Annotated in this window: 53 protein-coding genes (2 of these 53 cut by a window edge); 35 read left to right on the top strand and 18 right to left on the bottom strand. The window is 61.4% G+C overall.

The window, feature by feature from the left end; translation table 11 throughout:
- The 5 genes from C2U40_RS01595 to luxS all read left to right on the top strand — a co-directional run.
- On the top strand, positions 1-1,751 hold the 3' portion of the coding sequence (locus tag C2U40_RS01595; RefSeq protein ID WP_103827839.1) for a type IV pilus modification PilV family protein. 349 nt of this gene lie to the left of the window's left edge; 1,751 of the gene's 2,100 nt are visible here — the last part of the coding sequence; the start codon falls outside the window, past its left edge; it ends in the stop codon at positions 1,749-1,751.
- A 73-nt stretch (positions 1,752-1,824) separates the two neighbouring features.
- The gene (locus tag C2U40_RS01600) at positions 1,825-3,447 is read left to right on the top strand and encodes an NAD+ synthase (RefSeq protein ID WP_103827807.1); all 1,623 of its coding nucleotides are present in this window, start codon (positions 1,825-1,827) and stop codon (positions 3,445-3,447) included.
- A 9-nt stretch (positions 3,448-3,456) separates the two neighbouring features.
- A complete protein-coding gene (gene glnB / locus C2U40_RS01605; RefSeq protein WP_005308848.1) occupies positions 3,457-3,795 on the top strand; it encodes a nitrogen regulatory protein P-II in 339 nt (112 codons plus the stop codon).
- A 61-nt stretch (positions 3,796-3,856) separates the two neighbouring features.
- Positions 3,857-4,450, top strand: a complete 594-nt coding sequence (locus C2U40_RS01610; protein ID WP_308457478.1) for a transglycosylase SLT domain-containing protein — start codon at positions 3,857-3,859, stop codon at positions 4,448-4,450.
- Between the two features lie 18 nt (positions 4,451-4,468).
- The gene (gene luxS, locus C2U40_RS01615) at positions 4,469-4,978 is read left to right on the top strand and encodes an S-ribosylhomocysteine lyase (RefSeq protein ID WP_011704660.1); all 510 of its coding nucleotides are present in this window, start codon (positions 4,469-4,471) and stop codon (positions 4,976-4,978) included.
- A 62-nt stretch (positions 4,979-5,040) separates the two neighbouring features.
- On the opposite strand, the gene C2U40_RS01620 is transcribed toward luxS, so the two are convergent.
- Positions 5,041-6,063, bottom strand: a complete 1,023-nt coding sequence (locus C2U40_RS01620; RefSeq protein WP_181014799.1) for a GGDEF domain-containing protein — start codon at positions 6,061-6,063, stop codon at positions 5,041-5,043.
- Positions 6,064-6,197: 134 nt separating this feature from the next.
- Here C2U40_RS01620 and rnr point away from each other — a divergent pair, with 134 nt between their 5' ends.
- From rnr to C2U40_RS01655, 7 genes are all read left to right on the top strand, one after another.
- Positions 6,198-8,591: a ribonuclease R gene (gene rnr, locus C2U40_RS01625; RefSeq protein ID WP_016349442.1), complete on the top strand. Its 2,394-nt coding sequence runs from the start codon at positions 6,198-6,200 to the stop codon at positions 8,589-8,591.
- A complete protein-coding gene (gene rlmB / locus C2U40_RS01630; RefSeq protein WP_103827806.1) occupies positions 8,588-9,337 on the top strand; it encodes a 23S rRNA (guanosine(2251)-2'-O)-methyltransferase RlmB in 750 nt (249 codons plus the stop codon). The genes rnr and rlmB overlap by 4 nt, the downstream gene beginning before the upstream one ends.
- 10 nt (positions 9,338-9,347) lie before the next feature.
- On the top strand, positions 9,348-9,908 hold the full coding sequence (locus C2U40_RS01635) for a Crp/Fnr family transcriptional regulator (RefSeq protein ID WP_103827805.1): 561 nt from the start codon (positions 9,348-9,350) through the stop codon (positions 9,906-9,908).
- A 94-nt stretch (positions 9,909-10,002) separates the two neighbouring features.
- A complete protein-coding gene (locus C2U40_RS01640; RefSeq protein WP_103827836.1) occupies positions 10,003-11,199 on the top strand; it encodes a lysozyme inhibitor LprI family protein in 1,197 nt (398 codons plus the stop codon).
- Positions 11,200-11,271: 72 nt separating this feature from the next.
- Positions 11,272-11,721 (top strand): GNAT family N-acetyltransferase, encoded by a 450-nt coding sequence (locus tag C2U40_RS01645; RefSeq protein ID WP_065479588.1) that lies wholly within the window; start codon positions 11,272-11,274, stop codon positions 11,719-11,721.
- Between the two features lie 218 nt (positions 11,722-11,939).
- Entirely contained in the window at positions 11,940-12,800 is an 861-nt protein-coding gene (locus tag C2U40_RS01650; protein WP_029301975.1) for a DMT family transporter, read from the top strand.
- Between the two features lie 117 nt (positions 12,801-12,917).
- Positions 12,918-13,754 carry a DMT family transporter gene (locus tag C2U40_RS01655; protein WP_029304635.1) on the top strand — a complete coding sequence of 279 codons (837 nt, stop codon included), beginning with the start codon at positions 12,918-12,920 and terminating at the stop codon, positions 13,752-13,754.
- A 33-nt stretch (positions 13,755-13,787) separates the two neighbouring features.
- On the opposite strand, the gene C2U40_RS01660 is transcribed toward C2U40_RS01655, so the two are convergent.
- Both C2U40_RS01660 and C2U40_RS01665 read right to left on the bottom strand, forming a co-directional pair.
- Entirely contained in the window at positions 13,788-14,678 is an 891-nt protein-coding gene (locus C2U40_RS01660) for a hypothetical protein (RefSeq protein ID WP_181014797.1), read from the bottom strand.
- A gap of 65 nt (positions 14,679-14,743) precedes the next feature.
- Entirely contained in the window at positions 14,744-15,967 is a 1,224-nt protein-coding gene (locus C2U40_RS01665; RefSeq protein ID WP_168755383.1) for an Nramp family divalent metal transporter, read from the bottom strand.
- A gap of 237 nt (positions 15,968-16,204) precedes the next feature.
- Here C2U40_RS01665 and rpsF point away from each other — a divergent pair, with 237 nt between their 5' ends.
- From rpsF to C2U40_RS01685, 4 genes are all read left to right on the top strand, one after another.
- Positions 16,205-16,591 carry a 30S ribosomal protein S6 gene (rpsF, locus tag C2U40_RS01670; RefSeq protein ID WP_005308887.1) on the top strand — a complete coding sequence of 129 codons (387 nt, stop codon included), beginning with the start codon at positions 16,205-16,207 and terminating at the stop codon, positions 16,589-16,591.
- Between the two features lie 30 nt (positions 16,592-16,621).
- Positions 16,622-16,852: a 30S ribosomal protein S18 gene (gene rpsR, locus C2U40_RS01675; RefSeq protein WP_005308890.1), complete on the top strand. Its 231-nt coding sequence runs from the start codon at positions 16,622-16,624 to the stop codon at positions 16,850-16,852.
- A 52-nt stretch (positions 16,853-16,904) separates the two neighbouring features.
- Positions 16,905-17,351 (top strand): 50S ribosomal protein L9, encoded by a 447-nt coding sequence (gene rplI / locus C2U40_RS01680; protein WP_011704669.1) that lies wholly within the window; start codon positions 16,905-16,907, stop codon positions 17,349-17,351.
- A 100-nt stretch (positions 17,352-17,451) separates the two neighbouring features.
- Entirely contained in the window at positions 17,452-18,192 is a 741-nt protein-coding gene (locus tag C2U40_RS01685) for a ferredoxin--NADP reductase (RefSeq protein WP_103827803.1), read from the top strand.
- 52 nt (positions 18,193-18,244) lie between these two features.
- Here the strand turns inward: C2U40_RS01685 and C2U40_RS01690 are convergent, their stop codons facing one another.
- A complete protein-coding gene (locus tag C2U40_RS01690; protein ID WP_103827802.1) occupies positions 18,245-18,568 on the bottom strand; it encodes a hypothetical protein in 324 nt (107 codons plus the stop codon).
- Positions 18,569-18,870: 302 nt separating this feature from the next.
- Between C2U40_RS01690 and C2U40_RS01695 the strand changes: the two genes are divergently transcribed.
- Positions 18,871-19,869 (top strand): Preprotein translocase subunit SecY, encoded by a 999-nt coding sequence (locus C2U40_RS01695; RefSeq protein ID WP_181014796.1) that lies wholly within the window; start codon positions 18,871-18,873, stop codon positions 19,867-19,869.
- Positions 19,870-19,918: 49 nt separating this feature from the next.
- Here the strand turns inward: C2U40_RS01695 and C2U40_RS01700 are convergent, their stop codons facing one another.
- The gene (locus tag C2U40_RS01700) at positions 19,919-20,086 is read right to left on the bottom strand and encodes a hypothetical protein (RefSeq protein ID WP_005308905.1); all 168 of its coding nucleotides are present in this window, start codon (positions 20,084-20,086) and stop codon (positions 19,919-19,921) included.
- 56 nt (positions 20,087-20,142) lie between these two features.
- On the opposite strand from C2U40_RS01700, the gene C2U40_RS01705 reads away from it, so the two are divergent.
- The 5 genes from C2U40_RS01705 to C2U40_RS01725 all read left to right on the top strand — a co-directional run bounded on the left by C2U40_RS01705 (position 20,143) and on the right by C2U40_RS01725 (position 27,512).
- Positions 20,143-21,117, top strand: coding sequence for an NADP-dependent oxidoreductase (locus C2U40_RS01705; RefSeq protein ID WP_181014795.1), 975 nt, complete (start codon positions 20,143-20,145; stop codon positions 21,115-21,117).
- Positions 21,114-21,551: a YqaA family protein gene (locus tag C2U40_RS01710; protein ID WP_029304641.1), complete on the top strand. Its 438-nt coding sequence runs from the start codon at positions 21,114-21,116 to the stop codon at positions 21,549-21,551. Before C2U40_RS01705 ends, C2U40_RS01710 begins: the two co-directional genes overlap by 4 nt.
- Positions 21,552-21,570: 19 nt before the next feature.
- On the top strand, positions 21,571-24,384 hold the full coding sequence (locus C2U40_RS01715) for a M16 family metallopeptidase (RefSeq protein WP_103827800.1): 2,814 nt from the start codon (positions 21,571-21,573) through the stop codon (positions 24,382-24,384).
- Between the two features lie 60 nt (positions 24,385-24,444).
- Positions 24,445-26,043 carry a glutamate--cysteine ligase gene (gshA, locus tag C2U40_RS01720; RefSeq protein ID WP_029301984.1) on the top strand — a complete coding sequence of 533 codons (1,599 nt, stop codon included), beginning with the start codon at positions 24,445-24,447 and terminating at the stop codon, positions 26,041-26,043.
- A gap of 254 nt (positions 26,044-26,297) precedes the next feature.
- On the top strand, positions 26,298-27,512 hold the full coding sequence (locus C2U40_RS01725; RefSeq protein ID WP_103827799.1) for an aldose 1-epimerase family protein: 1,215 nt from the start codon (positions 26,298-26,300) through the stop codon (positions 27,510-27,512).
- 82 nt (positions 27,513-27,594) lie between these two features.
- Here C2U40_RS01725 and C2U40_RS01730 read toward each other — a convergent pair whose 3' ends face one another.
- Positions 27,595-29,385 carry an AMP-dependent synthetase/ligase gene (locus tag C2U40_RS01730; RefSeq protein WP_103827798.1) on the bottom strand — a complete coding sequence of 597 codons (1,791 nt, stop codon included), beginning with the start codon at positions 29,383-29,385 and terminating at the stop codon, positions 27,595-27,597.
- A gap of 186 nt (positions 29,386-29,571) precedes the next feature.
- Between C2U40_RS01730 and C2U40_RS01735 the strand changes: the two genes are divergently transcribed.
- Positions 29,572-30,117 (top strand): hypothetical protein, encoded by a 546-nt coding sequence (locus tag C2U40_RS01735; RefSeq protein ID WP_103827797.1) that lies wholly within the window; start codon positions 29,572-29,574, stop codon positions 30,115-30,117.
- Positions 30,118-30,154: 37 nt separating this feature from the next.
- Here the strand turns inward: C2U40_RS01735 and rimI are convergent, their stop codons facing one another.
- Positions 30,155-30,604, bottom strand: coding sequence for a ribosomal protein S18-alanine N-acetyltransferase (gene rimI, locus C2U40_RS01740; RefSeq protein WP_103827796.1), 450 nt, complete (start codon positions 30,602-30,604; stop codon positions 30,155-30,157).
- 52 nt (positions 30,605-30,656) lie between these two features.
- Positions 30,657-31,136: a DNA polymerase III subunit psi gene (locus tag C2U40_RS01745; protein ID WP_103827795.1), complete on the bottom strand. Its 480-nt coding sequence runs from the start codon at positions 31,134-31,136 to the stop codon at positions 30,657-30,659.
- A gap of 238 nt (positions 31,137-31,374) precedes the next feature.
- On the opposite strand from C2U40_RS01745, the gene C2U40_RS01750 reads away from it, so the two are divergent.
- Positions 31,375-32,982 (top strand): ATPase RavA domain-containing protein, encoded by a 1,608-nt coding sequence (locus tag C2U40_RS01750; RefSeq protein WP_181014794.1) that lies wholly within the window; start codon positions 31,375-31,377, stop codon positions 32,980-32,982.
- Positions 32,983-33,034: 52 nt separating this feature from the next.
- Positions 33,035-34,489 carry an ATPase RavA stimulator ViaA gene (gene viaA, locus C2U40_RS01755; protein ID WP_103827793.1) on the top strand — a complete coding sequence of 485 codons (1,455 nt, stop codon included), beginning with the start codon at positions 33,035-33,037 and terminating at the stop codon, positions 34,487-34,489.
- 324 nt (positions 34,490-34,813) lie between these two features.
- On the opposite strand, the gene C2U40_RS25965 is transcribed toward viaA, so the two are convergent.
- Positions 34,814-35,014, bottom strand: coding sequence for a hypothetical protein (locus tag C2U40_RS25965; protein ID WP_124251868.1), 201 nt, complete (start codon positions 35,012-35,014; stop codon positions 34,814-34,816).
- 850 nt (positions 35,015-35,864) lie between these two features.
- On the opposite strand from C2U40_RS25965, the gene C2U40_RS26955 reads away from it, so the two are divergent.
- The 3 genes from C2U40_RS26955 (at position 35,865) to prfC (ending at position 39,601) form a co-directional block, all read left to right on the top strand.
- The gene (locus C2U40_RS26955; RefSeq protein ID WP_233768810.1) at positions 35,865-37,079 is read left to right on the top strand and encodes a tetratricopeptide repeat protein; all 1,215 of its coding nucleotides are present in this window, start codon (positions 35,865-35,867) and stop codon (positions 37,077-37,079) included.
- A complete protein-coding gene (locus tag C2U40_RS26960) occupies positions 37,069-37,758 on the top strand; it encodes a GGDEF domain-containing protein (RefSeq protein ID WP_233768837.1) in 690 nt (229 codons plus the stop codon). Before C2U40_RS26955 ends, C2U40_RS26960 begins: the two co-directional genes overlap by 11 nt.
- Positions 37,759-38,011: 253 nt before the next feature.
- Positions 38,012-39,601 (top strand): peptide chain release factor 3, encoded by a 1,590-nt coding sequence (prfC, locus tag C2U40_RS01770; RefSeq protein ID WP_085946238.1) that lies wholly within the window; start codon positions 38,012-38,014, stop codon positions 39,599-39,601.
- Positions 39,602-39,665: 64 nt separating this feature from the next.
- On the opposite strand, the gene C2U40_RS01775 is transcribed toward prfC, so the two are convergent.
- A complete protein-coding gene (locus C2U40_RS01775) occupies positions 39,666-40,994 on the bottom strand; it encodes an IS4 family transposase (protein ID WP_052816382.1) in 1,329 nt (442 codons plus the stop codon).
- A gap of 214 nt (positions 40,995-41,208) precedes the next feature.
- Between C2U40_RS01775 and C2U40_RS01780 the strand changes: the two genes are divergently transcribed.
- Positions 41,209-41,547, top strand: a complete 339-nt coding sequence (locus tag C2U40_RS01780; RefSeq protein WP_101614781.1) for a nuclear transport factor 2 family protein — start codon at positions 41,209-41,211, stop codon at positions 41,545-41,547.
- Positions 41,548-41,613: 66 nt separating this feature from the next.
- On the opposite strand, the gene C2U40_RS01785 is transcribed toward C2U40_RS01780, so the two are convergent.
- Positions 41,614-42,108: a MarR family winged helix-turn-helix transcriptional regulator gene (locus tag C2U40_RS01785; protein WP_103828933.1), complete on the bottom strand. Its 495-nt coding sequence runs from the start codon at positions 42,106-42,108 to the stop codon at positions 41,614-41,616.
- A gap of 62 nt (positions 42,109-42,170) precedes the next feature.
- Here C2U40_RS01785 and C2U40_RS01790 point away from each other — a divergent pair, with 62 nt between their 5' ends.
- The gene (locus C2U40_RS01790) at positions 42,171-42,629 is read left to right on the top strand and encodes a carboxymuconolactone decarboxylase family protein (protein WP_029301997.1); all 459 of its coding nucleotides are present in this window, start codon (positions 42,171-42,173) and stop codon (positions 42,627-42,629) included.
- 57 nt (positions 42,630-42,686) lie between these two features.
- Here the strand turns inward: C2U40_RS01790 and C2U40_RS01795 are convergent, their stop codons facing one another.
- Positions 42,687-43,625: a bifunctional helix-turn-helix transcriptional regulator/GNAT family N-acetyltransferase gene (locus tag C2U40_RS01795; RefSeq protein ID WP_024944535.1), complete on the bottom strand. Its 939-nt coding sequence runs from the start codon at positions 43,623-43,625 to the stop codon at positions 42,687-42,689.
- Positions 43,626-43,830: 205 nt separating this feature from the next.
- Positions 43,831-44,868, bottom strand: coding sequence for an alkene reductase (locus tag C2U40_RS01800; RefSeq protein WP_043161532.1), 1,038 nt, complete (start codon positions 44,866-44,868; stop codon positions 43,831-43,833).
- A gap of 188 nt (positions 44,869-45,056) precedes the next feature.
- On the opposite strand from C2U40_RS01800, the gene C2U40_RS01805 reads away from it, so the two are divergent.
- Positions 45,057-45,623 (top strand): TetR/AcrR family transcriptional regulator, encoded by a 567-nt coding sequence (locus tag C2U40_RS01805; protein ID WP_065479536.1) that lies wholly within the window; start codon positions 45,057-45,059, stop codon positions 45,621-45,623.
- 131 nt (positions 45,624-45,754) lie between these two features.
- Here the strand turns inward: C2U40_RS01805 and C2U40_RS01810 are convergent, their stop codons facing one another.
- Positions 45,755-46,090 (bottom strand): endonuclease domain-containing protein, encoded by a 336-nt coding sequence (locus C2U40_RS01810; protein WP_103828934.1) that lies wholly within the window; start codon positions 46,088-46,090, stop codon positions 45,755-45,757.
- Positions 46,091-46,612: 522 nt separating this feature from the next.
- Positions 46,613-47,527, bottom strand: a complete 915-nt coding sequence (locus C2U40_RS01820) for a LysR family transcriptional regulator (protein WP_181014941.1) — start codon at positions 47,525-47,527, stop codon at positions 46,613-46,615.
- Positions 47,528-47,680: 153 nt separating this feature from the next.
- On the opposite strand from C2U40_RS01820, the gene aguA reads away from it, so the two are divergent.
- Together aguA and C2U40_RS01830 are read left to right on the top strand one after the other, a co-directional pair.
- Positions 47,681-48,778, top strand: coding sequence for an agmatine deiminase (aguA, locus tag C2U40_RS01825; RefSeq protein ID WP_103828937.1), 1,098 nt, complete (start codon positions 47,681-47,683; stop codon positions 48,776-48,778).
- Positions 48,779-49,035: 257 nt separating this feature from the next.
- Positions 49,036-50,739 (top strand): amidase, encoded by a 1,704-nt coding sequence (locus C2U40_RS01830; protein ID WP_103828938.1) that lies wholly within the window; start codon positions 49,036-49,038, stop codon positions 50,737-50,739.
- A gap of 83 nt (positions 50,740-50,822) precedes the next feature.
- Here the strand turns inward: C2U40_RS01830 and C2U40_RS01835 are convergent, their stop codons facing one another.
- The 3 genes from C2U40_RS01835 to C2U40_RS25970 form a co-directional block, all read right to left on the bottom strand.
- Positions 50,823-51,287 (bottom strand): CesT family type III secretion system chaperone, encoded by a 465-nt coding sequence (locus C2U40_RS01835; protein WP_233768811.1) that lies wholly within the window; start codon positions 51,285-51,287, stop codon positions 50,823-50,825.
- A gap of 109 nt (positions 51,288-51,396) precedes the next feature.
- Positions 51,397-52,305, bottom strand: a complete 909-nt coding sequence (locus C2U40_RS01840; RefSeq protein WP_233768812.1) for a hypothetical protein — start codon at positions 52,303-52,305, stop codon at positions 51,397-51,399.
- A gap of 290 nt (positions 52,306-52,595) precedes the next feature.
- Positions 52,596-53,564 (bottom strand): hypothetical protein, encoded by a 969-nt coding sequence (locus tag C2U40_RS25970; RefSeq protein ID WP_146054399.1) that lies wholly within the window; start codon positions 53,562-53,564, stop codon positions 52,596-52,598.
- A gap of 535 nt (positions 53,565-54,099) precedes the next feature.
- On the opposite strand from C2U40_RS25970, the gene cphA reads away from it, so the two are divergent.
- Together cphA and C2U40_RS01850 are read left to right on the top strand one after the other, a co-directional pair.
- Positions 54,100-54,864 (top strand): CphA family subclass B2 metallo-beta-lactamase, encoded by a 765-nt coding sequence (cphA, locus tag C2U40_RS01845; RefSeq protein WP_103828941.1) that lies wholly within the window; start codon positions 54,100-54,102, stop codon positions 54,862-54,864.
- Between the two features lie 163 nt (positions 54,865-55,027).
- Positions 55,028-56,136, top strand: the 5' portion of a protein-coding gene (locus C2U40_RS01850) for a lipopolysaccharide biosynthesis protein (protein ID WP_103828942.1). The gene runs 184 nt beyond the window's last position; 1,109 of the gene's 1,293 nt are visible here — the first part of the coding sequence; the start codon lies at positions 55,028-55,030; its stop codon lies off the right edge, out of view.

Here is a 56,136-nt window from a genome sequence, read left to right on the forward strand (position 1 = left end):
GTTACCCGGGCCGCAAGGCGATCACGGTCAACGTCGGGTGGACGGACAGTGAAGGGCAGGCTCAGGCGCTGCAACTGGCCGGCAATGTTTCGCCCATTGAATCCTTGAGCTCCGATCAGCTGGATGGCGGTTTGAATACGGCGAGGCAGGGCCCCAAGGTCAACTACACCCCCGGGGTGGCGCCTGACGTCATCTCGGTGGAGCTGGGGGATGGCAACAAGCAGGAGACCAGCAAGCCACTGCCGACCGTCACATCCAAAGATGGCCTGGTGGGCAAGCTGGTCCAGTTCGAAACGGTGACTTACAAACCCGCTGCGGGCGGCAACACCCAGCAGGTGCTGCAGGACATGGCATCCGTCTCCTGTTCCTGCAGTTATGGCTCCAGCCTGAGCGCCTATCTGCCGGGTCAGGCCTACAGTTCAGCCAGCAACCAGCTGTATTGGAAATCAGGCTCGCTGCAGACCAAGACCACGGGGACGCTCGACAGCAGCGTCAATGGCCAGCCTACTCTCTGTACCAGCTGCTGCAAGGATCACTTCGATGGCAGTGGCTCCGGCTTCACCAACTTCTATGCTCCGCTCAACACCAGCCGGGTACGCTACAGCAGCAGCCTCAGCACGGCGAACAGCGGCAAGTACGTGGATGCCTGCCGTTTCGTCCGGCTGGATGGCTATTATCGCCCCCTGCCTGACTGGAACCTGGTCAAGGTAGTGGTGACCACGGCCGATTTCCTGGCCAAACCAGCGAACCAGGCCAGTTATCAGAAATACATCAAGTATGTGGTCAAGACCTACATCGACTGGCAGAAGTCGACCCTGAACTGGACCCAGGGGGCCTCCGCCACCTTGCCGACCATCACCGATTTTTCAGCCTGGCTGGCTACCAACGCGGAAGCTGGGGGCGATACCACGACCGGGATCACCGTCAATACGGGTACGGCGCAGCTCATCGCCCGCGGCATCTATGTGGATGTGCTCGACCCTGTCTATCTGGTGGGGATTGATACCAGTGCAGTGGACTATCTGACCAAGATACCGTTTCAGGACATCAACCTGACCATGCTGGCGGAGTGGGCCATGGCCCCGCAGAACTTGCTGACGGGCAATGCTACTGACTATGCCGCCGTCACCAACGAGACGGTCAAGACGGTGGTGGATCTCAACAACTACTATTTCGGCAGTTACAGCCGCGGCTACATGACGGCGAAGAAGTCGACCAAGGACAGCAACCAGGTGCTGCAGAGCGTCACCGTGCGTGTCACTGCTTATCAGGGGAATTCCGGTATCACGGCTTCGCTCATCTCGCCACGAGACCAGTCGCTGGCGCAGACGGCGGACATGCTGGTCAAGGTGGATACAGGATCGCAGACGGTACCGACCGTCAGTGTCAGTGGCTGGATCCAGTGTCTGACCCGAGGGACGGGTGGCAAGAATCCCCCACCGGTAGCGTGCAGCAAGAATACGTTCAACAGGCTGAGCATCACGACCCCCAACTCCGGGGCAACCTGCCGCATCGACTATCCGCAGGCCAACAATCAGCCCGCAGCTTATCTGTGTACGGCCCCAGCGAACTCGACGCTGGCCATCAACCTCGCCTATTCCAACCAGGGCAGCACCACCTATATGTTGCAGCCACCCTCCTTCAGCGTGCAGATGACGCAACAGTCCAACAATCAGGTGTTGAGCGGCCCCTGTTCATTGCTGGTGGACAACGGAGTGACCAACGCGACCAGCCTGACTTGCACCCCTTGAGCCTTGGGCGCTGGCACAGCCAGCGCCTTTTCTTTATCATTCCCCATCATTTTCGAATTCAAGATGCATCGCCATGGCAAAAGCCCTCTCTCTGATGCTTGCCCAGTTGAATCTGACGGTAGGCGCCATCGAAGATAACTGTGACAAGGTGCTGGCGGCAGCCGCCGAGGCCGATCGGCAAGGTGCCGATCTGCTGGTCTGCTCCGAACTGGCTCTGACCGGCTATCCGCCGGAAGATTTGCTGCTGCGCGCCGATCTTATGATCCGGGTGGAGGCCGCCCTGGCCCGCATCGCGGCATGGCAGGGGGCTTGCGCCATTCTGGTGGGTCACCCCTGGCGCGACGGGGAGGCACTCTACAACGCCGCCTCCCTCTACGAGCAAGGCAAGCTGGTCGCACGCTACTTCAAGCAGGATCTGCCCAACTACGGGGTATTCGACGAGAAGCGCTACTTCACTGCGGCAACAGAGACCTGTGTGGTCCCCTTCCGTGGTCATCAGTTGGGGTTGCTCATCTGTGAAGACCTCTGGCAGCCGGGTCCGGCGCTGGCCGCCAAGGCTGCGGGGGCCGAGCTGCTGCTCACCATCAATGCGTCGCCCTATGATCAGGAGAAACCCTGGATCCGCCGCGAGCTGATGGCCGAACGCTGCGATCAGACCGGTTTGCCGCTGGTCTACCTCAATCAGGTATGTGGTCAGGACGAACTGATCTTCGACGGCTGCTCCAAGGTGTTCAACAGCCAGGGCGAGCTGACCCACAAGCTGGCTCCCTTTGCCGAAGAGCTGGCGCTGGTGCGTTTTACCGATGGTCAACCGGTGAAAGAGCGGGAACCCGCGGCACCGCTGGAGCCATTGGCCGAGATCTATCAGGCACTGGTACTGGCGGTGCGCGACTATGTCACCAAGAACGGCTTCCACGGCGCCGTGCTGGGCCTCTCCGGCGGCATCGACTCGGCACTGACCCTGGCCATCGCGGCTGATGCCATCGGCGCCGACAAGGTGCAGGCGGTGATGATGCCGTTCCGCTACACCGCGCAGATGAGTGTGGAAGATGCCAAGGAGCAGGCCGAGCGGATGGGGGTGGAGTTCAACATCATCTCCATCGAGCCGATGTTCGAGGGCTTTATGGCCCAGCTGGCACCGCTGTTTGAGGGCACTGCTCGCGACACTACTGAAGAGAACCTGCAGGCCCGCTGCCGCGGCGTGCTGTTGATGGCGCTCTCCAACAAGCGTCGTCGCATCGTGCTGACCACCGGCAACAAGAGTGAAATGGCGGTCGGCTATGCCACTCTGTACGGCGACATGGCCGGCGGTTTCGACGTGCTGAAAGATGTGCCCAAGACGCTGGTCTTCAAGCTGTGCGAATATCGCAATACCGTCGATTACGTGATCCCGCAGCGAGTCATCGACCGCCCGCCTTCGGCAGAATTGGCGCCGGACCAGGTGGATCAGGACAGCCTGCCCCCCTACGACATCCTGGATGCCATCCTCAAGCGCTATGTGGAAGAAGACGCCTCCGTTGCTGACATGGTGGCGGAGGGCTTCGAAGAGGCGGTGGTGCGCAAGGTGATCCGGCTGGTGGATCTCAACGAATACAAGCGCCGTCAGGCGGCGGTCGGGCCCCGCATCACGGCCCGCAACTTTGGTAAGGATCGCCGTTACCCCATCACGTCCGGGTTTGGCAAACAGAACTGGTAAGGAGTCACCATGAAGAAGATTGAAGCCATCATCAAACCGTTCAAGCTGGACGATGTGCGCGAGGCCCTGGCCGAGATCGGCATCAACGGCATGACAGTGTCCGAGGTCAAGGGCTTCGGCCGTCAGAAAGGCCACACCGAGCTCTATCGCGGCGCCGAGTACATGGTCGACTTCCTGCCCAAGGTAAAGGTGGAGCTGGTGGTGCAGGACGAGGATCTCGATGCCTGCCTGGAAGCGATCCAGAACACCGCCCGCACCGGCAAGATTGGTGACGGCAAGATCTTCGTCTGTGAGGTGGAGCGCGTCATTCGTATCCGTACCGGCGAAGAGAACGAAGACGCCATCTGATGAGATGGCCGTGCCTCGTGATGAGCCAACTAATGGAGACTCGATCCCGCTGATGTCCTGGATGCGCCTCGTTGCGGTGGCCGGCCTGCTGGCCGGTCTGACCGCCTGTAGTACCCGGCCGCCGGCCCAGCCGGAAAACCTGTGCCAGATTTTTCGCGAGAAGCCGGAGTGGCACAAGGCGGCGCTCAAGATGAACGAGAGGTGGGGAACCCCGATCCAGGTGGTGATGGCCATGATGTATCAGGAGTCCTCCTTCGTGCACGATGCCCAGCCGCCGATGCAGTATTTCCTCTTCATCCCGACCGGGCGTGCCAGTTCCGCCTACGGCTATGCCCAGGTCAAGGATGAAACCTGGGCTGACTACCAGCGGGAAACCGGCAACGGCTGGAGCGATCGCGACGACTTTGCCGACGCCATCGACTTCATGGGCTGGTACACTCACAAGGCCCAGCGGCTGAACGGCACCTCCAAGTGGGATGCGTATGGCCAGTATCTCAACTATCACGAAGGGTGGGGTGGCTATCGGCGTGGCAGCTACCGCAGCAAGGGATGGCTGATGAAGACATCCCGCAAGGTGGAGGCCCGCGCCCAGCGCTACGGCGCCCAGTATCGACAATGCAAGGATCAGCTCTCCAGCGGGGGCTGGTTCTGGTAACCAAATCAGGAGTCAGAAATGCCGTTATTGGACAGTTTTACCGTTGACCACACCCGCATGGCTGCGCCGGCGGTGCGTGTGGCCAAGACCATGCAGACCCCGAACAAGGACACCATTACCGTGTTCGACCTGCGTTTCTGCGTGCCGAACCAGGAGATCCTCTCCGAGCGCGGCATTCACACCCTCGAGCACCTGTTTGCCGGCTTCATGCGTGACCACCTGAACGGCAACGGGGTGGAGATCATCGACATCTCCCCCATGGGCTGCCGGACTGGCTTCTACATGAGCCTGATCGGTGCGCCGGACGAAGCCCGGGTTGGTGCCGCCTGGCAGGCCGCCATGAGCGACGTGCTGACCGTGCAGGAGCAGGGTAAGATCCCCGAGCTGAACGAATACCAGTGCGGTACCTACAGCATGCACTCACTGGAAGAGGCCCATGCCATCGCCCGCCACGTGCTGGAGCGCGGCATCGGCGTCAACCGCAATGACGAGCTGGCCCTGCCGGAAGAGAAGCTGAAAAGCCTCTGAACCCGGGATGGCAAACATGAAAAAGGCCGGTCAATGACCGGCCTTTTTGCGTGCTGACGGAATCAGGATGGCAGCGGCATCACCCGGTTGCGACCCAGCTCCTTGGCTTTGTAGAGCAGCTTGTCGGTGCGCTCGACCAGGCTGTCGCCCGTCTCCTGACCGCTGTATTCACCGACCCCGAACGAGGCGGTGATGTGGTCGATGCGCCGGCCCGACTTGCGATCCAGGATCGACATCTTCTCGATGGCCCGGCGCAGGCTCTCCGCCATCTGGCGGCTCAGCGCCAGACTGCGCATGGGGACCAGCAGGGCAAACTCCTCGCCGCCGAGGCGGTAGGCGGTGACGCCCTCCTTGCAGGTTTCCCGCAGCCGCTTGCTGAAGGCGCGCAGCACCTGGTCTCCCAGCAGGTGGCCATATTCGTCGTTGAAGTTCTTGAAGCGGTCTATGTCCGACAGGATCAGGGAGAAGGGCTGCTTGTTGCGGATCAGGCTCTCTATCTCCAGATCGAAGGCGCGCCGGTTGAGCAGGCTGGTGAGGGCATCCTCGTTGGCCAGCTTGCGGGTCTCGTTGAGCGCCTCGCGCAGCTCCTTGATCTCCTTCTCGGCGCTGCTGAGCTGGTTGCGAAAGTGCATGGTGGACATGCGCACGTCCCGCGACTCGCGCACCAGATCCCGCAGGATCCCCATGGTGTCTTCCAGGCTCAGCCCCTCGTCGTCGATGAGGCTCAATCGGTCGAAGCTCTTGTCGAGCATGTCCTGAAACATGCCGGTGTCGGAGAGGGCATCCTGCATGGTGTGACCAAGCTCGTTGGCCATGGCGGCCAGATTGAGCTTCATGGTTTCCATCTGCTGCTCATCTTGCGCGGCGAGGTGCTGGTGATAGAGGCGTTCGCAGGTGGTGAGAGAGCAGGTTCCCTGCAGCTTGATGGCCTGATCGATGGCCTGATTGAGCTCGGGCATGCTGGCCGCCACGTAGTTATACCAAAGGGTGTAATTATCCGGCGTGGTGGGGATTTGATACTTGATCATCAGGGGAACCGCCTGCTTGAGATAGGCGGCGGATTGGGCGAACGAGTCCTTGCTCATGAGTTCCATGTCTCATCATGCCTGCAAACTGTGCATAGTATGACAGAGAGATTGGCCAAAAGGCAGTCGATGGATGCCATTCGCCCCCCCCTCCGATATAATGGCACCGTTACCACCTACCCTAAGGCCTGCTTATGTCTCAAAAAGATCCTTTCCTCGAACGCGAGGCCGAAAAATACGAGAATCCCATCGCCAGTCGCGAGATGATCCTCGACCTCATCAAGGGCCATGAAAAGCCCATGTCCCGTGAAGAGCTGGCAAAGGTCCTCAAGCTGACCGAAGAAGAGCCGCTGGAAGCCCTGCGCCGTCGTCTGCGCGCCATGGAGCGTGATGGTCAGCTGGTATTCACTCGCAACCAGTGTTACGCCCTGCCGGATCGCCTGAATCTGGTGAAAGGCTACGTGCTCGGCCACAAAGATGGCTTCGGTTTTCTGCGCCCCGAGGGTGGTGGCCCGGATCTGTTCCTGAACAACCGCGAGATGCAGCGCCTGATGCACGGCGACTACGCCCTGGTGCAGCCTACCGAGATCGACCGCAAGGGGCGCCAGGAGGCGCGTCTGGTACGTCTGCTCAAATCCCGTGAAGCGGACATCGTTGGTCGCTATTTCGTCGAGAACGGCGTCGGCTTCGTGGTGCCGGATGACAGCCGCATCGGCCAGGACATCATCATCCCGGAAGGGGAGAACAAGGGGGCTCGCCAGAGCCAGGTCGTGGTCGTGCGCATCAATCAGCGCGCCACCGCCCGCTTCAATGCGGTCGGTACCGTGCTGGAAGTGCTGGGTGAAAACATGGCGCCCGGCATGGAGATCGAGATCGCCCTGCGTACCCACGGCATTCCGCACACCTGGCCGGAAGAGGTGACCAAAGAGGTTGCCGGTCTGGGCGAGCAGGTGCCGGAGAAGGCCAAAGAGGGCCGCATCGACCTGCGCGCCCTGCCGCTGGTGACCATCGACGGGGAAGATGCCCGTGACTTCGATGACGCCGTCTTCTGTGAAGCCAAGCGCGGCGGCGGTTGGCGTCTGTGGGTGGCCATTGCCGACGTCTCCGCCTACGTGAAGCCGGGCACCGCCCTCGACACCGAAGCCTACCAGCGCGGCAACTCGGTCTACTTCCCCGAGTTCGTGGTGCCCATGCTGCCGGAGGTACTTTCCAACGGCCTCTGCTCGCTCAACCCGCAGGTCGACCGCCTCTGCATGGTGTGCGAGATGACCATCTCCGCCGCCGGCCGCATGTCCGGCTACAAGTTCTACGAAGCGGTGATGAACTCCCATGCCCGCATGACTTACACCAAGGTGGCGGCGATCCTGGAAGGGGATCCCAAGCTGCGTCAGCAGTACGAGCCGCTGGTGGGTCACATCGAGGAGCTCAACAACCTCTACAAGGCGCTCAAGCATGCCCGCCATCAGCGGGGTGCGGTGGAGTTCGAGAGCGAAGAGACCCGCTTCATCTTCAACGCCCAGCGCAAGATCGACCGCATCGTGCCGCTGGTGCGCAACGACGCCCACAAGATCATCGAAGAGTGCATGATCCAGGCGAACGTGGCCGCGGCCCGCTACATCGAGAAGAACGAGGCCGCCGCCCTGTTCCGGGTGCACGACCGCCCGGGCGAAGAGCGTCTGACCGGCTTCCGTGACTTCCTGGCCGAACTGGGTCTGGAGCTCAAGGGGGGCCTGGAGCCCGAGCCGAAGGATTTCGCCGATCTGGCCGCCAAGTTCGAAGGGCGCCCGGATGCGGAGCTGCTCTCCACCATGCTGCTGCGCTCCATGCGTCAGGCCATCTATCAGGCCGACAACATCGGTCACTTCGGTCTGGCTCTGAAGTCCTACGCCCACTTCACCTCGCCGATCCGTCGCTACCCCGACCTCATCCTGCATCGTGCGATCAAGTATCAGACCGCCAAGGAGCAGCAGGCCAACCTGCGCCACAAGTGGACCCCGAGCGGTGGCTACCACTACCAGCTGGAAGAAGTGGACCCGATGGGCGAGCACTGCTCCATGACCGAGCGCCGTGCCGATGACGCCACTCGCGACGTGGCCGACTGGCTCAAGTGCGAGTACATGCTGGATCACGTGGGTGACGAGTTTGACGGCGTCATCGCCAGCGTCACCGGCTTTGGCTTCTTCGTGCGTCTGGCGGAGATCCACATCGACGGTCTGGTGCACGTCAGCACCCTCACCAACGACTACTACCAGTTCGACCCGCTGCACCAGCAACTGATCGGCGAGAACTTCCGCCGCCGCTACCGTCTGGGTGACAAGGTGCGGGTCAAGGTGATGGGCGTGAATCTGGACGATCGCAAGATTGACTTCGTGATGGTGGAAGAGCCGCTCAAGGCCACCGGCAAGAACGCCAAAGAGATGGCGCGCAAGCAGGCCGAGATCAAGAAAGAGAAGGCCAAGAGCGCACAGCGTCACGAAAAACGTAAAGAGGGCAAGGATCACGGCAAATCCGACAAGGGCGGCCGCGCCAAACCCAGCAACAGACGACCGAGCAAAAAAGCTCGCGACAAGGCCAAGAGCACTAAATGAGTACTGAACTGATCTACGGCATTCACGCTGTATCCGCGCTGCTGGAGCGCACCCCGGAGCGTTTCATCGAGGTGTGGGCCCTCAAGGGGCGCGATGACGACCGGCTGCAACCCCTGCTGGCGGAGCTGGATGCGCTCGGCCTCAAGGTGCAGAGCGTGAACCGCAAGACGCTCGACGACAAGGCAGAGGGCAACAATCACCAGGGCATCATGGCCCGGGTGAAAGAGGCGCCCAAGCTGGCCGAGCACGACCTGGCCAGCCTGCTGGACAAGTTGGCCGAGCAACAGACTCAACCCTTCCTGCTGGTGCTGGATGGTGTGACCGATCCGCACAATCTGGGCGCCTGCCTGCGCAGCGCCGATGCGGCCGGCGTGCATGCGGTGATCGTGCCGCGCGACAAGGCCACCGGCCTGACTCCGATCGTGCGCAAGGTCGCCTGTGGCGCTGCCGAAGTGGTGCCGCTCATTCAGGTTACCAATCTGGCTCGCAGCCTGCGCGAGCTGCAGGAGCGTGGCGTGTGGATCGTCGGTACCGCCGGCGAGGCGGATCACGACGTGTTCCAGGCCAAACTCACCGGCCCGATGGCGCTGGTGATGGGCGCAGAGGGCAAGGGTATGCGTCGCCTCACCCGCGAGCATTGCGACGAGCTGGTGAGCATCCCGATGGCAGGGACGGTATCCAGCCTCAACGTCTCGGTAGCGACCGGCGTCTGCCTGTTTGAAGCCGTGCGCCAGCGTCGTGCCTGAGGCGAGCTGAATGGACAGACCCCCGTTTTGCCGGGATCGGGTCACAGATGAGCAGGAGGCCGCGCGCCTCCTCTCTTTTGCCCGGCCGCTGACCCTGAGCCCCCGTGCCTGCCTCTGGCATGCTGGCGATCGACCCGATCTGCTGGTGATGGTGGAACGGGGGCTGCTGCGGGCCAAGGTGGTGCTGGCGGATGGCCGCGAGTACATCAAGGAGTTCTACTGGGAGGGTGACGAGTTCCTCGACTTCCACCACCTGCTCAGTGGCGAGCCGGCCCGCTACAGCGTGGAGGCGCTGGAGCCTTGTCGGCTCTTGCTGTTCAATCTGGCCGAGCTGCGCACGCTCTCCTGCTGGCCCGCCTGGTATCAGCATCTGCTGGCGGTGCAGCTGCGCATCAAGGAGGAGAAGGAGCTGCTGCTGCTGACCGAAAGCCCGCAGGCTCGCTATCAGCACTTTCTGCGCAGTTTTCCCGCGCTGGAGGCCAGGGTGCCCGATCACCAGATCGCCGCTTATCTGGGCATCACCCCCATCAGCCTGAGCCGCATTCGCAAGAGAATGCGAAATACACCCTGATCGTCGAATGGCGTATTGCAAGCATACGGCGCTGTTGCCACTCGAGAATCTCCGTATGATGTGCACGGTTCGCCATGAGTCCGGGAGTGCACATATGAGAAGGTTTGTTACCCATTCTGCTTTTAATCTGTTGTGGTTGCTGACCACGGTAGGGGCGTGTGTTGGTTCGGCTACCGCACAGACTGCCTCGTTTGATTGTGGGGTGGCCAGTACGGTCATCGAACACACGATTTGCCAACAAGATGTGCTAGGCGCACTCGACAGTCAGCTGGCCGATCGCTATGAACAGGCTCGTGATAGTGCTGATTCATCTCAAGCGGATGTACTGCTTGCCGAACAGCGTCAGTGGCTTAAACAGCGTAACGCCTGCAGTAAGAAGACATCGCAACTGCCAGAGTGCTTGCGAGACAGCATGGCGCACCGTATCAAAGTGCTCGGCGAGCAGGTCGCACAACAAGACAAGGCGTTCACCGAGACAGTGCAACTGATCCAGGTCGATCCCGCCGCTGCTGCGGTCAAGCTGAATGATTACCGTAGTGCCGAGGCTTCGGTGTGGCTGCTCTATCTTCATCAGTTCGAGTCGGCGAGCGGGGTCAGCGACAAGCTGGCGCGTGCTCGCTATGCCCAGGTATTGGCCAGATTCAATAACGAATATACCGCGTCTATGGCCGCCGATTTGGGATACGAGAAGCCCGCAACCCGTGCCAGCGCGACCTTGACCTTGCTGCGTCTGGTGCTGGAAGAGCGATCCAATCCCGAGTCACAGCGACACTGCTTTATCTTTAAACGCATCGGCTGGCCTGCATATGACGCCTTTGGCGGGCTCTGGGGATCAAGCCGCGATAACATGGCGCCTTACTGCTCTCTTCCAGATGATCTGTTCCGGCGTCCGGTCTGGCAGCGTCTTAGCCAGCTCTTCAATACACAGATGGAACGCATCTCCTCCTCTTTTGGCACCATAGTTTTCGGTACCTTCGCCGATTGGCGGATAGACGAGCTGCATATCAATCTTGCCCCCGAGGATTTTATTGCTATCGATAAGGCAGGGAGGTCGACCTCGGCTGCTGAACCACGGATACGCAACGGGGATGCGAAGGTATGGCCGGTCGCCGAGCGTGAGGCCATGCTCAAGGCGATAGCGGAGGTGCGGCAGCTCACACTTACCTGGCTGCAGGAAGAGAAGGGGATGTCGGTCCAAAACGCCGAGATCGCCGTGAACAACATCGTGGCAATCTGGCTTAATCAGCGCCTAGATTTCATCGAAGAATGGGACTTGAGCGAGGATGCCTAACATTAACAATGGTTAATGAAGGAGGCTGGCACATCGATTATGCTGCACCTTTCCCCTTACATGGAGTCGCGGATGAACTGGATCCTGAAACCCTGGTGCGAACTCACCACGGACGAGCTGTATGACCTGTTGGCCCTGCGGGTCGAGGTGTTTGTGGTCGAGCAGACCTGTCCCTTCCAGGACCTGGATGGCCTAGACCGCCGGGATGGAGTGCTGCACCTGCTCGGCTGGCAGGATGGGGCTCTGGTGGCCTACGCCAGGCTGATGGCACCCGGTGTGGCCAAGGCGCAGCAGGTGGTGATCGGTCGGGTGGTGACGGCGCCCGAGGCGAGAGGCGATGGCCTGGGTCATCGGCTGATGCAGCAGGCGTTGCAGGAGTGTGCCCGGCTGTGGCCAGGGGTCAGCATCTATCTGGGGGCGCAGGCACACCTGCAAGGTTTCTACGGTCGTCACGGCTTCACTGCCGTGGGTGAACCCTATCTGGAAGATGACATTCCCCACATCGGCATGAGCTCCTCTTAATACCTTTTAAGCATAACAATGAAATTATTATGTCTTGAGGTAGTAAAGAAAACGGGTGCTCGGCGCCATGTTAGTGGGTACCCTCTGAGTGATTAATCGGCAACAGTTGATGGATAGGTTTTAAAAATGGTCTTTTACCCCATTAATTCAGAACAAGATTCAGCGATTGAGCCGTTGAGCCATTTTATTAGCGTTCGCCACTCGAGCGGCTGTCGCTGATGGAGTTGTTGCGCAAGCGGTTCGCACTGGACCTGCAAACCTTCGCCATCATCACCCTGGTGCTGGGCAATCTGGCCCAGGCCTTCTCCGACGTGCTGGTCAAGCTGATCGGCCCCGGCTTCAGCCCCTTCCAATACATGTTCCTGCGCCAGCTGCTGACCCTGCTGGTGCTGCTGCCCTTTATGCTGCGGGTACCGCGCTCAGCCTGGGGGTTGGGTGCCTGGAAGTGGCACCTGCTGCGCGGCCACCTCTGCCTGCTCGGCGGGGGTGGCATGATGCTGGCCCTGACCCAGCTGCCGCTGGCCACGGCCAACGCCATCTTCTATGTCTCCCCGTTGCTGACGCTGCCGCTGGCGGCCTGGCTGCTCAAGGAGAAGATCAATTCCCGCGTCTGGTTGTTGGGAGGCATGGGGCTGCTCGGGGTGGTGTTCGTGCTGCGGCCGGGGGATTTCCATCTGGCCGGGCTGGGCGCCCTGGTGACCGCCTTCACCCTGGCGTTGTTCAACATTACGGGGCGCAAGTTGCCAGCCGGGATCTCGGTGGTGGCAACCCTGTTCTGGGCCAACCTGCTGGCTCTGCCGCTGACCGCCGGGCTGGCGGTACACCAATGGCAGCCGGTGGACTGGCGACTGCTGGTGCTGATCGGCGGCAGCGGCGTCATGCAACTGCTCTATCACGCCAGCTGCTTCTATGCCTATCGCCAGGTAGAGGCCAACCGCATCGCGGCGACCGAGTACTCGGGCCTGATGTTCGTGGTGCTGCTGGGGGTCTGGCTGTTTGGCGAGATCCCGGCATGGAACCTCTGGGTCGGGGTGAGTTTCATCCTGCTGGCCATTCACTGGCAGCGTCGATTGCGCTGACATCCCCATTGGCAGCAGGCCGGTGGGTGAGAAAAACAGGCATCTTATGAGGCCGCTCTCTGTCATGGCCGGGCAAACCGGCTATGCTGGGCGGCCTGTTGCTATCGGAACCCTGTTGTGACCCCTACCATCTTTGCTGCCATCCTGCTGGCCGCCCTGCTGCATGCGCTCTGGAATGCGCTGGCCAAGCGCCAGGCCGAGGGGCGCGTCAGCGTCTTGCTGGTCTCCCTCTGCTCCGGCCTGTTTGCCGCTCCCTTGCTGCCCTTGGTGGGGTGGCCGGTGGCGGCCGAATATCCCTGGCTGGCGCTCTCCATCCTGCTGCACTGCGGCTACTGTCTTTTTCTCGGTCGGGCCTATCGACTGGGTGAGTTCGGCCAGATCTATCCGCTGGCCCGGGGCAGTGCTCCTCTGGTGACCCTGCTGTTCGGTGCCCTGCTGCTGGGTGAAGTGCCGGGGATGGTGGCGGTGACGGGGGCCGTGGTGCTGGTGAGCGGCGTGTTGCTGATGGCGTGGCGCGGCGGCCTGCGGCTGGCGCCGGCCGCGCTGCAGGCGGTGCTCATCACGGCGCTGTTTACCGCCTCCTACACCCTGTCCGATGGGGCGGGAGCCCGCTCGGCCGGTGAGCCGATACGTTATACCCTCTGGCTGTTCGCCCTCACCGCGTTGATGATGCCGCTGCTGATGCGCTGGCAGAGTCGCACCGCCTGGCGCGAGCTGGGGCCTGCGGCGTGGCGCAGCGGCGCCATCGGGGGCGCCCTGTCGTTGTTGGCCTACGGTATCGTCATCTGGGCCATGACCAAGGCACCCATCGGCCTGGTGGCGGCCCTGCGCGAGAGCAGCGTGCTGTTTGCGGTGCTGCTCTCCTGGGGCTGGCTGGGGGAGACGCTGGGGCGGGTCCGGTTGCTGGCCGCCCTGGTGATCCTGGGCGGCATCCTGCTGATCCGCCTCGGCTAGGGGGAGGCGGCTTAAGGCATCCGGGCCGGTCGGTCAGGGAGTGACCCGGGTAGTGAGGGTCATTCCTTCCTCACAGGAGGCCAGTTGCACCTGTACCTGCCCCAGTTCGGCCAGGCTGCCCACATGGGTGCCGCCACAGGGGATGGTGACCTCCCGGCCTTCCAGCGAGCAGTGCCAGTAACGGGAGTCGATGATCGCCTCGCCGGCCCGGCTGCGGCGAATGTCAGCCCCGCTTGCTACCCAGTCGGCCAGCTGGCGGTTGACCTGCACTTCAATCTGCGCCAGGTCTGCCAGCAGCGCCTCGCTGTTGACTCCCTTCTTGCGCAGGCTCTTGCCGATCCGGTACTGCTCGCGCGAGCCCATGGGCTCGACCCGCGAGGTCTGGATGGCGAGGCGGTCGAAGTCCGGCTGATCTAGCGCATCCCGCTCGCTGACCTCCTTGCGCCAGTAGGGGACGAGTGCCCGGTTGAGCGCCAGTGCCGCCAGATGACAGCCGCTGTGGCCCAGGCTCAGGGCGTGGCGAGCCTCGGCATCCACCCGCAGTGTCACCTGGCTGCCCACTGGCAGCGCACAGTGACCGGCCAGCGGGTGCACCACCACGAAGCGCCATCCTTCTGCGCCCCGCTTGACCGGGATCGCCTGGTCGACGAACAGCTCCCCATCCGGGCTGATGGCCCCCATGCGACAGGGGCCGACGGTCGCGTCACCGCCCTCCCAATGCACGGTACCCACGTCACCCGGCTGATCGGGCCAGAGGTGGCTCTGGGGATGAAAGGGGGTGAGGTCGGTGACCAGCAGGCTGGTGTCGCCGCTCTGGCAGCAGATGACGCTGGCCTGCTCCTGATGGTGGCCCAGCACGAAGCTGGCTCGGGTATGTGGCATGGATGGCTCCCGCAAATCGAAGAGGAAGAGAGCCGCCAGCATACGCCAAAGCGCAGGTCGGCTCATTAACCTCGGTTAACGAGCCGGCCTTGGGAGTGGATGGTGGGCTAGATCATGGCGACCAGCAGGTAGGCGTTGAGCCCGATCACCAGAGCGACGATGAGGCGGCCGACTGCCTGGGTCACCGGGTGGTTGCGATATTGCCCCATCAGGGCGCGATCGCCGGTCAATATCAGCAGCGGGATCAGAGCCAGCGCGATGCCGAAGCTCAGCACCACCTGGCTCAGCACCAGGATTTCGGTGGTGTTGAGGCCCATGGCGATCACCACGAAGGCGGGAGCCATGGTGATGGCGCGGCGCAGCCAGAGCGGGATGGTGAAGCGCACGAAACCCTGCATCACCACTTGGCCGGCCAGCGTGCCCACCACGGTAGAGCTGATGCCGGAGGCGACCAGCGAGAGGCCGAACAGGGTGGCGGCCGCCTGGCCCAGCAGCGGGGTCAGGGTCTGGTAGGCCGACTCCAGCTCGGCCACCTGCTGGTTGCCGGAGCTGTGGAAGGCGGCTGCCGCCATGGCCATCATGGCCAGGTTGACGAAGCCGGCGATGGTCATGGCGATGGCCACGTCGACCCGGGTGGTGTGCAGCCGCTGGGGGACCGAGCCCTGATCCTGGGTGTGCTGGGTCAGTGCCGAGTGCAGGTAGATGACGTGGGGCATCACGGTGGCACCGAGCACGCCGGCCGCCAGATAGACGGCGTCGCTGTTGGGCAGGCCGGGGAAGAGGGCGCCTTCCAGCAGGCTCGGCAGATGGGGGCGGGAGAACACCAGCTCGACGATGTAGGCCGCCGCCACGAACAGCAGCAGGCCGCCCACCACGAACTCCAGCGGTTTCTGGCCGCGAGATTGCAGCATCAGAATGCCCCAGGTGACCACGGCGGTGATGCCGGCCCCTTCCAGCAGGGTGACCCCGAGCAGCAGCTTGAAGCCCACGGCCGCACCGATGAATTCGGCCAGATCAGTGGCCATGGCGATGATCTCCGCCTGTACCCAGTAGGCCCAGACTGCTGGCTTGGGCAGCCGGTCGCGAATGTGCTCCGCTAGGTTCTTGCCGGTGACGATGCCGAGTTTGGCCGAGAGGGTCTGCACCAGCATGGCCATCAGGTTGGCCCATACCACTACCCACAGCAGCTGGTAGCCGAAGGTGGATCCGGCCTGAATGTTGGTGGCGAAGTTGCCCGGATCTATGTAGCCGATGGCGGCGATAAAGGCCGGTCCGAGCAGGGTCAGCTTGAATTTGCGGGCCGGGATGGCCGTGGTCAGCGCGGGTTGCATGGTATCAGCCTCCATAAGTGCATGGAGATAGAATAGATCTAAATGATAATTATTATCAATTGAAGTTTTGTATTGTTCCCATAGATAAAAACATCGGTGGCGGCTGGTTGCAGTGGGGGATGGGATTTTGTACAATACGCCGCCCTAGAAAAGCAGCGTCTAAACACCATTATGTTCCTTGCCTCCGAGGTCTGGCTGCACCTGGGCGGAGGCTGAATTAATCCGTAAGGAGCTAAAATGCGTCATTACGAAATCGTCTTCATGGTTCATCCGGACCAGAGCGAGCAAGTACCTGGCATGATCGAGCGTTACACCGGCGCCATCACCACCTCCGGTGGTACCATTCATCGCCTGGAAGATTGGGGCCGTCGTCAGCTGGCTTACCCGATCGACAAACTGCACAAAGCCCACTACGTTCTGATGAACGTAGAAGCAGAGCAAGCCGTTATCGATGAGCTGGAAACCAACTTCCGCTTCAACGATGCCGTTATCCGCAACATGATCATGCGCACCAAGCACGCCGTGACTGAAGTTTCTCCGATGGCCAAGGCCAAGGAAGAGCGCTTCACCCGTCGTGACGACGAGCGCCGCGAAGAAGCTACTGAAGCTGCTTCCGAAGAGTAATTCTGGATCACTGACTAGAGGATAAAGGCCATGGCACGTTATTTCCGTCGTCGTAAGTTCTGCCGCTTCACCGCCGAGAACGTTACCGAGATCGACTACAAAGATATCGTTACTCTGAAAAACTACATCACTGAATCTGGCAAGATCGTACCGAGCCGTATCACCGGTACCCGCGCCAAGTATCAGCGTCAGCTGGCACGCGCCATCAAGCGTGCTCGTTACCTGGCTCTGCTGCCGTACACCGATCTGCACAACAAGTAAGAATCGGTCCGGCGCTTAAGCCTAACTCAACGAAATTTATAGAGGAAAGGTAATGCAAGTTATCCTGCTCGACAAAATCGCCAAACTGGGCGGTCTGGGTGACCAAGTTTCCGTGAAAGCTGGTTATGCCCGTAACTACCTGATCCCGCAAGGCAAAGCTGTTATGGCTACCAAGGCCAACATCGAGACCTTCGATGCTCGCCGTGCTGAACTGGAAGCCAAACTGGCCGCCGGTAAAGCTGCCGCTGAAGAGCGCGCTGCCAAGCTGGGTGAACTGGCTGCCGTTGTTATCGCCTCCAAGTCTGGCGACGAAGGCAAGCTGTTCGGTTCCATCGGTACCCGTGACGTGGCTGAAGCCATCACTGCTGCCGGCGTAGCCGTTGCCAAGAGCGAAGTCCGCATGGGCAACGTTCTGCGTAACACCGGTGACTACGAAGTTGTTGTTCAGCTGCACGCTGACGTCAAAGCAACCGTACAGATCCAGGTTGTTGCCCTGTAATAGCGATTCGCTTTTGCAGAAAAACCCGCGCACTTGCGCGGGTTTTTTATTTTCAGGCCCAGGGTTAGAGTAAGGATCCGTTCTTCTGGAGGAGATCCCTATGGCCTGGGTCGAAGGTCGCGTCCTTGAGCGCATCGAGTGGACGCCCACCCTGTTCTCCCTGCGTGTGGCGGCCGAGCTGGCCCCCTACAAGGCGGGGCAATTCACCAAACTGGCCCTCGAGCAGGGCGATCGCCGCGTCCAGCGGGCCTACTCCTTCGTCAATCCCCCGTCTGCCCCCTATCACGAGTTCTATTTCGTCGAAATCCCCGATGGGGAACTGACTCCGTCCCTCGGTTCACTGCAAGCGGGCGACAGCCTGCTGGTGCAATCCCTGGCGACCGGTTTTCTGACCCTGGACGAGATACCGGCCGGGCGCGATCTCTGGCTGCTCTCCACCGGCACCGCCATCGGCCCCTTCCTCTCCATGCTGGCCGACGGGGAAGCCTTCGCCTGTTTCGAGAATCTGGTGCTGGTGCACGGGGTGCGCAAGGGGGAAGAGCTGAGCTATCGGGAGCTTATCACGGGTTTTGCCGCCCGCCACGGCGAGCGTTTTCGCTATGTGCCCTTCGTCAGCCGGGAGGAATGGCCCGAGGCGATGGGAGGGCGGATCCCGGCCGCCATCGCCGACGGTCGGTTGCAGGCGCGGGTCGGGCTGGAATTTGCTCCCGAGCTGAGTCAGGTGCTGATCTGCGGCAACCCGGCCATGGTGAAGGAGACCCAGCAGACCCTGCTGTCATTGGGGCTGGCCAAGAACCTGCGGCGGGCGCCCGGCAACATCAGTGCGGAGAACTACTGGTAGAGGAATGGACACAGGGGCCTCGGCCCCTGTGTCAGGGTAACGGGGATGACGATCAATTCTTCTTGCCGTTGCCGTTGCCGTTGCCTTTTTGCTTGTTGTGGCCCTGGCCCGGGTTGTTGCCGCTGTGGATGCTGCGGTTGTAGTGGTCCCGGTATTTGCCGTCCATCTTGTCGCAGTTGAGCTGGATGCGGCTGTCGCCGATGCCGAGATCCAGGCAGTTATTTTGCCACCAGTCGTACTCTTTCTGATCCCAGTTGATGTCCAGCTTGATGTCGTCGGTGGAGAGTTTGACGTCATCGTTGTTCTTGGAGGGGGGCGCCGCCACGGCCACGCCTTGGACGAGCAGCAGGGAGAGCAGCAGTATGGATTTGTGCATGATGACCTCGAGTGCGGAAGTATTGGTCTCAGTGTAGAAGCTGGCGCCTTAACCGGACCGGAACCAGGCACGACATCAGTTGGCGGGCATGTCATGCTGGCTTGCCGCGGGTGGGCAGGCGATCAGGCTAGCGGGGTTTGCCGCGGCAGACAACGGGGAGGCGTCGACAATTTGCCCAATCTGGTCGCAGCCTGTCCGTTTGTGAAGGTATCTGAGTCAATTCAAATGATTAGCCTTCATTCTGTGGCTCGGCTGACTATAATCGGCAGCCAACTTTTCCTGCATATCGCCCCCCCTTCATCATGACTACACAGGCTTCTACCGTGCTGCGCTACCCCAAGGGGTGGTTCGCCTTGACCACGGTGTACAGTTTTACCGGGCTGGCCATTCTGGCCTCCATCGTCTTCTCCCTGCTGCTGTTTCTCTCCATCGACGAGAACCCTCTGATGAAGTGGCTGTTCGGCGGCCTGGCCATCATCTTCGAGCTGGGCAAGTTCTACGTCTGGTACGAGTACGGCGAGTGCAAGGCGCGGCGGGAGCTGAGCGGGGCCTTCTGGTCGCTGCTGTTTTACAGCGTGCTGGCCGCCATCTCCATCGGTGGCAGCATCGGCGGCATCAACAGCGCCACCAACACCATCCTCAACCAACAGGCGCGCCATGAGCGTGAGATCGCCCGCTTCGACGAACAGATCGCCAGCATAGAGCGGCAGATCCAGCTCAACGAGGAGGCGGCCCGCAAGTATATCGAGATGGCGCGCATCTCCAGCGGCGTCAGCGGGCTGCAGCAGGCCAACACCAAGCTCCGGCTGCGTCAGGATGAACTGCGCCAGGAGCGTGATGCCAAGCCCATCAACGAGCAATCCTCCATGCTGGGGCTGATGAGCAGCCTGGCGGATGGCGTTGGCATGAGCATCAGTCAGGTGCAGTTTCTGCTGGTCTGCTTCCTCTCGGTGCTGCTCGACGTGTTTGGCGCCTTCTTCGTCAGCCTGATCGGCGAGGAGAACCGCTTTCGCCGCAGCTGGCTGTGGCAGCAGGCCAGGGAGCAGACCCTGGCCCGCCAGGCTGAGGTGGCGGCCATGGTGCCCGCCGTGGTGGCCAGACCGGAACCCGAGCCGGAGGTGGTGGCTCAGGTGCGCAGCGCGCTGGAGAGCGGCGAGCTCAAGTGCAGCAAGCGGCGGGTCGCAGAGGCGCTGTCGCTATCGCTGGAGGAGGTGGATCGGGTGTTCCAGCATCTGCTGGCCCAGGGGGTGCTGGGGCAGGGCAGCAACCGCCACTACCATCTCAGCTCGCAGGGGAGTTGATCATCAGGCCACCACAGGGTGGCCTTTTTATTGCCGCGCGGGGGCTGTGCTAGTGGGTCAGCACCATCATCAGGCTGAGGAAGGCGGCCAGCCCGCCGCCGATGCCGATGATCCAGTAAAAGCCCTTGGCCCCCTGTTTGAGCGGGATGCGGAAGTAGAGCAGAAACGCCCACCACCCCAGGGCCAGCAACAGAGGAATAAGAAACATTCGAGCCATGGTGTCCTCGCTGTTATTCTGTTGACCCTTGATCAATCAACAGGATGGATTGTGCAATGACGCAGCTACAGATTACCGCATTCGGCGACCCCTCGGTACTTCGGCTCAACCCTTCCCTGGACAAGGTGCCAGCCGACGGCGAAGTGCGGGTGCGCATCTGCTTTGCGGGGGTCAACCCAATCGATGCCAAGACCCGGGCAGGCCTCGGCTGGGCGGCGGCCCAGAACAAGGACAAGCTGCCCTGGACGCCGGGCTACGACGTGGCCGGGGTGGTGGAGAAGATAGGCCCCGGCGTCACCGCGCTGGCCGAGGGGGATCGAGTGTGCGGCATGGTGGGCTTTCCCCTCGCGGCCGGCGGTTACGGCGAGTCCGTGGTGGCGCGTGAGGAGGAGCTGGTCAGGCTGGAGGATATTGGCCTCAGGCAAGGGGCGGCGCTGCCGCTGGCGGGCCTCACCGCCTGGCAGGGGCTGTTTGAACATGGCACCCTCAAGGCGGGGCAACGGGTGCTGATCCTGGCCGGTGCCGGCGGTGTCGGCCACCTGGCGGTGCAGTTTGCCAGCGCCTATGGCGCCGAGGTGGTGGCGACGGCGAGTCGCGACAACCACAGCTTCCTGCACGGGCTGGGGGCCAGTCGGATGGTGGATTACCATGACGCAGACTGGGTTGCTCAAGTGGTGGCCGGCGGTCAGGTCGATCTGGTGCTGGATCTGGTGGGTGGCGAGAGCGGCAAGGCGGCGCTTGCCTGCGTCAAGCCCGGTGGCCGGTTGGTGACTGTGCCCACCATCACTGCCCAGCAGATCAAGGATGCCGCGGCCGGCAGCGCCATCGAGGTGCTCGGCATGCTGGTACACCCCGACCGCCAGCAGCTGAGCCAGATGCTGACCTTGCTGCGCCAGGGTGAGGTTCAGGTCACGGTCGCCGGGGAGTATGCCCTGGCCGAGGGGGCGCTGGCCCATCAGGCCATCGAGCAGGGCCACGTGCGTGGCAAGCTGTTGCTGCGCATGCCCGCCGCGGACGCTCTGGCCGGATGAACGGCATCACCGAGCTGGGGCTCGGCTGGCTGTTTCTGAGCGCCTTCACCTCAGCCACTCTGCTGCCCGGCAGCTCGGAAGTGCTGCTGGGGGCCATGGCGACCAAGGGGGAGTGGAGCATGGCCAGCCTGCTGTTGTGGGCGACGCTGGGCAACACTCTCGGCTCCATGACCACCTGGTGGCTCGGCTGGCTCGCCACCTTCAAGAAAAAACCGGAAGATTTTCAAGGCCGTGGGGAACAAAAAGCCCTCGGCTGGCTCAAACAACATGGCCACTGGTGTCTGCTGCTGGCCTGGACGCCGGTGATCGGCGATGGTCTCTGTCTGCTGGCCGGTTGGCTGCGTCTATCCTTCTGGCGCTCTCTCATTCTCATCGGGCTCGGCAAATTGTTGCGTTATGCCCTGGTCTTTCTGCTGGCCAGGCAGATCTTCTAGCTTCACTCACGAGGTAACCGTGAACAAACTCATTCCATTAAGCATGCTTCTGGGCTTCTCCCTGCCCGTGCTGGCGGCACCCACCCTGGTGTCGGAACAGGTCAAGGAAGAGGGCAAGCTCGGCATTCCCTACCAGATGTACAAGCTGGACAACGGCCTGACCGTCATTCTGGCGCCCGACAAATCCGATCCCCTGGTGCACCTGGACGTCACCTACCACGTGGGCTCGGCCCGCGAGCAGGTGGGCAAGTCCGGTTTCGCCCACTTCTTCGAGCACATGATGTTCCAGGGCTCCAAGCATGTGGGGGATCAGGAACACATGCGGATCATCAACGAAGCTGGCGGTGACATGAACGGCACCACCAACAAGGATCGCACCAACTACTACGAGACCGTGCCGGCCAACCAGCTGGAGAAGGTGCTGTGGCTGGAGGCCGACCGCATGGGCTTCTTGCTCGACGCGGTGAGCCAGAAGAAGTTCGAGATCCAGCGTGCCACCGTCAAGAACGAGCGGGCCCAGCGTATCGACAACCAGCCTTACGGTCTGGTGAGCGAGAAGGTGGGGGAGGCGCTCTACCCGCGCACCCACCCCTACTCCTGGCAGCCCATCGGCTACGTGGAGGATCTCGACCGGGTCGACGTCAACGACCTCAAGCAGTTCTTCCTGCGCTGGTACGGCCCCAACAATGCCACCCTGACCCTGGGCGGCGACTTCGACACCAAGCAGGCGCTGGCCTGGATTGAGCAGTATTTCGGCTCCATCCCGCGCGGCCCGGATGTGGCCGAGCCGATCCCTGCGCCCGTCACCCTGCCCGAGACCCGTTACGTGACGCTTGAGGACAAGGTGCACCTGCCGCTGCTCTACATCAGCTACCCGACCGTGTCGCTCGGCGATCCGCAGGAGCCGGCCCTCGACATGTTTGCCGACGTGCTGGGCGGCAGCGCCAGCTCCATGCTCTACCAGTCGCTGGTCAAGAGCGGCAAGGCTATTGATGCGGGCGCCTCCCACTACTGCGAGGAGCTGGCCTGTACCCTGACCGTCTACGCCTATCCCAACCCGGCGGTGGACGGCAGCCTGAAGACCCTCAAGAGCGAGGTGGACAAGGTGATCGGCGAGTTCGCCGGTCGCGGCCTCAAGCCGGAGGATCTGGAGAAGGCGATCAACAGCTATCGCGCCTCGGCCATCTGGGGTCTGGACAGCGTCTCCGGCAAGGTGAGCCAGCTCGCCATGGGCCAAGTGTTCGCCCAGGATCCCAACTATGTGTTCAAGAGCCTGGATGCCATCGGCAAGGTGACCCCGGAGCAGGTCAAGACCGCCTACGACAAGTTCATCCTGAACAAGCCGGCGGTGGTGCTGAGCGTGGTGCCCAAGGGCAAGAGCGATTGGCAGGCCGCCAAGCCCAACTTCACCCCGGCCAAGCGTGAGCTGCCGGATTACAGCAAGCATGACAAGGTGCTGGCTGAGCGACCGGTGAAAGACGATTTTGATCGCAGCGTGCAGCCCAAGGCGGCCGATGCGGTGAGCGTCAAGGTGCCGGCCATCTGGCACGGCAAGCTCGACAAGGGGATCGAGATCATCGGCACCCAGAGCGACGAAATCCCCGCCGTCTCCATCATGGTCGCTCTGCCGGGCGGCATGCGGGCCGAGGGCAAGGGCGAGCTGGGGCTGGCCAGCCTCACCGCCAGCATGATGGGGCAGGGCTCGGTGCGCCTGACCGAGGCCCAGCTCAGCGACGAGCTGCAAAAGCTCGGCTCCAGCGTCAGCGTCTCCAGCGCCCAGTACAACAACCTGGTCACCATCAGCAGCCTGACCGACAAGCTGCCGCAGACCCTGGCGCTGGTGCGCGAGGTGTTCGAGCGGCCCGGCATGCGCGAAGCCGACTTCGAGCGGGTCAAGGCGCAGATGCTGCAGGGCATGAAGCAGAGCGAGCAGCAGCCGGAGTGGCTGGCCGGTCAGGCATTCCGCGAGCTGGTCTACGGCAAGCAGAACCGCCTCGGACAGCCGGGTGACGGCGTGCTGGCCGATGTCGAGAAGCTGACCCTGGCGGACGTGAAGCGCTTCTACCAGAACTACTACAACCCGACCAACGCCAAGGTGGTGGTGGTGGGTGACGTGACCCAGGCCCAGGTGGAGGATCAACTCGCCTTCCTGACCCAGTGGAAGGGGGCCGAGCCCTCTCTGGGCAGCCTCAAGCCGGCGGGCGAGCAGGCCAAGCCGGGCATCTATCTGGTGGACAAGCCGGGGGCGCCCCAGTCGGTGATCCGCATCGGCCGTCGTGCCATGCCGTTCGATACCACGGGTGACTACTTCACCGCCGGGCTGATGAACTTCAACCTGGGCGGCAACTTCAACAGCCGCATCAACCTCAACCTGCGCGAAGACAAGGGCTACACCTATGGTGCCAGTTCGGGCTTCTCCGCCAACCGGGAGGCGGGTACCTTCGCCACCGGTGCCAACGTGCGGGCCGATGCGACCGTGGATGCCATCCGCCAGTTCCTCAAGGAGATGGACAACTACCGCAAGAGTGGCCCGACCCCGGTGGAATTGGCCTACATGCGCAGTGCCGTCTCCCAGCAGGATGCGCTCTCCTACGAGACCCTGGGCCAGAAGGCGGGCTTCCTGCTGCAGATGATCATGTACGACCTGAAGCCGGACTATGTGCAGGCCCAGAACAACCTGATCAAGACGGTGTCGGCCGAGACGCTCAAGGCCAGTGCGGCACGCTGGCTTGACCCGGCCGAGATGGTGATTGTGGTGGTGGGGGACAAGCAAAAGCTTGAAAAACCCTTGAAGGAGCTTCATCTTCCCATCTATCCGCTGCAGCTGCCCTGAGGGCGCTACATAATAAAGAGTGCCGCCCCCCTGTGGGGCGGCCACACATGAGCCGTGAATATGACTACGACAAGCTTGTCACTCACCGAGTTGTTGACCGCCCTGGGTTCGCCGGAACGGCTGACCGCCCTCAAGGGGATCCGGCGCGGGATCGAACGTGAATGTCTGCGCATCACCCCGGAAGGAACCCTGGCCCAGACCGATCACCCCCGCAGTCTGGGCTCGGCGCTGACCCATGCCAACATCACCACCGACTACTCGGAGAGCCTGCTGGAGTTCATCACGCCGGCCACCGACTCCATCGACAGCCTGATGGAACAGCTTGGCGACATCCACCGTCACACCATCCACCATCTCGGTGATGAACGGATCTGGCCGCTCTCCATGCCCTGCTTCGTCGGCGACGAGGAGAACATCCGGCTGGCCCAGTACGGCAGCTCCAACATCGGCCGGATGAAGACCCTCTACCGGCAGGGGCTGAAGAACCGCTACGGCAGCCTGATGCAGGTGATCGCCGGAGTGCACTTCAACTTCTCCATGCCGGACAGCTTCTGGTGCGAGTGGCAGGAGCTGGTGTGCGAGGGGTGCTGCAGCCAGCGCTTCATCTCCGACAAGTACATGGGGCTGATCCGCAACGTCTACCGCTTCGGCTGGCTGGTGCCCTATCTGTTCGGTGCCTCGCCGGCCATCTGCGACTCCTTCCTGAAGGGGCGCAAGAGCAATCTGCCGTTCCAGAAGACCGGCAAGGGCACCCTCTACCTGCCCTACGCCACCGCGCTGCGGCTGTCGGATCTGGGCTACACCAACAGCGCCCAGGCGGGGCTCAAGATCAGCCACGACAGCCTGCCGGCCTATGTCAGCAGCCTGCGTCGCGCCATCAACACCCATGATCCCGACTTCGCCAAGATCGGTGTCAAGGTGAACGGCGAGTACCGCCAGCTCAACGACAACGTGCTGCAGCTGGAGAACGAGCTGTATGCCCCGATCCGGCCCAAGCGCACCCCGCGCAGCGGCGAGAAGCCGTCGGACGCGCTGGAGCAGCGCGGCATCGAGTACATCGAACTGCGCACCGTGGACGTGAACCCCTTCACCCCGTACGGCATCGAGGTGGATCAGATCCGCTTCTTCGACCTGTTCCTGGTGTGGTGCCTGCTGCGCCCGTCCCCGGTGCTGGGCGACGAGGAGATTGCCCGCAATCGCCGCAACCAGACCAAGGTGGTGCTGGAGGGACGTCGTCCCGGCCTCGAGCTGGAGGACGAGCAGGGTCATGCCATCGGCCTGAAGGAGTACGGCCTCAAGCTGTTCGACGAGCTGGCCGAGGTCGCCGCGCTGCTGGATCGCTGCTGCGGTCGCAACCGCTATCGCGAGACCCTGGCAATGCACCGCGAGAAGCTGCTCAATCCCGAGCTCACCTACTCCGCCCGCCTGCTCAAGCAGTTGCTGGAGAGCGGCCAGGACAACGGCTGCTTCGGCGACGAGCTGGCCAACCGCTACCGGGAAGAGATGCTGGCCGGTGAGCTGCAGTACTGGGACGAGGCCTACTTTGCCGGCGAGGCCCGCGACTCGCTGGCCAAGCAGCGGGAGCGCGAGCGCAGCGACAGCCTGTCGTTCGACGACTTCCTGGCCGACTACTTCGGGACCAGCAAGACCCCGGCCTGACGGGATCCACTTCTGCTGCAAGCCGCTCTTCGGAGCGGCTTTTTTATTCGCGCTCTCCAGTGGGCGGTTGGCCATCACGGGCCCGAAAATAACTGTGAGTCAGCCTTCACTTCAGCAGCGCGATGAGCGGTTTTATTGTCAATCGGCTCACATTTTCCTCTTTTGCAGCTTGAGTCTGATGGGCTTGCCGCCTAATTTCTCGATCACTGAAACGATTCAGCTTAAACAAAAACAAGAGACACGAGGATAAATCCATGTTGAAGAGACTTTCCATTGCGGTACTGTTCGCGCTGGGCGCCAGCTCGGGCCAGGCTGCCGAATTCCTGCTGACCGACTCCCAGCAGGGGCTGGATGTGGGGGACTGGAAGATCACCAGCGACAAGCTGGGGATCAAGAGTCCGGCACCGTTCAGCATCGAGAAGAAACGGCTGCATGGCGGGCGTCAGGAGGGGGTGGACCTGCTGATTGTCGACAACGGGGTGATGAAGATAACCCTGATCCCGACTCGTGGCATGGGGATCAAGGAGGTCAGAGCCGCCGATTTGCGTCTCGGCTGGGATTCGCCGGTCAAGGAGGTGGTCAATCCGGCCTTCATCGATCTGGAGAGCCGCGCCGGGCTCGGCTGGCTCGATGGCTTCAACGAGATGCTGGTGCGCTGTGGCTACGAGTGGACCGGTCACCCGGGAGTGGATGACGACGGCCGCCTCAAGAGTCTGCATGGCCGGGTGCAGAACATTCCGGCCTCCGTGGTCAGCGTGACCATAGACGAGGAGCCGCCTTATGCCATTCACGTGCTGGGCCGGGTGGACGAGCGCACCTTCAAGATGAGCGAGCTGGTCACCTGGACCCAGCTCAGCGTGGTGCCCGGTCAGGCGGAGTTTGCCCTGCAGGACAAGCTGACCAACCACGCCGACTACGAGAACGAGTACCAGATCATCTACCACGGCAACTTCGGGGCCCCCATCCTGGAGGAGGGTGCGCGCGTCAGCACTCCGGTGAAGCAGATCTCCCCGTTCAACGACTACGCCAAGGGGGGGCTGAAGAGCTGGCAAACCTATCTGGGGCCGACCAAGGGCTTCGACGAGATGGTGTTCAATCTGGTGCCCTACAGCGACGCCGAGGGCAACACCCTGGCGGTGCTGAACAACCGGGCAGGCAGCGCCGGGGTGGCGGTGGGCTACAACACCAGGCAGTTGCCGGTGCTGACCCTGTGGAAGAACACCGACACCCGGGCTCAGGGCTATGTGACCGGCATCGAACCAGGCACCAGCTATGCCTACAGCACCAAGTACCAGCGCCCGCTGGGGCTGGTCCCCAAAATTCAGCCGGGGGAGACCAAGACCTTCGATCTGACCTACCGCCTGCTGCAGAACGCCGACGAGGTGAAGCAGGCGCTGGCCAGCGTGGAACAGATCCAGGCCGGTCGGCCTACCGAACTGCGTGAGCAGCCGCTGGTCAAGCTGCCGTAAGCAACGGACAACCAGCAAAAAGCCGCTCTTGAAGCGGCTTTTTTATTTCCCTGAACCAGAGCGGTCTTAGACGTGGTTGTACTCAGACATGGTTATACATGGCCTCGATCTCGCTCTGGTACTTGGACTCGATGATCTTGCGGCGCAGCTTCATGGTGGGAGTCAGTTCGCCCAGCTCCATGGAGAAGGCGCTCGGCAGCAGGGTGAACTTCTTCACCTGCTCGAACTTGGCCAGCTCTTTTTGCAGATCCTGGATGCGTGCCTCGAAGAACTCCACCACCTTGGAGTGGCGCAGCAGTTCGGTCTTGCACTGGTACTGCAGGTTGATGGAGCGGGCGTACTCTTCCAGCGACTCGAAGCAGGGCACGATCAGCGCCGACACGAAGTGGCGGGCATCGGCGACGATGGCGATCTGCTCGATGAAGCGATCCTTGCCGATGGTGCCTTCCACCAGTTGCGGGGCCACGTACTTGCCGTTGGAGGTCTTCATCAGCTCCTTGAGGCGCTCGGTGAAGTAGATGTTGCCTTCGCTGTCGAGTTCGCCAGCATCACCGGTACGCAGGAAACCATCCTCGGTCATCACCTCGGCGGTCGCTTCCGGCTTGTTGTAGTAGCCGCGCATCACGGTGGGGGAGCGCACCAGCAACTCGTTGTTCTCACCCAGTTTCACCTCGATGCCGCAGAGCGCCGTGCCGATGGAGCCCAGCTTGAACTGGCTGTCTTCGTAGCAGCAGACGGTGGCGGTGGTCTCGGTCATGCCGTAGCCGTACTTGAGGTTGAGCCCCATGGCCTGGAAGAAGAAGTTCACTTCGTCGGCGAGGCGGGCGCCGGCCACCGGCAGGAAGCGGGTGCGGCCGCCAAAACGGGCGCGCAGCTTGCGAAACACCAGTCGCTCGGCGAGCCAGAGCTGGCCGTAGAGCAGCGGGGAGGCGGTCTTGCCCGCCTGGCGGGTAGCGACCATCTGCTTGCCCACTTTGGTGGCCCAGCCGAACAGGGCCTGGCGCAGGCGCGGCGCCTGGGCCACCCTGGCCTGGATCATGGCGTAGGCCTTCTCGTAGAGGCGCGGCACGGCGCACATCACGGTCGGCTGTACCTCGCCGATGACATCCATCACCTTCTGCGGATCGCGGATGTAGACGTTCTCGGCACCGCAATAGAGCACGTAGTAGCTCCAGGCCCGCTCGAACACGTGGCTGAGCGGCAGCATGCAGAGCGACACATCCTGCTCGTTCAGATCGAGGCGGCTGTTGTGCATCTCGAAGCAGGCAGCGATGTTGGCGAAATCGAGCATGACCCCCTTGGGTTCACCCGTGGTGCCCGAGGTGTAGATCAGGGTCAGCAGGTCATCCATCCGGTACTGGCTCTCGCGCTCGCGCAGTACCTGTTCGCTGGGCTGGTGGTTGCCGGAGACCAGAAACGTCTGGAAGTGACTTGCCTGCGGGCAGCCGCGCAGGTTGACGCTGCCGTCGAGGGCGACCAGCTGGCGGATCTCGCCGCTTTCAATGAGTTGCAGCGCCTGGTCGAACTGAGGCTGTTCGCCGACGAACAGCACCTTGATGCCGGCATCTTTGACGATGTAGCGCAGCTGATCGAGCGTGCTGGTGGGGTAGATGGGCACGCTGACACCGCGGGCGGCCAGGATGCCGAGATCGGCCTGGGTCCACTCCGGCATGTTGCGGGCATAGATGCCGACCATCTCGGTGGGCTGGTGGCCGGCGCGGATCAGCGCCTGGGCACAGTAGTCCATGGCCTGTCCCAGAGTACGCCAGCCGATGGCACGCCACTGGCCATCCTGTTGTACGCGCAGGGCGGCCTTGTTGCCAAGCCGGGCGATACGCTCCCGCATCAGTCGAACCAGGTGGTGTTTCGGCATCAGTCAGACATCCTCAAGTAACAGTTGTACGCCCTAAGGGGCACTGAAAAATCGCGCTGGAGTTTAAACTCTAAGATTACAGCTTACAAGTGTTCGCCATTTGTCTTGGATCACAAAGTCGTCAATTAGGGTGAGCTTGAGGCATGATGGGGGCTGACATGCGGAGCCATTCAGGGAGGGTGAACAATGAGTGTCGGCATCAAGGGGGTGGTGACCGGGGTATTGCTGTTATTGGCGGGGGCCGGCGGGCTCTGGTTTACGCTGGGAGGCACGGGGAGCGAGGAGGACAACCCCTGGCTGAGCGGCGCCGAGGGCTATGCGCAGGCGCAGCAGCTGGCTCTGCACAAGGGCTATCCGCTGCTCTACGTGATCGAGCGCGCCAAATGCCGGCGCTGCAAGCTGCTGGATACCAGCCTGTGGCAGTCAGAGGAGATGGCGCCGGTGCTGGCCCGGCTGGTGAAGGTGCGCCTCAACCCGGATGCGGGGGATGGTAGCGAGCACATACTGCGGCGCTTCCCGCAGGTGGCGACCCCGCCCGGCATCTATGTGCAGCAGCCGGGCGAGCCGCTCAAGCCCATCAAGATAGTGGTGGATATCCAGCAGATCTGGATGCCCGGGGTGACCTGGCAGCGCGGTTTCTTCATGCCGCTCTCCGCCGCCGGGTTCGAGGCGGTGCTGCACACCACTCAGAGCCTGCAGGATCCAGCCCTCGACAACGCGCCGCTGCTGTAGTGCTGCAGATGTAGTGACGCAGAAATAGTGCGGCGGTTTAGCCGAAGTCGAACAGGCGGGACATCAGCACGGCATCTTCCCGATCCTGGCCGGTGCCATAGTAGTCGGCGCGCCGGCAGTACTCGGCAAACCCCTCGCTCTCGTAGAGGCTGATGGCGGTGCTGTTGCCGGCCCGCACTTCGAGAAACCAGGCCTCGGCCTTGTTGGCCTTGCTGCGGGTGAGGTACTCCCTGAGCAGCGCCCGCCCCAGCCCCTTGCCCTGAAAGTTGGGGTGCACGCAGATGTTCATCAGCGAGCTGTCGCCCGCCACCAGATCCGAGATGTAGAAACCGGCCGGCTGGCCGTCGACCAGCAGCAGGCCGTTGAGGTAGCGCGGCCCGAAGCAGGAGAGCAGGTTGGCCTGACTCCAGGGCTCCTTGTGGGCAGCCTGTTCGATGGGGTAGATGAGCTCGAAGTCGGTCTCGAGCAGGGGACGAAATTGCACCATGATGGCTCCGGGTCGGGGCGGCTGAACGAAGAGAGATAGAGGGGCCTGGAGCTCAGCCGAGGCGCCCCTTGAGCTGCTGCCACAGCGCCCGTTTCTGGGCCGGGCTGGGCGCGAGCGGGCAGATCAGGGCCTCTGGCCAGGCGGGATCGGCCGCCTCCAGCCAGAGCAGGGGCGGAGTGTGGCCGACGGGCAGGCTGCTCAGCAGGCTGACCTCGTCGCTGCCGATGCCGAGCAACTGGCAGAGATCCGCCAGCAGGCCGGGGGCGGGCTGCCGGCTCGCCAGGATCCAGAGCTTGCCGCTTGGCGGCTCGCTCGGCACGGCCGAGGCGGGGGCTGCCTCCTGCTCGCTTGTCGGGATCTCATTGGCCGGCGCGGGCACAACCTGATGGCCCGCCAGCAGTGCTGGCCGGCGCAGTTGCCAGCTCGGGATGCCCATCCGGGCCAGCAGGTGTTGCCGCAAGCGACCGGATGCCTGGTCAGGTTGCGCGGGGGCGGGCTCCCGCGCCGTGGTCAGCTGCACTGGATCTTGCATGGACGATGACTCAGTCTTGATCTGCATTGATGAAAAAAGCTCTGCGCAGGGTACACTCGAACGCGTTTTGCTGCATCTTTTGCGGTATGTTTTAGCCAGGTGAGGCGGCCCGGCGCTCGGCAACCGGCCGGAGCGAGCCACAGGCGGCCTCCCGACAATCCACCAAGCAGGACAGGGAACCTTCGATCGCGTCGCGGGTGTGCCGGTTCCAGACAACCCCAGTATCGGAAGTGTGCCTATGCCACCTTTAGCATCACAGAATCTTCGTCTCGCCCCCATTCACGAGCGCCTGCCACGCCTGCTGTCGGCCCTCGGCGAGGGGCTCTACGAGCGCCAGGATGCCCTGCGGCTCGGCCTGCTGGCGGCCCTGTGCGGCGAGAGCGTGTTTCTGCTGGGCCCGCCCGGCATCGCCAAGAGCCTGATCGCGCGGCGCCTCAAGCTGGCCTTCTTCGATGCCCGCCACTTCGAATACCTGATGACCCGCTTCAGCACGCCGGAGGAGGTGTTCGGCCCCCTCTCCATCCAGGCGCTGAAGGAGGATGGCAAGTATCTGCGGCTCACCGCCGGCTACCTGCCGGAGGCCGAGGTGGTGTTCCTCGACGAGATCTGGAAGGCGGGCCCCGCCATCCTTAACACCCTGCTCACCGCCATCAACGAGCGGCAGTTTCGCAACGGCGACAGCCAGCACCCCATCCCCATGCGGCTGCTGGTGACCGCCTCCAACGAGCTGCCGGCTCCCGACAGCGGGCTGGAAGCGCTCTACGACCGCATGCTGGTGCGGATCTGGATGGATCGGGTGCAGGAGAAGGCCAACTTCCAGGCCATGCTGGCCAGCGACGGCCAGTCCCACCAGAATCTGCCGCCCTCGGTGCAGATCCACGGCGAGGAGTACCTGGAGTGGCAGGAGCAGATCGACCGGATCCGGTTGCCGGACGACTGCTTCGAGCTCATCTATCAGCTGCGCCAGCAGCTCGACAGCCAGCTGGCCCACAGCTGCTACGTGTCGGATCGGCGCTGGAAGAAGGCCGTCAGGCTCATCAAGGCGAGCGCCTTTTTCAACGGCCGCGACGAGGTGGCCCCGCTCGATCTGCTGCTGTTCAAGGATTGCCTCTGGCATGACGAGGCCTCGCGCACAGCCCTGCTGGAGATGATGACCGAGTTCTCCCGTCTCTACGGCTATCAGCAGCTGGCCATGACCCGTCAGCTGATGGGACTGCGGGAGCAGTTCAAGCAGTTCAAACAGAGCGTGGCCCAGCGCCTGTGCTGCAAGGCCAGAAAGCGCCAGCAGTGGTTCGGGCGCCGCGCCCGCGGCATCCAGATCCCGCTGGCCAACGCCCGCCCGTTTGGCAAACTGGCGCACTTCCACCTGCTCACCCCGGCGGCGCTGGATGGCGACGATCCGGAGCGGCTGGTTGAGACGCTGGTATTCGACCGCACCCTGCTCTCCCACTGGCACCCCACCGGCGAGGCGCTGGTGGGCTGGCCGCTCGGCAACCCCAAGGAGGGCCACTACGAGCTGGTGCTGGACGACGAGCTGCGCCTGCACGTGCTGGACTTGCAGCGCCAGCAAATTCCCCTGGTGCTGGTGGAGCGCAACCCCATCCCCGAGGTGGTGATCGCCCCCTGGCAGGCCGCCCTGACCGGGCTGCTAGCGGAGGCCAGCGTGCTGGCGCAGGAGCTCAAGCGCCAGCGCAACCTGTTCGAGCGCCATCAGCAGCACCTCTTCATCGGTCGCCACTGGCTGCAGCAGGTGGAGGACAGCTTCTTCGTGCTGAACCGGGATCTGGACCAGCTGCGCAGCGACCTCAGCCACTGGCACGATCGGCTGCCGCAGCTGGACGCCTGAGCCATGGCGAGCGCGAAAGGGACTGTGGTAAGCCTGATCGGCGGAGGTCGCCATGCTTGAGATCGGCATGATGGATCTGGGGCTGCTCATCGGTGAAGGGGAGCTGGCGGGCGAGATGGCGCTGCTGTTGGCCTCCACCCCCAAGATCTCCGAGTTCATCAAGCGCTCCCCGCTGCAGGGCAAATTGTTGCAAAAGCGGATCCGCCGCTGGAGTGAACAGCTGGGGGAGGAGATGCGCCATAAGCCGGTGCCGGTAGCGCTGGAGCAGGAGTATCGCCTCTATCAGGCCCACAAGGGGTTGCCGCTGGCCGAGCTGATGGGGCGCCTGCCAGCCCTGCTGGACGGGCTGGAGCAGTACAGTCCCTTCGCCGGCGAGGCGCGCAGCCTGGTGCGCCAGCTGATGGCCCACCCCACCGACAGCCAGCGCCAGCTGCTGATCGAGAAGTGGCGCACCAGCCTGGTGGGCAGCCTGCTGCAGCTGCAGCAGCAGATCGCCGAGGCGGAGCGGGAGAAGCAGCGCCAGGAGATCGAAGATCAGCTGCTGGCGAGCCGCACCCTGGCCGATGCGCTGGACCCCAACCAGATCTCCGCCGGCGGGCTGTGGGATCTGGCGCAGGGCAGCTGGCACAAGCGCAGCCTGGTGCTGGTCAAGCAGTACGCCCGCATGCTGCAGCGCGAGCCGCTGCTGGCGGAGATCGCCAACCTGCTGGGGCGCAGCCAGCAGGACAACCGGGCCAACGACTCGCCGGTGCCGCCGGTGCAGGTGCACGAGCTGGAGGAGGTGCAAACCGACGACGTGCCGGACGATCTGGTGGGCATTCACCCGGCCAGTGACCTGATGCGGCTGTTGCCGAGCGAGGCGGTTATGCTGGCGCTGCCGGAGCTGGAGCTGGAGTTCTACCGCCGCTATCTGGAGCGGCGCCTGCTGAGCTACCAGTCGCGCGGCACCCTGCCGCGTCAGCGCATCATGTTGCGCACCCCGGAACTTGGCCGGCGGCAGTTGCAGCAGCGGGGGCCCTTCATCGTCTGCATCGACACCTCGGGCTCCATGGGGGGATACCCGGAGGAGTGCGCCAAGGCGCTGTTTCTGGCGCTGCTCAAGGTGGCGATGGACGAGAAGCGGGGCTGCTACCTGATGCTCTTTTCCACCGAGGTGGCGACCCTGGAGATCACCGCCGACACCGGGCTCGACAAGGCGGAGCGCTTCCTCTCCATGAGTTTTCACGGTGGCACCGATCTGGTGCCCTGCCTCGAGAAGGCCTTGATCAAGCTGGATGACCCCGCCTTTGCCAAGGCGGACGTGCTGGTGGTCTCCGACTTCATCGCCCAGAGCCTGCCCCACAGCTTGCTGGAGCGGATGAACCGCCAGCGCAAGCAGCAGACCCGCTTTCACGCGGTGGCCATGTCTCGCCACGCCAAGCCGGCGCTGCTGCGGGTGTTCGACAACAGCTGGCTGCTTGATTGCGGCCTGCGCGGGCGCCTGCTGCGGCGCTGGCAGAAAAATTAGATGTTAATATCTCCTCTTTTTAGATAGTCGTCACAATATAACAACTTTCCTCAGCTTAGTTTCTGTGAGTATGAAATATAAGACTCGGAAAGGTATGTGATCCAGTTTGTGCTATTGGATGGAGTTATTGTGAGGGAAAGAAAATAAAAATATGTTTTTATGAGGCTAGATATAGTTTTTTTCTGGTCCTTCAAATATAAGGGGGAGGACTTTCCATATAGACAGAAGGAGGTATGACACCTCCTCCGTATTTTAGTCTTAGAGCTATGGGCTGGGGGGCTATTAACTGAAGAGTATTATCTAGTTGACCCCCTTAGCTTATGATTACATTAATGATATAGGACGCTGTGACTTTCTGGCGACGCCCATGCGTGACGGATTAGCTAATGTTGCATTATCCTTCGAATATTTAGCTCGCATTTCCCCCGTAAGAGTGAATAGGCGAGTGATAAATTCTCTATCGCGAATAGATCCAGCTTCATGCATTTCTACCAACTCTTTAATTTCTTTAATTTGATGTTTCATTTTACGGTGTCACCGATTAATTTAAGTGGGTGGTTTATTTCAACTTAATGATTCCAAAGGAAATCATTAAGTTGAAATTACAATGATTTAATCTTGTTTGCAATGCTAAGTTTTTAAATTAACGTCGCGATGAGTTTACATTGCAGTTGCCCCTGAAGTCAGAAAGAAAGTTATCATGTTCTCAGTTACAAATGACCGCTAAACATAGTGATTTCTGACGCGAAGACCAAGAGCGTTTAGTTTGTTTATTGTGCTCAAATATACCATTGCTTCTCTTGCTTGGCCGTTTGTAGTTATACAAACTGATGTTTCCTGTCATTTACTGTTTGAACCAGCACTTTGTCGTCTTCGTCAGTTAAGGGCCGTGATACCCGACCTGACCTATGAGTTCCAGTGAGTCACGCCTTCTTTGCGCGTAACCAATGCCGCATCATTGCTCTGATGTTTATTTTCCAATATCCCCACATTCTTATGAGGTGGGATACAGGTAGTCCCTCCTTTGCGGACAATTAGCCGATAGGTGGCTTAGCTATCATAGGTGTCAGCCAACTTCTCCCGCGCATCCTCGGCGACCCGCTTGAGCCGTTCGTTCTCCTGCAGCAGCTTGTCGTAGGCCGCCTGCAGCTCCTGGTATGTCATCAACCCGCGCTTCCCTGTAGTGGATGGCGCTTATAGTCGATGCTGATTTTCCATCTGTAAAGAGGCACGAGGAGTCAGTGTGAGAGCCCGCCAGATCTGGCTGATTTTCTCTCTTTCTCCCTGGTGGCTGTGTGCTTGAACAAGGCAGGATATGATGGTCATAGTGAACACACCTGCCTAGCTGCACCACCAGAGGGGAAACCGAACCGGCATGAAACGCATCATGACCCTGATCCTGCTGACGGGATTGTGCACGCCCCTCGCCTGGGCGGCCCGGGCGCCGCTGACCGAACCCCAGCTCTCCCGCGAGCTGCAGCTGCTGGAAGAGGGCTTCCAGCCCGACCGCATATTCCGGCTACGCATTGCCGCGCTGGTGGCGAGCAAGGATGAGTATCCCCTCGACGTGCAGGGGCGCATCGTGCGCCTGCAGTGCTGGGCCATGCCCGCCGAGTGGGACAGCGAGTATCGCGCCGTGGTGGCCTTTGCCGATCAGCAGCTGGCCATCGCCCGGGCCCGCAAGGACAGGATCACCGAGACCGGCCTGCTCACCTGTCGCGGCTTTCACCAGCAGCTGCTCGGCAACATGGACCAGGCCAAGGCCGACTATCAGCAGGCGCTGGTGCTGGCCCGCCGGCTCAGCGATCGGCTGCAGGAGGCCGACATCCTCAGCTTTCGCGGCGACATGTACGCCTATCAGGGGGAGCTGGCGGAGGGGCTGATGGAGCTTATCGAGGCGCACAAGCGCTTCGAGTCGCTGGGGCAGGATGGCAAGGCGCGGGAGGTGCTGGCCCAGATTGCCAACGCCTACCGGCGGATGGGGCTCTACGAGCGGGCCGATGGCTACTTCAAGGAGCTGGAGCACGACTACGGCACCCTGGGGGATCAGGAGCGGCTGGTGGACATCCGCTCCCAGCAGGGGCTGCTCTATGCCGAGATGGGGGAGTATGAGCGGGCCCTGCCGCTGATGATCCAGGCCGAGCAGCTCTACCGCTCCCAGCAGAAGGAGGGGCAGTTGGCCTGGATCCAGATCGAGATCGCCACCATCCTGCTCAATCAGAACAAGGTGGCCGAGGCGGTGGGCAAGTTGCAGCAGGCGGATGCCATCCTGCGTGGTGGCGAGAGTTCCGACAGCGTGACCCTGGGCCACTGGCAACTGGTGATGGGCATGGCGGAGGCGGCGCAGAGCAACCCGACCAAGGCGCTCAACTACCTGGCGCAGGCCGAGCCCATCTTCGTCAAGGAGAAGAACCAGCGTCAAGGAGAAGAACCAGCGCTTCCTGGCGCGGGTCTACGAGGTACGGGCCCGGATCCTGGAGCAGCAGGGCCAGATCAACGGGGCGCTGGCCAGCCTCAAAAAGTACGTCGAGACCAAGCACTCTCTGGAGCGGGTGCTCAGGGAGCAGCGCTCGTTGCAGATGCGCTTTGAGTTCGATCTGGCCCGCAAGGAACTGGAGAACCAGGCCCTCAAGACCAAGCAGCTGCTGCAGGAGGCCAAGCTCAAGCAGCTGCAGGAGCGGCGCCACTGGCAATATGCAGTGGTCATTCTGTTGCTGCTGGTGATGGGCATGCTGGCGCTGCATCAGTTCAATCGCTCCCGCAAGATGCGCCGGCTTGCCATGACCGACGACCTGACCGGGCTGCACAACCGCCGCCAGATCCAGGCCAAGGGGCAGGCCTGGTTCAAGCAGGCGCGAGAGCATGGCAAGACCTTGTCGGTGCTGCAGCTGGACATCGATCACTTCAAGCAGGTCAACGATACCCTGGGCCACCACATGGGGGACAAGGTGCTGGCCGAGGTGGCCAGCTGTGTCGCCGCCCAGCTGCGCTCCCTCGATCGGGTGGGGCGCAACGGTGGCGAGGAGTTTCTGGTGCTGCTGCCCGACACCTGCCTCGACGAAGCGGTCGAGGTGGCGGAGCGGATCCGCCATCGGGTCGCCCAGCTGCGCATCGACGGGATGCCGGAGGGGCAGCCGGTGCACGTCAGCATCGGCTGTGCCCAGTACAGCCCTCTCGATGAGAGCTTCGGCGATCTGGTGCAGCGGGCCGACGAGGCCATGTACCGGGCCAAGCAGGCGGGCCGCAATCAGGTGATGCGGGCCGAGTAGGGGGCGCAGGCCCCTTGCTCGACTGCAAAGCCGGGCTGGGTATTTTTCACTCGCGCGGGTATAATGTCGCGCAATTTTGCTTTGGCTCAGGTGAGAAGACCCATGTAACGCAACCCTCTTCCTCTCTCCACCGGTTGGTCTGATGCCAGCTTGGTGTGGCTCGTTGCGTATCCATGCCGGACCGTGAGTCAATGCGGCACTCCGGAATTATCCCACGGTGGCTTAAGGCTGCCGCCCAATAGAAGAACGTTGAATTATGTCAGCTGAATTTCTGAGTGAAGTCTCCAAGAGACGCACTTTTGCGATCATCTCGCACCCGGATGCGGGTAAAACCACCATCACCGAAAAAGTCCTGCTGTTCGGACAGGCCATTCAGCGCGCCGGTACCGTCAAGGGCCGTGGCTCAGGCCAGCACGCCAAATCCGACTGGATGGAGATGGAGAAGCAGCGTGGTATCTCCATCACTACCTCGGTGATGCAGTTCCCCTATGCCGATTGTCTGGTCAACCTGCTCGATACCCCGGGTCACGAGGACTTCTCCGAAGATACCTACCGTACCCTGACGGCGGTCGACTGCTGCCTGATGGTCATCGACGCTGCCAAGGGTGTTGAAGACCGGACCCGCAAGCTGATGGAAGTGACCCGGCTGCGCGACACCCCCATCCTCACCTTCATGAACAAGCTGGACCGCGAAGTGCGCGATCCGATGGAGGTCATGGACGAGGTGGAGCGCGAGCTCAACATCATGTGCGCCCCCATCACCTGGCCCATCGGCTGCGGCAAATCCTTCAAGGGGGTCTACCACCTCTACAAGGACGAGACCTATCTCTATCAGAGCGGTCAGGGCCACACCATCCAGGAGAAGCGGGTAGTCAAGGGGTTGAACAACCCCGAGCTGGATGCCGCCATCGGCGAAGATCTGGCTGCCCAGCTGCGTGGCGAGCTGGAGCTGGTGCAGGGTGCCTCCCCCGAGTTCGATCACGATGCCTTCATCGCCGGCGAGATGACCCCGGTCTTCTTCGGTACTGCACTGGGTAACTTCGGTGTCGACCACATGCTGGACGGCCTGACCGACTGGGCACCGTCGCCCATGCCGCGCAAGGCCGAGAGCCGTGAAGTGGCCGCCACTGAGGAGAAGTTCTCCGGCTTCGTGTTCAAGATCCAGGCGAACATGGATCCGAAACACCGCGACCGTATCGCCTTTATGCGCATCGTGTCAGGTACCTACTCCAAGGGCATGAAGATGCGCCACGTGCGCATCGGCAAGGATGTGAACATCTCCGACGCCGTGACCTTCATGGCCGGTGACCGTGAGCAGGCGGAAGACGCCTTCGCCGGCGACATCATCGGTCTGCACAACCACGGCACCATCCAGATTGGTGACACCTTCACCCAGGGTGAAGATCTCAAGTTCACTGGCATCCCGAACTTCGCGCCGGAACTGTTCCGCCGCATCCGCTTGCGCGACCCGCTCAAGCAGAAGCAGCTGCTCAAGGGGCTGGTGCAGCTCTCCGAAGAGGGCGCGGTGCAGGTGTTCCGTCCGCTGATCAGCAACGACCTCATCGTGGGTGCGGTCGGTGTGCTGCAGTTCGACGTGGTGGTGTCGCGCCTGAAGAGCGAATACAACGTCGAGGCGCTGTACGAGGCGGTCAACGTCTCCACCGCCCGCTGGGTGGAAGGGACCGACGTCAAGAAGTTCGAGGAGTTCAAGCGCAAGAACGAGGTCAACCTGGCCCTCGATGGCGGTGACAACCTCACCTACATCGCGCCGACCATGGTCAACCTGCGCCTGGCCCAGGAGCGTCACCCTGACGTCCAGTTCCGCCAGACCCGCGAGCACTGATAAGGGCTTGCCCGCTAGGCAGACAAGATAAAAAAGACCCCGCCCAGGCGGTAATGCCAGTCAGTTAAGCCTGACTGGCATTGTTTTTACTAGGTTTTCTCGTCGCATACTTCTGTGGTTTGGCTTTGATGCACCTTGGGTAACTTCGTTCTCGGCGGGCGGGTAACTTGAACTGCTCTGCCTGTTTGTCCAACTCAGCGACACGCCCTGGAACCATGCCCGGTGACACAAACGGCAGGCAACTGAGTTCATGCAGCAGATACACCGATGCCATGTGAAAGCTCAACTGGCTGGCCGTATAGCCCTTTAAGCTCGCCGCCATCCTAACCATCTGATATCTCAGTAGGTTATAGGCCAATACCAAGCCCCATAGCTCCTGCCTTACTCCATCGGGTTTCTTGCTGCGCAGCGTCAGCCGGTGCTGTTGCAGGCTATGTTTCATCTCCCGATAGCCCAGCTCGATTTCCCAGCGATTCTGGTATAGCTCCATCAACTCGCTGGCCGGGAAGCGCAGCGGGTCGGTGAGCGAGGTCAGCACCTGCCGCTCCTTGCCGTTTACCGTCCGGGTCAGCAGCCGGGCTTCGAACTGCTCCGGCAACTCGCTCCACTTCTTCTTGGCCTGCGGACTGGCTCTGAGGCGTACCAGCACATCCTGCCGCCCCAGCTTGCGGATGACCTCGTATTGAGCCCCCTTTTTCAGCGGAATAAGCCAGTGACGCGCTACGCCCTGGCGTTGCCAGGCATGGAGTAACCCCAGTGAGTAGAAGCCCTTATCGAACAGGGTCAGGCTATTATCGGGTGTTTTTTCAATCAGTTGCTCTGCCAACACCATCTCGTTTACCGCACAGGAGTCCATCACTGTCTGGGTCAGCAGATGACTGGTCAGCTCCATCTGACACAACATGCGGACCTGGGGATATTGCGTCTCCCCCTGGACGGTTTTCGACTTGGCAAAGGCGCCGGCATTGTCCGGAGTATCGGGCGTGCGCCAGACCACCCCGTCCACGGCCAGCAGCTGCAAGCCGGCCCAGGTGGGGTGCTGACACTGCTGATGCCAGAGTGTGGCGGTCTGCTGGAACACCTGTCGAACGGCTTGGTCAGCCAGTTTTTGGCGCGCCTGGATGAAGGCGCTGGGGACGACAAACGGCCGGTCGCCGGGTAACAGGATATCGAGCTGGTTGGCCAGCTGGGCCATAGGGACATGACGAAACAAGGACATCCCGATAATGGCCCATAGCACCCGCTCCATGGGCATGCGCCGTCGGCGCAAGGAGACGGAGCCCGTCTCGGCCAAGCAAGCCTGCACCAGTTCAGGTGACAGCAGGTCAGACAGGGACTCAAACTTTCCGGGAGGACAGGCGTGAATGAAGTCGAGAGCTTGGTCGATACGCATAAAAAAATCCGAAACCCAACAAGGAGTTTCGGATTCTTACACAGCCTGAGGATCGGTCAATGGATCCTTAACTGATCGGCATTACCGCCCAGGCGGGGTCTTTTTTTGCATGGCGATCAAGGCGCAGATGGGGGCTGAGCTGCCGTCATCCGTCGACAAGGGGGGGCGATGCCCCCTATAGAAGGAGGCTGTTACATGATTCAGGGAGTGATGCATGTCGGTCGAACTGCCCGTCGAGGCACAATTTAACGCTTACAACGCCCACGATCTCGAGGCCTTCCTGGCCTGCTTCTGCGAGGCGTTCAAGGGATACCGGATGCCGACGGAGAGCCCGAGCACTGTGGGCAAGGGGGCGCTCCGGACCTTCTATGCCGAGCATCGCTTCAACAACCCTGCCCTGCGGGCAGAGCTGCTGTCGAGAACCGTCATCGGCAACAAGGTGTTTGATCACGAGTTGATCTATGGCCTCTCCCCCGAGCCGCTGGAGAGCATGGCGGTCTTCGAAGTAGAGGCGGGCCTTATCAAGACGGCCTGGTTCTACTTCCCTACCTGACAAGCGCCCAGCGTTCCTGTCTGCCTTGGCCTGACTGCAAGCCCCGTCCGCTAACACCGGCTGGCGTCAGGCCTCGCCCTCCATGCCGCTGGCGAGGTTCGCCAGCCAGCGTTTGACGAGTAGCAACTCCTCCTCGGCCAGCGGGGCGGCCAGCTCCTGCTCCAGCCTGGCGACCCTGACCTTGGCCTCGGCCAGTAGCGTGGCGCCCGCCAGGCTCAGGCTGAGTTGCTGGATGCGGCCATGCTGGAGGTGAGGGGTGCGAGCCAGCAGGCCGCTGCGCTCCAGGCTGGTCACCATGGGGCTCACCGTCTGGGGGGTGAGCAGGGTGAGGCGGGCGAGCTCGGCGTTGGAGCTGCCGGGATAGGCATCCAGCATGGTGAGCAGGGCAAACTGGGGCGCCGTGATGGGCAGGTCCGCCAGCGCCCGCTCCATGCGCAGGCGCTGGGCGGCCGCGGCCTGGCGCAGCAGATAGCCGAGGTGGCCCGCTTCGCCGCGCTTGCCCTCACCGGGGGCGGGCAGGGGGATGGGCAGCTCTGTACTCAAGGGGGGCTTGTTTATCATGTCAGGGTGCTGATATGTTGCTCGTGCCCTGATATTAAATCATGCCCAAGGAGAACACCAGAATGAGCACCCGCATCGATTACCCCGACTTTCGCCAGCTGCTGCCGGCGGCTCACGACGCCCTGATCGCCGCCGGCAAGGCGGTGGACGAGGCTGGCCTCGACAAGAGCCTGAGCGAGCTGGTGAAGCTGCGCGCCTCCCAGCTTAACGGTTGCAGCTTCTGCCTGCAGTATCACCTGAACATTGCCCGTCGCAGCGGGGTGGGGCAGGCCAAGCTGGATCAGCTGGCGGCCTGGCGCGATGCCACCGTGTTCAGCGCCCCGGAGCGGGCGGCCCTGGCCTGGACCGAGAGCCTGACCCGGCTGCCGCCGGATGGCGTGTCCGACGCACTCTATGGCGAGCTGCGCGAGCACTTCAGCGAGGCCCAGATAGTACAGCTGTCGGTGACGGTGGCCACCATCAACAGCTGGAACCGGCTCGGGGTGGCGCTGCGTTTCGTACCGCCCGCCGCCCAGCTCTGAGCGACAGGCAAACAAAAGGGCGGCATCGCTGCCGCCCTTTTATCCTGAGCTGATCACTCAGGCTGGTCGCTGGTCATCGCCGGCGCCAAGCGTCAGCACCATGCAGATCTCGCAGGCATCGTGGCCGGTGCAGCCAAGCGGGCCCGGCAGGTGTTCGAAGCCCAGAGATTCGTAGAGCGCGGTGGCCTCGCGCAGCACGGCGGTGGTCTCCAGGTAGCAGCGCTGATAACCGAGCGCGCGCGCCTCGTCCAGCGCCTGCAGCACCAGCCGGCGTCCCAGCCCCAGCCCGCGCAGGGAGGGCATGAAGTACATCTTCTGCAGCTCGCAGACTTGCCCCTCTTCCCCCGCCAGCGGCGCTATGCCACCCCCGCCGAGAATGGTGCCGTCCGGCCCCTCGATCACCCAGTAGCGGCTCTGCGCGCCCTGATAGGTCTCATGCAGCCGATCCAGATTGGGGTCGGCCACCCCGTAGCCCTTGTCAGCGGTGAGCCCGTATTCGGCGGAGACGGCACGGATCACGGCGGCGATATGGGGGTTGTCGGCGGCTGTGATGGGACGGATGCGGTAACCCTGCTGGCGACGGGCGCGAGAGAGGGCGCTGCGATAGAGGCGCAGGCCGGTCCACAGCTGTTCGCGCTCGGCGAGGGTGAGCTGGGCCAGGGTCTCTTCCATGGCGCTGTCCATCTCCTGATGCAGATCCAGCAGCTGGGCCTGGCCGGCGATGGTGAGGCGCGCCTCCTTGCTGCGGCCATCGGACGGATGGGGGTGCCAGCTGATGAGCTCGCGCTCGGCCAGGCGGGCCAGCGGGCGGCTGGCGTTGGACTTGTCGATGCGCAGCCGTTCGGCCAGTTGCTGGTTGGTGGCGGGGCCGCTCTCCAGCTCGATCAGCAGATGGGCTTCGAGCGGGCTGAGCGCCAGTTCGCCGCACTGCTGGGAGAGCATGCCGAGTTCGCGTACCAGATCGCGCGACAGGGCGCGCAGGGGGCGGGGATCCATATCAGGGCTTCCTATTTGGTTGTCATCAACAACCAATATAGCCAACTAGTTGTTACTAGCAACTTTTTATTGTGCCAGCGAGAGATCGTGAAACCGGCGGGCATAACGAGCGGGCACAAAAAAGGGCCCGGGAGGGGGCCCAAACATTGGAAACCCGCGCGAGGGCGCGGATCCCATCCTTGGTCAGGCAAGGTGCCGGTGAGCGTTAGACCAGCTCGGCCAGCATGGTGTCGGCATAGGGAACCAGGGCGTCGCCCTGTTTCACTTTGGCGAGGTAGTCCGGGTTGGCGATGAGCGGGCGACCGATGGCGACGAGGTCGAAGCGGTCGGCCTTGATGGCCTCGGCGGCGGTCTCGGCGCTGTAGTTGCCCACCCCCACCAGATGGCCGTCGTAGCGGGCGCGCAGGTAATCGGAGGCGCGGCCGTCCAGGTAGTCGAAGGTGAGGCTGTCATCGAAGATGCCCAGATGCACATAGGCCAGGTTGCGCTGATTCAGCTCGGCCAGCAGGTGGTCGAACACGGCGCGATCCCGCGCATCCCCTTCAAGGTGCACGTAGGCACCGGGGGAGAGGCGCAGGCCCACCCGATCCGCACCGATGCGGGCATTGATGGCATCCACCACCTCCAGCGCGAAGCGGCTCATGTTCTCCGGGCTGCCGCCGTAGTTGTCGGTGCGCAGGTTGCTGGCGTGGTGCAGGAACTGATCGATGAGGTAGCCGTTGGCACCGTGGATCTCCACCCCGTCAAAGCCTGCCTCGATGGCATTGGCGGCGGCCTGGGCGTAATCCTCGACCAGCTGGGCGATTTCGCTCTCGGTCAGGGCGCGCGGCACTTGATAGACCAGCTCGCGCATGCGGGGCACAGTGCCCTCGTGGGCGACGGCGGAGGGGGCCAGCACTTCGGCGTGGTGGAAGAAGGGGTGGGAGAGACGACCCACGTGCCACAGCTGGGCGAAGATCTTGCCGCCGTTGGCATGCACGGCGCCGGTCACTTTCTTCCAGCCGGCGATCTGCTCGGCGCTGTAGATCCCTGGGGTATTGGGGTAGCCCTGACCGTCCGGCCGGATGATGGTGGCTTCGGAGATGATGAGGCCGATGTCGGCGCGGCGCGCGTAATAGGCGGCCATCTGCTCGGTGGGCACCAGGCCCGGGCCTGCCATGCAGCGGGTGAGGGGAGCCATCATGAAACGGTTGGCGAGGGTGAGGGTGTCGTTGAGGCGATAGGGCTGAAACAGGGTATTCATGATCGTCTGTCCTGAGGGAGTGATTCTTGAACGTGCATTCAAGACGTTTTTTGTTTTGTGTGCAAGTCTTTTTTGAACGAGCATTCAACATGGGTTGGTGTTGCCGGCCCGCTGGGGTAAACTTGCCGCCCTCTTATTTCCCCTCGCCGGCCCCTGGCCGGTGAATCCGCTTTTTCAACGGAGAAACCATGCGCAGCGCCGAGTTCAACCGGGACGACGTCTTGCGAAATGCCATGGAGGCATTTCGGGCCAAGGGTTACGCCAAGACCACCATGCAGGAGCTGGTGGCGGCGACCGGGTTGCATCCGGGCAGCCTCTACGCGGCGTTTGGCAACAAGCGCGGCCTGCTGCTGGCGGCAGTCGATCACTATGTGCAGGAGAAGAGCGCCCTGCGGCGCAGCTTCTTCGCCGCCGCGAGCCCGCTGGCGGGGGTGCAGGCCTACCTCGAGCAGGTGGTGAACGACGCTCTCTGTGGCACCTGTCTGGTGACCCGCACCCTGATGGAGCTGGCGGAGCAGGACGAAGAGCTGCACCTGAAGCTCAAGGCCATCTATGGCGAGCTGGATGCCGATCTGGCGGCGGTGCTGAGCCTGGCCCTCGAGCGCGGCGAGCTGGCGGCCGGGCGCGACATCCCGACCCTGACCGCCTTCCTGCTCATCAACATCCAGGGTCTGGTCACCTTTGCCCAGTGCCGCCCCGATCCTGCCCTACTGGGGGGCGTGGTCACCCAGCTGATGATGGCCCTGCGGGCGTAATGCGCCGCCCAGAAACAACCATGGCTCCCGCGGGAGCCATGGTTGTTTCTGGGGAGGTCACACGCCGGCAAGTTGTTTGCTCCCTTCTCCCCTTGCGGGAGAAGGGTTGGGGATGAGGGGGAGGTCACGGCTCAGCGCAATGAGAGCCAAATATGGGCCAGTACGACATCCATCCGACTCAACACATCGTTATTCCACACCCTGATCACCCGAAAGCCCTGCTGATTGAGGTAGGCCGTTCTTGCGCCATCATATTGCCGCCCTGCCGGTTCGTTGTGCTGTGACCCGTCTACCTCGATGATCAGCCTCTGCTCAAGAGAGATGAAATCGACAATGTAGGGCCCGATGGGCATCTGGCGACGGAATTTCACCCCTGCCAGACGGCGGTTGCGTAATTGCTGCCACAGCTTCTGTTCGGCAAGGGTGGCTTCTCGCCTCATGCGTTTGGCAAACGGATGGGTCTGCATGGTGCCTATCCAGAGCTATTCGACCCTATTAGATATAGCCATTCCCTCGTCTGGTGACTGAGTTGGTTGCTTCCCCTCACCCTGGCCCTCTCCCAGAGGGAGAGGGGACAGATCGAGTGACAGTTGTCATTTTGTTGGTCATCTCGGGGCCATCGTGGCGTGGTGTGACAATGAACTGATGAACTGATGAACTGATGAACTGATGAACTGATGAACTGATGAACTGATGAACTGATGAACTGATGAACTGATGAGTCGATAGACCGAGTGCTGGTGGGATGTATTTCGCCTCGGCAGACAGGTTGTCAGCCATGCTGCCAGTGGCGCAGGATCAGCTGCCTTCTCCCCTTGTGGGAGAAGGGTTGGGGATGAGGGGGCACACGTTGCCGGGTTACTCCGGATTCACCAACTCTTTCATCAGCGCCTTTAACCAGATCAACGCCGGTTGCTGCGCATGGTGCTTTGGTATACCAGACGCAGCCGTTATTCAGGATTCACCAGCTCTTTCATCAGATTCTTGAGTCATACCAGGGCCGGTTGCTGCGCATGCACCGGGTGCCAGACGCAGTTGAGGTGATAATCCGGCACATCTTCGGGCAGCGGTAGGCTTTTCAGCGGCCAGTGGCTGGCGAGCAGTTCGGCCACCATGCTGGGCAGCACCAGCAGGTGATCGCTCTGGCTGACGATGGCGGCGGCGGACATATAGCTCTGGCTGTTGACCGAGATGGTGCGGCTAAAGCCCAGCGTCTTCAGATAGCGATCCAGGCTCGCCTCCGAGGTGCCAAGGGGCGAGTGGAACACGTGGGGCATCTCGATCAGTTGCGCCAAGCTGATACGCTCGGCCGGCAGCGCCTGGTCATCCCCACTCTCTGCGAGCGCCGGGGCGGCCATCGGCAGATCGGCGCGCACCAGCCCGGCCAGCGGCTCGGTGAGCCAGGTCTCCTTGCCGAGATACCCAGGCACCTGCATGTATTCGTCAAAGCCGAGCACCAGATCTATCTCGCCGCTCGCCAGCTCGGCTTCGGGCAGGGTGTCGCGCAGGATGCGGATCTCGATGGTGACTGCGGGCGCCAGTCGTTTGAGGCGCTGGATAAGCGGCGGGATCAGCACGCACTCCACGTAATCCGTGGTGCAGAGCACGAAGCGGCGCTTCGACTGGCTCGGCTCGAACACCTCCTCGTCGCTGAGCTGCTGCTCCAGCAGCCGCAGCGCCTGCTGCACGCCCAGGTGCAGCCGCTGGGCGCGCGGGGTCGGTAGCATTCCCTGCGGGGTGCGTACCAAGAGCGGATCGCCAAAGAAGGTGCGCAGGCGATTGAGCGCATGGCTCATGGCGGGCTGGCTGATAAAGAGGGTTTCGGCGGCGCGGGTGACGCTGCCCTGGGTCATCAGGGCGTCAAAGGCGAGCAGCAGGTTGAGGTCGAGCTGGTGCAGTTTCATCAAGATTATTTGCCTGGCTTATGGGACAATCCATCCTATTCATTTGATGGATGTGAGCGCAACTTCTTACACTGCGACCACTGTTATTTTTCCAGGATCCCCGCGCCGCGTTTTCACGCCTGCGGGGTCTCAATCCATGCAAGGAGCCTTGCGATGAGCATCAAGACCATGAACACCACGCCGGCCGCTGACGGCTTCACCATGCCCGCCGAGTGGGCACACCAGCAGGCCGTCTGGATGATCTGGCCGTTTCGCCCGGACAACTGGCGTGAGGCCGGTCGCTTCGCGCAAGTCACCTTCGCCAAGGTGGCGGATGCCATCGGGCAAGCCACCCCGGTCTTTATGGGGGTGCCGGCCCAGTTTATGGAGCAGGCTCGCGCCATCATGCCCAACCATGTCACCCTGGTCGAGATGAACAGCGATGACTGCTGGGCCCGCGACAGCGGCCCCACCATCGTCACCAACGCAGCCGGCGAGTGCCGTGGGGTGGATTGGGGCTTCAACGCCTGGGGCGGCCACAAAGGCGGTCTCTACTACCCGTGGGATCAAGACGAGCAAGTGGCAGCCCAGATGCTGGCACAGCACGGTATGGCCCGTTACGATGCGCCGCTCATTCTGGAAGGGGGCTCCATCCACGTCGACGGCGAAGGCACCTGCCTGACCACCGCTGAGTGCCTGCTCAACGAGAACCGCAACCCGCACCTGAGCAAAGAGCAGATCGAAGCTCACTTGCGCGACTATCTGGGTGTGCAGAGCTTTATCTGGCTGGACGAAGGCGTCTACATGGACGAGACCGACGGCCACATCGACAACATGTGCTGCTTCGTGCGTCCGGGTGAAGTGGCCCTGCACTGGACCGACGACCAGAACGATCCCCAGTACGCCCGCTCCGTGGCCGCCCTCAAGGTGCTGGAAGCAGCGGTTGACGCCAAGGGTCGCAAGCTGAAAGTGTGGAAGCTGCCCCAGCCGGGCCCGCTCTACTGCACCCAGGAAGAGTCTGCCGGTGTCGAGAGCGGTACCGGTGTGCCGCGCGAGGCAGAAGGCCGTCTGGCCGGCTCCTACGTGAACTTTCTCATCACCAACGATCGCATCGTCTACCCGCTGCTGGATGCCGCCACCGACGGCGAAGCCCAGCGCATTCTGGAAGAGATCTTCCCGGAGCATAAGGTCGTCGGCGTGCCGGCCCGCGAGATCCTGCTGGGCGGTGGCAATATCCACTGCATTACCCAGCAGATCCCCTCCGGCAAATAAGAACCGAATGACGATCCTGCTGCGAGACCGTGATCAAGGCTCATGTGCTGCTCGGAAGCCTCACGTATGTTTATACGCTCCGGTTCCTGCGCTGCTCTTCACCTTGCTGACAGCCTCTCGCGACGGGTCGTAAACCGGTTCTAGTTAGTATTCAAAACCCCACGCCGTGGGGTTTTCTCTCTTGATGGTGTGATGGTCGCAGGCGCTGGTGCGGCGATCATCATGATAAACAGTCACCCTTTTATAGGAGATCCTAAATGATCGAAGTGACCGAGGTTTCCATTGCCGAGCTGCGCGGTGCGCTCGAAGCAGGCCGCACCACGGCGGTCGAACTGGTCAAGGCCTATCTGGCCCGGATCGAGGCTTACAACGGCCCCGAAACCGACACCAAGCTCAATGCTTTGGTAGTGCCCAATCCCGATGCGCTGAAAGAGGCGCAAGCGTCTGATGAGCGCCGTGCCCGTGGCGAAACTCTGGGCCCGCTCGACGGCATCCCCTACACCGCCAAAGACAGCTATCTGGTCAAGGGGCTGACCGCCGCCTCCGGCAGCCCGGCCTTCAAGGATCTGGTGGCCCAGCGCGATGCCTTTACCGTTGAGCGGCTGCGCGCCGCTGGTGCCATCTGCCTTGGCAAAACCAATATGCCGCCGATGGCCAATGGCGGCATGCAGCGCGGCGTCTATGGCCGTGCCGAGAGCCCCTACAACGCCGACTACCTGACCGCGCCGTTTGCCTCCGGCTCCTCCAACGGGGCCGGCACCGCCACCGCCGCCAGCTTCTCTGCCTTTGGTCTGGCGGAAGAGACCTGGTCGAGCGGCCGTGGCCCAGCTTCCAACAACGGCCTGTGTGCCTACACCCCGTCCCGTGGCGTGATTTCGGTGCGCGGCAACTGGCCGCTGACCCCGACCATGGATGTGGTGGTGCCCTACGCCCGCACCATGGCCGATCTGCTGGAAGTGCTCGACGTGGTGGTGGCCGATGATAGCGATCCCCGTGGCGATCTGTGGCGCTTGCAGCCCTGGGTCAAGATCCCCAAGGCGTCCGAGGTGCGTCCGGCTTCCTATCTGGAGCTGGCCGCCAAGGCCGATGCCCTCAAGGGCAAGCGGCTCGGCGTGCCGCGCATGTTTATCAACAAGGATGAACTGGCTGGCACCAGCGAAAACCCCGGCATCGGCGGCCCGACTGGTCAGCGCATCCATACCCGCGACTCCGTGATTGCGCTGTGGGAGCTGGCCCGTCAGGCGCTGGAAGCCGCTGGCGCGGAAGTCATCGAAGTGGACTTCCCGCTGGTCTCCAACTGCGAAGGGGACCGACCCGGCGCGCCGACCGTGTTCAATCGCGGTATCGTGAGCCCGGAGTTTCTCAACGACGAGCTGTGGGAGCTTTCCGGCTGGGCGTTTGACGACTTCCTGCGCGCCAACGGCGATCCCAAGCTTAAGCAATTGGCCGATGTGGATGGGCCGAAGATCTTCCCCCACGATCCGGGCACCCTGCCGAACCGCGAGGGCGATCTGGCGGCGGGCATGGACGAGTACGTCAATATGGCCAAGCGTGGCCTGAAATCGTGGGACGAGATTGCCTCGGTGCCGGACGGCCTGCGCGGTCTGGAAAAGACCCGCAAGCTGGATCTGGAAGACTGGATGGACGGGCTCAAGCTCGACGCCGTGCTGTTCCCCACCGTTGCCGACGTCGCCCCGGCTGACGCGGACGTGAATCCGGCCTCCGCCGATATCGCCTGGAGCAACGGCATCTGGGTCGCCAACGGCAACCTCGCCATTCGCCATCTCGGTGTGCCGACCGTCACCGTCCCCATGGGGGTGATGGCCGATATCGGTATGCCGGTGGGCCTGACCTTTGCCGGTCGCGCCTATGACGACAACAAGCTGCTGCGCTTCGCCTCGGCCTTCGAGTCCACCGGCAGCAAGCGCAGAGTGCCGCCACGGACGCCGCCGTTGGCTTGATTGATTGTTGTTAGGTCAGGCACAAAGAGAGAAGGAGGCATCATGTCTCCCTCTTTTTTCGTCCAGTTTTATGGCCCCTGCCATCACACCCGGATGTTCTGGCCCGCCCCCATCTCGCTCTCTGTCACATGTGGGGTCTGCCCCTCTTGGGACAAGCTGGCCTCCCACTCGTGGGCCTTCTCCAGCAGCTCGGCGAGGCTCTCCCTGATCTGTTGTGGGTGATAGTTTCCCAGCGCGATCTGGGAGAAAAACGATACCCGCTCGGTGCCGGGATAGATGCCGACCCCGTAGCCATGGCGCAAGGGGGCGAGAGCATGCTCGCCAAAACGTAGGAACAACTCGCGGGATAGACGTTCTGGGAGATCGCTCGCCGTGGTCACCGAGAGCACCAGCGCCATCTCGTTGGGTTGAGCCACGATATTGACCACAAAGGGGGCGGTCGCCTCCTCTATTGCTCGCTGGATCTCGAATGTGCAGACGCCGTTTTCATCGAAGGCCAGCGGTTCGACCGACAGCTCGGCCACGATTTTCTGATAGATATCCAACACAACACTCCAGTCCGGTTGCCCGGCCGTCTTCGAAGGGGCAGGGCAAGATCACAAAGAAATGGCCCCGCCACCGAGCGGGCAGGGCCGTCATCCATATTCACGGCAAGGGTTACACCTTGATATTGAGTGCTCGGCCCTCTTCCAGTTCGAACACTCGGACATCGCTCACCGGGTTGTCGTTAAAACGCACGCTTTTCTTCATCTTGGCGGGGGCGTTCTCCCCGTCCGATGGGCCAGTGTTTTCATCGATCGCCGGTGAGGTCGTGTTGGCGCGGGTGTTTGCCGCGGTCAGGGCATCCAGCTCGGCGCTGGCTCTTTGCTCAAACAGCTGGCCGAAGCTGCGATTGAACTCGATATTGACCTTGGTGTTGAACACCTCCGACTCCTGGCTCTGCACCTTCAATGCTTCTTGCAATGCCTTGGGATCGTTACTCAGCGAGGTGAACAGCGTATTGGTCTGCTCGATGGCACGGGAACTCAGCAGGCCGAAGATGGCGTCTCTCCCGTTGATAAAGCTGGAGAAGTGCTCCATGGCAAATGCCCGGGAGGAATCGCTCATGGCTTCAAGACCCAGTCGATTCTTGTTGGAGTCGGTAACATCCGCCAGGGTCGCGGTCTTGGGATCGCTGCCCGGCTTCAGATATTGGGCATCGTTTTTGAACTCGCTGATGGGCTGGTTAAAGGCTTGCTGTACAATCTTCTTGATTTGGCCAAGTTCAGTCAGCTGCCGCTGCACCTCGGACTGAATTTGAGTGGCCCGGGTGGTGAGCGCACTCTCCCCCTTGGTGGCGGCTCGGCTAAAGAAATCGACCACCGCATTTTTGATGCGACCCAGCGTGCTTAAATGGGCCAGGTCTCGTTGTACGGAGACATCCCCACTCTTGCCTATGTGAATGGTGTACTCCTTGCCTTCACCCAGATGAAGGGCAAGCTTCTGATTGCTGTCGGGGTTGATGTTGGCGAGCTGCAGGCTGTCGATAGCCTTCAACATCCCCGGGGTAGCTCCATGAATAGCCATGACCTTGGTTCCTTATCTCACAACAAGCGATACATCTGGCCTGCATCATACCCGTCAGTGAAAACGCCGTTTATTAGCCATGGTTGCACTATTTTAGTTTGGGGTTGGCCTGTGCTGGCTGTGTGAGAGGAGAACCGGTTGCAGTGTTACCTCGGCGATGAGTCCATCGGCAGCAAGCGTATGGTGCTACCACGGACACCGCCGTTGGTTTGATTGGTGTTGTGAGTTAAATATTTCGGGTTAGTCCGGGGATAACTAACATACCCACCCGTTATATGACGGGTGGTTTTTTATTTGTCATTTGCAATTTTAGAGTCAATGAAAGATAGTGTCTCATTAATGGAAAATAACATGCAATCCATTACTATTTCATTTATCTTTATATTGTATTCTGTTCTTGTTTTATAAATAATATCATTTTCCATTGCTTTTTCTAAGTGTACATTACTAGCTGTTTTATATAATTTCTTTTGTTCTGTAATGTATTGGTTGTAACTCTCTTTTAATTCTGTGGCGTTAGGTTTTTTGCAGTAATATTTTGATGGGTATTCCACTATATGTGAAAGTAAGGTTTTGTAATAGGCTTCAGGTATTCTGTGAGCGTCGCTATTTCTTTTCGATGAGTCTGTTATCATAGTGCTGATGATCTTTGAAGGAGAAATCCAGTTTTTCAGTAATTGAGTTATGAATTCATTGTCGCTCTCAGTTTTTAATTCTGCTTTCTGTTGTATAGATAAGTTGTATATAGCAAGTAAATAGCTTGTGTTAAGCTCTGATTTAATTATTTCCCAGCGTGCTATATTGAGTTTTTTTAATTCAATGCTCAAACTTTTTTCTGCTATCGAAGCTTTGTTTTGAGCGTTAATGGCATCTGATTTTGCTTGTTCTATCTGTGAATGAAGTTTACTTAATTCATTGGATTTGCTTCGTAGTTCATCTTCTAAAAACATCTTTTTTTCACTAAGTTGAGTTGCTGTTTCCTGGTATTTTGATATGTCAGTTTTTAACTGACGCTTTTCTAGTTTTAGTCGAGAAGCTTCTTCCTGCAAAATTTGATTTTGGAATGCAGGTTTAACAGTGAAGATGTATCCAAGTACACCAAGGATTAATAATGCAACTTGTGTTAAGTGTGCCATGCGTTGAAGACATGTATCAATACGCGATTCTTTGATACTAACGTCATTTTTATTATTCAATTTTCTTATAACAATTTTTGGGGAGTGTTCTCTAGGTATTTTTATGGGGCGTTTTAAACTCATGTTATGGCCAATGAAAAATTAGATTGATTAAATGGTAAATATCATGCCAAATTTTATTGGATAGGATAATGAAAATAAAGCTGGCAATGCTATTAACTGTGATTTCCCATTAATAGCCAATGATTCTACCGCGAGGAAAATAATGAGCATAGGTGCGAATAACGAAGCCGATTCGGACGATCGCGAATAGGAGGTCGCCGAGAGGCCACTGATATCCGGAGTTTCCTACCGGTCTTGCCATAACTCGGCACGCGGCGGTATGCGGACGATTACGCTGCGCTAATCGTCCCTACATCAAGGCGGTGATTGCGTGTTTTGAGCCTCTACCTCTCTCCATTTTACGCACTGCCAACCGCCATCTTTGCCGTGGTTCGTCGCCGATTCCCCCCGATTTTTTCTGACTTCCACCTGACTTCACCCAGACTTCACACAAGCTCATTTTCCCTTCACAAATCCCCCGTATTTTCTGCCCACTGGTAAATGGGCCCGGCTTGTCACAGGGGTGGCGAGGGGGCGGTTGGCGCGAGGGAGCAAGATGATGAAAGGTTGGATAAAGTGCGGGTTGGCCGGGGCCGTGGTGCTGATGGCGAGTTTCTGGGGTGGCAGCGTGCGGGCTGCGGGGATGTCGCTGACGCAGGTGAGCGGCCCTGTCTATGTTGTTGAAGATAACTACTACGTCAAAGAGAACTCCATGGTCTATTTCGGGGCCAAGGGAGTGACGGTAGTGGGGGCGACCTGGACACCGGATACCGCCCGAGAGCTGCACAAGCTGATCAAACGGGTCAGCCGCAAGCCGGTGCTGGAGGTGATCAACACCAACTATCACACCGACCGGGCAGGCGGTAATGCCTACTGGAAGTCCATCGGCGCCAAGGTGGTGGCGACGCGCCAGACCCGGGATCTGATGAAGAGCGACTGGGCCGAGATTGTCGCCTTTACCCGCAAGGGGCTGCCGGAGTACCCGGATCTGCCGCTGGTGCTGCCCAACGTGGTGCACGATGGTGACTTCACCCTGCAAGAGGGCAAGCTGCACGCCTTCTACGCGGGCCCGGCCCATACGCCGGACGGCATCTTTATCTACTTCCCCGACCAGCAGGTGCTCTATGGCAACTGCATCCTCAAGGAGAAGCTGGGCAACCTGAGCTTTGCCGATGTGAAGGCCTATCCACAGACGCTTGAGCGGCTCAAGGCGATGAAGCTGCCGATCAAGACGGTGGTGGGCGGTCACGACTCGCCACTGCACGGCCCCGAGCTTATCGATCACTACGAGGCGCTGATCAAGGCAGTACCCCAGTCATAAGTCGCCCGGCGGAAGCCGAATGACGTGCTGGACGCACTAGAAGGAGGCGCTCGGCCGGGCGTTTCTGGCAGGGAGGGGCTCCTGCCCCCTGTTTCGGGCTGTTCAAGGGCGGCCCCCTTTCATAAGATGGGCCTCTCTTCACGCAGTTAGCGGGCCTTTCGTGATGCACGCAATTCAAGACGAACAACCCGATTCACTTGGCCGCCTCAAGCAGGCCTTCATCACCGGCATGTGGGCGTCCCTTGCCAGCATCATCATCGGCTTCGCCTTCAAGGTGTGGCTGGCGCAGTGGGTGGCCAAGGGAGATCTGGCGCTGTTCAACAGCGTGGTGGATTTGATCTCGCTGTCCCTCATCCTGATGACCGGCTTTCGCTCCTCCATGGTGGTGAGCTACTCCCAGACCAAGAACGATCGGGACATCATCAATATCTTCCGCTACTTCCTCATCGGCATGGTGCTGCTCACCTGGGGGCTGGTGATCCCCTACATCAAGCACGGGCTCCATATCCGGGCCGAATATCTGCAACTGGTGGGGGTCATCTTCGGGCTGGGGCTCAAGGTCTACTTCACCAATCTGGTGGCCATGTACCGGATGTACGGTATCTCCAACCGGGTCACCTGGCTGGAGCCGCTGGCCAACGGTTTGATGTTTATGGCCTGCTATTTCGGGCTCGGGATGGCTGCGCTCCCTTCGCTCTTCTACGGGCTGACCTTCTCGTCGCTTGCTATCGCCGGTTATATGTATGTTTCGCGCCGCCGAGCCATCGCCACCAAGCCGCTGGCCAAGGTCGAGCTTGGCCCCGAGATGCGCAGCTATGTGAAGAAGAGCTTTACCGCGTCCCTCGAGGCGGGGGCCAGCATCCTGATGATCTACATCACGGTACTGCTCACCATTCGCCACTTCAGCCTCGACGAGCTGGGGGATTTTCAGGTGGTGGTGCGCCCCATCTTCACCTACATGACCACCCTGTTCGTCTTCCCCATCTACCGCTTCGTGCTGCCTGAGCTGGCGGTCAATCTGCGCAGCGGCGATCACCGCCAGATCCGGCTGATCCGGCGCTGGATCTTCCGCCTCAGCGCCATCGTCAGCCTGGTGTTCTTTCTGGTGATGCTGCTGGCGGGCAAGCCGCTGGTGTCGCTGCTGTTTCCGGCCGATTACCTGGGGGCCGTGCCGGTGCTGCTGCACTTCTCCCTCTTCTTTATCTTCATGATGCTCAACGGCTACCAGCTCGCTTACATCAAGGCCCACGGTCACTTTACCCAGAGCCTGTT

Source organism: Aeromonas sp. ASNIH4 (genome assembly GCF_002934425.1).
Taxonomy (GTDB): domain Bacteria; phylum Pseudomonadota; class Gammaproteobacteria; order Enterobacterales; family Aeromonadaceae; genus Aeromonas; species Aeromonas hydrophila.

Excerpts from the sequence above, each read along its gene's own strand:
- C2U40_RS01790 (WP_029301997.1), top strand. The coding sequence starts at position 42,171 with ATGAGCACCCGCATCGATTACCCCGACTTTCGCCAGCTGCTGCCGGCG.
- C2U40_RS01830 (WP_103828938.1), top strand. The coding sequence starts at position 49,036 with ATGATCGAAGTGACCGAGGTTTCCATTGCCGAGCTGCGCGGTGCGCTC.
- C2U40_RS01635 (WP_103827805.1), top strand. The coding sequence starts at position 9,348 with ATGGACAGACCCCCGTTTTGCCGGGATCGGGTCACAGATGAGCAGGAG.
- C2U40_RS01775 (WP_052816382.1), bottom strand. The coding sequence starts at position 40,994 with ATGCGTATCGACCAAGCTCTCGACTTCATTCACGCCTGTCCTCCCGGA.
- C2U40_RS01840 (WP_233768812.1), bottom strand. The coding sequence starts at position 52,305 with ATGGCTATTCATGGAGCTACCCCGGGGATGTTGAAGGCTATCGACAGC.
- rlmB (WP_103827806.1), top strand. The coding sequence starts at position 8,588 with ATGAGTACTGAACTGATCTACGGCATTCACGCTGTATCCGCGCTGCTG.
- rnr (WP_016349442.1), top strand. The coding sequence starts at position 6,198 with ATGTCTCAAAAAGATCCTTTCCTCGAACGCGAGGCCGAAAAATACGAG.
- C2U40_RS01660 (WP_181014797.1), bottom strand. The coding sequence starts at position 14,678 with ATGCTGGCGGCTCTCTTCCTCTTCGATTTGCGGGAGCCATCCATGCCA.
- C2U40_RS01640 (WP_103827836.1), top strand. The coding sequence starts at position 10,003 with ATGAGAAGGTTTGTTACCCATTCTGCTTTTAATCTGTTGTGGTTGCTG.
- viaA (WP_103827793.1), top strand. The coding sequence starts at position 33,035 with ATGCTTGAGATCGGCATGATGGATCTGGGGCTGCTCATCGGTGAAGGG.
- rpsR (WP_005308890.1), top strand. The coding sequence starts at position 16,622 with ATGGCACGTTATTTCCGTCGTCGTAAGTTCTGCCGCTTCACCGCCGAG.
- C2U40_RS26960 (WP_233768837.1), top strand. The coding sequence starts at position 37,069 with ATGCGCTTTGAGTTCGATCTGGCCCGCAAGGAACTGGAGAACCAGGCC.
- glnB (WP_005308848.1), top strand. The coding sequence starts at position 3,457 with ATGAAGAAGATTGAAGCCATCATCAAACCGTTCAAGCTGGACGATGTG.
- C2U40_RS01820 (WP_181014941.1), bottom strand. The coding sequence starts at position 47,527 with ATGAAACTGCACCAGCTCGACCTCAACCTGCTGCTCGCCTTTGACGCC.
- C2U40_RS01735 (WP_103827797.1), top strand. The coding sequence starts at position 29,572 with ATGAGTGTCGGCATCAAGGGGGTGGTGACCGGGGTATTGCTGTTATTG.
- cphA (WP_103828941.1), top strand. The coding sequence starts at position 54,100 with ATGATGAAAGGTTGGATAAAGTGCGGGTTGGCCGGGGCCGTGGTGCTG.
- C2U40_RS01705 (WP_181014795.1), top strand. The coding sequence starts at position 20,143 with ATGACGCAGCTACAGATTACCGCATTCGGCGACCCCTCGGTACTTCGG.
- aguA (WP_103828937.1), top strand. The coding sequence starts at position 47,681 with ATGAGCATCAAGACCATGAACACCACGCCGGCCGCTGACGGCTTCACC.
- C2U40_RS01645 (WP_065479588.1), top strand. The coding sequence starts at position 11,272 with ATGAACTGGATCCTGAAACCCTGGTGCGAACTCACCACGGACGAGCTG.
- C2U40_RS01795 (WP_024944535.1), bottom strand. The coding sequence starts at position 43,625 with ATGGATCCCCGCCCCCTGCGCGCCCTGTCGCGCGATCTGGTACGCGAA.
- C2U40_RS01730 (WP_103827798.1), bottom strand. The coding sequence starts at position 29,385 with ATGCCGAAACACCACCTGGTTCGACTGATGCGGGAGCGTATCGCCCGG.
- rplI (WP_011704669.1), top strand. The coding sequence starts at position 16,905 with ATGCAAGTTATCCTGCTCGACAAAATCGCCAAACTGGGCGGTCTGGGT.
- C2U40_RS01600 (WP_103827807.1), top strand. The coding sequence starts at position 1,825 with ATGGCAAAAGCCCTCTCTCTGATGCTTGCCCAGTTGAATCTGACGGTA.
- C2U40_RS01810 (WP_103828934.1), bottom strand. The coding sequence starts at position 46,090 with ATGCAGACCCATCCGTTTGCCAAACGCATGAGGCGAGAAGCCACCCTT.
- C2U40_RS01725 (WP_103827799.1), top strand. The coding sequence starts at position 26,298 with ATGTTGAAGAGACTTTCCATTGCGGTACTGTTCGCGCTGGGCGCCAGC.
- C2U40_RS25970 (WP_146054399.1), bottom strand. The coding sequence starts at position 53,564 with ATGAGTTTAAAACGCCCCATAAAAATACCTAGAGAACACTCCCCAAAA.
- C2U40_RS01780 (WP_101614781.1), top strand. The coding sequence starts at position 41,209 with ATGTCGGTCGAACTGCCCGTCGAGGCACAATTTAACGCTTACAACGCC.
- C2U40_RS01700 (WP_005308905.1), bottom strand. The coding sequence starts at position 20,086 with ATGGCTCGAATGTTTCTTATTCCTCTGTTGCTGGCCCTGGGGTGGTGG.
- C2U40_RS01620 (WP_181014799.1), bottom strand. The coding sequence starts at position 6,063 with ATGAGCAAGGACTCGTTCGCCCAATCCGCCGCCTATCTCAAGCAGGCG.
- gshA (WP_029301984.1), top strand. The coding sequence starts at position 24,445 with ATGACTACGACAAGCTTGTCACTCACCGAGTTGTTGACCGCCCTGGGT.
- C2U40_RS01745 (WP_103827795.1), bottom strand. The coding sequence starts at position 31,136 with ATGCAAGATCCAGTGCAGCTGACCACGGCGCGGGAGCCCGCCCCCGCG.
- C2U40_RS01695 (WP_181014796.1), top strand. The coding sequence starts at position 18,871 with ATGACTACACAGGCTTCTACCGTGCTGCGCTACCCCAAGGGGTGGTTC.
- C2U40_RS01690 (WP_103827802.1), bottom strand. The coding sequence starts at position 18,568 with ATGCACAAATCCATACTGCTGCTCTCCCTGCTGCTCGTCCAAGGCGTG.
- C2U40_RS01710 (WP_029304641.1), top strand. The coding sequence starts at position 21,114 with ATGAACGGCATCACCGAGCTGGGGCTCGGCTGGCTGTTTCTGAGCGCC.
- C2U40_RS01665 (WP_168755383.1), bottom strand. The coding sequence starts at position 15,967 with ATGCAACCCGCGCTGACCACGGCCATCCCGGCCCGCAAATTCAAGCTG.
- C2U40_RS01805 (WP_065479536.1), top strand. The coding sequence starts at position 45,057 with ATGCGCAGCGCCGAGTTCAACCGGGACGACGTCTTGCGAAATGCCATG.
- C2U40_RS01650 (WP_029301975.1), top strand. The coding sequence starts at position 11,940 with ATGGAGTTGTTGCGCAAGCGGTTCGCACTGGACCTGCAAACCTTCGCC.
- C2U40_RS01750 (WP_181014794.1), top strand. The coding sequence starts at position 31,375 with ATGCCACCTTTAGCATCACAGAATCTTCGTCTCGCCCCCATTCACGAG.
- C2U40_RS01785 (WP_103828933.1), bottom strand. The coding sequence starts at position 42,108 with ATGATAAACAAGCCCCCCTTGAGTACAGAGCTGCCCATCCCCCTGCCC.
- C2U40_RS25965 (WP_124251868.1), bottom strand. The coding sequence starts at position 35,014 with ATGAAACATCAAATTAAAGAAATTAAAGAGTTGGTAGAAATGCATGAA.
- C2U40_RS26955 (WP_233768810.1), top strand. The coding sequence starts at position 35,865 with ATGAAACGCATCATGACCCTGATCCTGCTGACGGGATTGTGCACGCCC.
- rimI (WP_103827796.1), bottom strand. The coding sequence starts at position 30,604 with ATGGTGCAATTTCGTCCCCTGCTCGAGACCGACTTCGAGCTCATCTAC.
- C2U40_RS01800 (WP_043161532.1), bottom strand. The coding sequence starts at position 44,868 with ATGAATACCCTGTTTCAGCCCTATCGCCTCAACGACACCCTCACCCTC.
- C2U40_RS01610 (WP_308457478.1), top strand. The coding sequence starts at position 3,857 with ATGCGCCTCGTTGCGGTGGCCGGCCTGCTGGCCGGTCTGACCGCCTGT.
- luxS (WP_011704660.1), top strand. The coding sequence starts at position 4,469 with ATGCCGTTATTGGACAGTTTTACCGTTGACCACACCCGCATGGCTGCG.
- C2U40_RS01685 (WP_103827803.1), top strand. The coding sequence starts at position 17,452 with ATGGCCTGGGTCGAAGGTCGCGTCCTTGAGCGCATCGAGTGGACGCCC.
- rpsF (WP_005308887.1), top strand. The coding sequence starts at position 16,205 with ATGCGTCATTACGAAATCGTCTTCATGGTTCATCCGGACCAGAGCGAG.